This is a genomic window from Embleya sp. NPDC025285 (genome assembly GCF_055558835.1).
This window is the reverse complement of sequence record NZ_JBVHLU010000094.1, coordinates 1-41,270: the sequence shown is the minus strand read 5'-3', so window position 1 is coordinate 41,270 and position 41,270 is coordinate 1. Positions and strand designations below refer to the sequence as shown.

36 protein-coding genes are annotated in these 41,270 nt (G+C 71.7%); 21 read left to right on the top strand and 15 right to left on the bottom strand.

Features of this window, described 5'->3' with window-relative positions:
- Window positions 1-356: 356 nt before the first annotated feature.
- The 3 genes from ACZ4FV_RS40690 to ACZ4FV_RS40680 are packed head-to-tail and all read left to right on the top strand — an operon-like array spanning window position 357 to window position 2,702.
- Window positions 357-641, top strand: a complete 285-nt coding sequence (locus ACZ4FV_RS40690) for a hypothetical protein (protein WP_402230438.1) — start codon at window positions 357-359, stop codon at window positions 639-641.
- Window positions 601-1,590, top strand: coding sequence for an MvdC/MvdD family ATP grasp protein (locus tag ACZ4FV_RS40685; RefSeq protein ID WP_402230441.1), 990 nt, complete (start codon window positions 601-603; stop codon window positions 1,588-1,590). The genes ACZ4FV_RS40690 and ACZ4FV_RS40685 overlap by 41 nt, the downstream gene beginning before the upstream one ends.
- Window positions 1,587-2,702 (top strand): methyltransferase domain-containing protein, encoded by a 1,116-nt coding sequence (locus ACZ4FV_RS40680; RefSeq protein WP_402230443.1) that lies wholly within the window; start codon window positions 1,587-1,589, stop codon window positions 2,700-2,702. Before ACZ4FV_RS40685 ends, ACZ4FV_RS40680 begins: the two co-directional genes overlap by 4 nt.
- Window positions 2,703-2,834: 132 nt before the next feature.
- Here the strand turns inward: ACZ4FV_RS40680 and ACZ4FV_RS40675 are convergent, their stop codons facing one another.
- Entirely contained in the window at window positions 2,835-3,923 is a 1,089-nt protein-coding gene (locus tag ACZ4FV_RS40675; protein WP_395866338.1) for an NYN domain-containing protein, read from the bottom strand.
- A 315-nt stretch (window positions 3,924-4,238) separates the two neighbouring features.
- Here ACZ4FV_RS40675 and ACZ4FV_RS40670 point away from each other — a divergent pair, with 315 nt between their 5' ends.
- Window positions 4,239-4,403: a hypothetical protein gene (locus ACZ4FV_RS40670; RefSeq protein ID WP_395866336.1), complete on the top strand. Its 165-nt coding sequence runs from the start codon at window positions 4,239-4,241 to the stop codon at window positions 4,401-4,403.
- Window positions 4,404-4,475: 72 nt separating this feature from the next.
- Here ACZ4FV_RS40670 and ACZ4FV_RS40665 read toward each other — a convergent pair whose 3' ends face one another.
- The 4 genes from ACZ4FV_RS40665 to ACZ4FV_RS40650 all read right to left on the bottom strand — a co-directional run bounded on the left by ACZ4FV_RS40665 (window position 4,476) and on the right by ACZ4FV_RS40650 (window position 8,043).
- Window positions 4,476-5,102 carry an MBL fold metallo-hydrolase gene (locus tag ACZ4FV_RS40665; protein WP_395866334.1) on the bottom strand — a complete coding sequence of 209 codons (627 nt, stop codon included), beginning with the start codon at window positions 5,100-5,102 and terminating at the stop codon, window positions 4,476-4,478.
- The gene (locus ACZ4FV_RS40660) at window positions 5,099-6,184 is read right to left on the bottom strand and encodes an S-(hydroxymethyl)mycothiol dehydrogenase (RefSeq protein WP_465325736.1); all 1,086 of its coding nucleotides are present in this window, start codon (window positions 6,182-6,184) and stop codon (window positions 5,099-5,101) included. Before ACZ4FV_RS40660 ends, ACZ4FV_RS40665 begins: the two co-directional genes overlap by 4 nt.
- A 205-nt stretch (window positions 6,185-6,389) precedes the next feature.
- Window positions 6,390-7,238 (bottom strand): PHP domain-containing protein, encoded by an 849-nt coding sequence (locus ACZ4FV_RS40655; protein ID WP_395866330.1) that lies wholly within the window; start codon window positions 7,236-7,238, stop codon window positions 6,390-6,392.
- A 169-nt stretch (window positions 7,239-7,407) separates the two neighbouring features.
- A complete protein-coding gene (locus ACZ4FV_RS40650) occupies window positions 7,408-8,043 on the bottom strand; it encodes a DUF6758 family protein (RefSeq protein ID WP_395866328.1) in 636 nt (211 codons plus the stop codon).
- A 300-nt stretch (window positions 8,044-8,343) separates the two neighbouring features.
- Between ACZ4FV_RS40650 and ACZ4FV_RS40645 the strand changes: the two genes are divergently transcribed.
- Both ACZ4FV_RS40645 and ACZ4FV_RS40640 read left to right on the top strand, forming a co-directional pair.
- Window positions 8,344-8,745 carry an NUDIX hydrolase gene (locus tag ACZ4FV_RS40645; RefSeq protein ID WP_395866326.1) on the top strand — a complete coding sequence of 134 codons (402 nt, stop codon included), beginning with the start codon at window positions 8,344-8,346 and terminating at the stop codon, window positions 8,743-8,745.
- Entirely contained in the window at window positions 8,742-9,662 is a 921-nt protein-coding gene (locus ACZ4FV_RS40640) for a ribokinase (RefSeq protein ID WP_465325731.1), read from the top strand. Before ACZ4FV_RS40645 ends, ACZ4FV_RS40640 begins: the two co-directional genes overlap by 4 nt.
- A 146-nt stretch (window positions 9,663-9,808) precedes the next feature.
- Here the strand turns inward: ACZ4FV_RS40640 and ACZ4FV_RS40635 are convergent, their stop codons facing one another.
- The 4 genes from ACZ4FV_RS40635 to ACZ4FV_RS40620 all read right to left on the bottom strand — a co-directional run bounded on the left by ACZ4FV_RS40635 (window position 9,809) and on the right by ACZ4FV_RS40620 (window position 14,473).
- On the bottom strand, window positions 9,809-10,315 hold the full coding sequence (locus ACZ4FV_RS40635) for a MaoC family dehydratase (protein ID WP_395866322.1): 507 nt from the start codon (window positions 10,313-10,315) through the stop codon (window positions 9,809-9,811).
- A gap of 289 nt (window positions 10,316-10,604) precedes the next feature.
- Window positions 10,605-11,672: a class I SAM-dependent methyltransferase gene (locus ACZ4FV_RS40630; protein ID WP_465325729.1), complete on the bottom strand. Its 1,068-nt coding sequence runs from the start codon at window positions 11,670-11,672 to the stop codon at window positions 10,605-10,607.
- Between the two features lie 197 nt (window positions 11,673-11,869).
- Entirely contained in the window at window positions 11,870-12,763 is an 894-nt protein-coding gene (locus tag ACZ4FV_RS40625; protein WP_465325727.1) for an alpha/beta fold hydrolase, read from the bottom strand.
- Between the two features lie 144 nt (window positions 12,764-12,907).
- Window positions 12,908-14,473, bottom strand: coding sequence for a DEAD/DEAH box helicase (locus ACZ4FV_RS40620; RefSeq protein WP_395866316.1), 1,566 nt, complete (start codon window positions 14,471-14,473; stop codon window positions 12,908-12,910).
- 420 nt (window positions 14,474-14,893) lie between these two features.
- Here ACZ4FV_RS40620 and ACZ4FV_RS40615 point away from each other — a divergent pair, with 420 nt between their 5' ends.
- On the top strand, window positions 14,894-15,574 hold the full coding sequence (locus ACZ4FV_RS40615; protein WP_395866314.1) for a ferritin-like fold-containing protein: 681 nt from the start codon (window positions 14,894-14,896) through the stop codon (window positions 15,572-15,574).
- Between the two features lie 109 nt (window positions 15,575-15,683).
- Here ACZ4FV_RS40615 and ACZ4FV_RS40610 read toward each other — a convergent pair whose 3' ends face one another.
- The 3 genes from ACZ4FV_RS40610 to ACZ4FV_RS40600 all read right to left on the bottom strand — a co-directional run bounded on the left by ACZ4FV_RS40610 (window position 15,684) and on the right by ACZ4FV_RS40600 (window position 17,194).
- Window positions 15,684-15,914: a DUF3107 domain-containing protein gene (locus ACZ4FV_RS40610; RefSeq protein ID WP_395866525.1), complete on the bottom strand. Its 231-nt coding sequence runs from the start codon at window positions 15,912-15,914 to the stop codon at window positions 15,684-15,686.
- Window positions 15,915-16,091: 177 nt separating this feature from the next.
- On the bottom strand, window positions 16,092-16,730 hold the full coding sequence (locus ACZ4FV_RS40605; RefSeq protein ID WP_395866312.1) for a TetR/AcrR family transcriptional regulator: 639 nt from the start codon (window positions 16,728-16,730) through the stop codon (window positions 16,092-16,094).
- A 218-nt stretch (window positions 16,731-16,948) separates the two neighbouring features.
- Entirely contained in the window at window positions 16,949-17,194 is a 246-nt protein-coding gene (locus tag ACZ4FV_RS40600; protein WP_395866310.1) for a hypothetical protein, read from the bottom strand.
- A gap of 227 nt (window positions 17,195-17,421) precedes the next feature.
- Between ACZ4FV_RS40600 and ACZ4FV_RS40595 the strand changes: the two genes are divergently transcribed.
- From ACZ4FV_RS40595 to moeZ, 3 genes are all read left to right on the top strand, one after another.
- Entirely contained in the window at window positions 17,422-18,363 is a 942-nt protein-coding gene (locus ACZ4FV_RS40595) for an alpha/beta fold hydrolase (RefSeq protein ID WP_465325723.1), read from the top strand.
- 10 nt (window positions 18,364-18,373) lie between these two features.
- Window positions 18,374-20,281: a DUF3152 domain-containing protein gene (locus tag ACZ4FV_RS40590; RefSeq protein ID WP_465325721.1), complete on the top strand. Its 1,908-nt coding sequence runs from the start codon at window positions 18,374-18,376 to the stop codon at window positions 20,279-20,281.
- Between the two features lie 131 nt (window positions 20,282-20,412).
- Window positions 20,413-21,621 carry an adenylyltransferase/sulfurtransferase MoeZ gene (gene moeZ, locus ACZ4FV_RS40585; protein WP_395866305.1) on the top strand — a complete coding sequence of 403 codons (1,209 nt, stop codon included), beginning with the start codon at window positions 20,413-20,415 and terminating at the stop codon, window positions 21,619-21,621.
- Window positions 21,622-21,705: 84 nt separating this feature from the next.
- On the opposite strand, the gene ACZ4FV_RS40580 is transcribed toward moeZ, so the two are convergent.
- Entirely contained in the window at window positions 21,706-24,048 is a 2,343-nt protein-coding gene (locus ACZ4FV_RS40580) for a lysylphosphatidylglycerol synthase transmembrane domain-containing protein (protein ID WP_402230461.1), read from the bottom strand.
- A 213-nt stretch (window positions 24,049-24,261) separates the two neighbouring features.
- Between ACZ4FV_RS40580 and ACZ4FV_RS40575 the strand changes: the two genes are divergently transcribed.
- The 5 genes from ACZ4FV_RS40575 (at window position 24,262) to ACZ4FV_RS40555 (ending at window position 33,799) form a co-directional block, all read left to right on the top strand.
- The gene (locus tag ACZ4FV_RS40575; RefSeq protein ID WP_395866301.1) at window positions 24,262-24,618 is read left to right on the top strand and encodes an MGMT family protein; all 357 of its coding nucleotides are present in this window, start codon (window positions 24,262-24,264) and stop codon (window positions 24,616-24,618) included.
- A 225-nt stretch (window positions 24,619-24,843) separates the two neighbouring features.
- The gene (locus tag ACZ4FV_RS40570; RefSeq protein ID WP_465325717.1) at window positions 24,844-28,089 is read left to right on the top strand and encodes an ATP-dependent helicase; all 3,246 of its coding nucleotides are present in this window, start codon (window positions 24,844-24,846) and stop codon (window positions 28,087-28,089) included.
- Between the two features lie 138 nt (window positions 28,090-28,227).
- Window positions 28,228-28,944 (top strand): hypothetical protein, encoded by a 717-nt coding sequence (locus tag ACZ4FV_RS40565; RefSeq protein WP_395866297.1) that lies wholly within the window; start codon window positions 28,228-28,230, stop codon window positions 28,942-28,944.
- Between the two features lie 73 nt (window positions 28,945-29,017).
- A complete protein-coding gene (locus tag ACZ4FV_RS40560; protein WP_402230465.1) occupies window positions 29,018-32,521 on the top strand; it encodes an ATP-dependent helicase in 3,504 nt (1,167 codons plus the stop codon).
- 117 nt (window positions 32,522-32,638) lie between these two features.
- A complete protein-coding gene (locus ACZ4FV_RS40555; RefSeq protein WP_402230468.1) occupies window positions 32,639-33,799 on the top strand; it encodes a PP2C family protein-serine/threonine phosphatase in 1,161 nt (386 codons plus the stop codon).
- A gap of 13 nt (window positions 33,800-33,812) precedes the next feature.
- Here the strand turns inward: ACZ4FV_RS40555 and ACZ4FV_RS40550 are convergent, their stop codons facing one another.
- Window positions 33,813-34,667: an endonuclease/exonuclease/phosphatase family protein gene (locus ACZ4FV_RS40550; RefSeq protein ID WP_395866291.1), complete on the bottom strand. Its 855-nt coding sequence runs from the start codon at window positions 34,665-34,667 to the stop codon at window positions 33,813-33,815.
- A gap of 96 nt (window positions 34,668-34,763) precedes the next feature.
- On the opposite strand from ACZ4FV_RS40550, the gene ACZ4FV_RS40545 reads away from it, so the two are divergent.
- Both ACZ4FV_RS40545 and nudC read left to right on the top strand, forming a co-directional pair.
- On the top strand, window positions 34,764-36,182 hold the full coding sequence (locus ACZ4FV_RS40545; RefSeq protein ID WP_395866289.1) for a dipeptidase: 1,419 nt from the start codon (window positions 34,764-34,766) through the stop codon (window positions 36,180-36,182).
- Window positions 36,179-37,099, top strand: a complete 921-nt coding sequence (gene nudC, locus ACZ4FV_RS40540) for an NAD(+) diphosphatase (RefSeq protein WP_395866287.1) — start codon at window positions 36,179-36,181, stop codon at window positions 37,097-37,099. Before ACZ4FV_RS40545 ends, nudC begins: the two co-directional genes overlap by 4 nt.
- A gap of 79 nt (window positions 37,100-37,178) precedes the next feature.
- Here the strand turns inward: nudC and ACZ4FV_RS40535 are convergent, their stop codons facing one another.
- Window positions 37,179-37,448, bottom strand: a complete 270-nt coding sequence (locus ACZ4FV_RS40535; RefSeq protein WP_395866285.1) for a mycoredoxin — start codon at window positions 37,446-37,448, stop codon at window positions 37,179-37,181.
- Between the two features lie 151 nt (window positions 37,449-37,599).
- Here ACZ4FV_RS40535 and ACZ4FV_RS40530 point away from each other — a divergent pair, with 151 nt between their 5' ends.
- From ACZ4FV_RS40530 to ACZ4FV_RS40515, 4 genes are all read left to right on the top strand, one after another.
- Complete coding sequence (locus ACZ4FV_RS40530; RefSeq protein WP_465325712.1) at window positions 37,600-39,786, top strand: ATP-dependent DNA helicase UvrD2; 2,187 nt, start codon at window positions 37,600-37,602, stop codon at window positions 39,784-39,786.
- Between the two features lie 173 nt (window positions 39,787-39,959).
- Window positions 39,960-40,382, top strand: a complete 423-nt coding sequence (locus ACZ4FV_RS40525) for a hypothetical protein (protein WP_395866282.1) — start codon at window positions 39,960-39,962, stop codon at window positions 40,380-40,382.
- 138 nt (window positions 40,383-40,520) lie between these two features.
- On the top strand, window positions 40,521-40,859 hold the full coding sequence (locus ACZ4FV_RS40520) for a WhiB family transcriptional regulator (RefSeq protein ID WP_026218651.1): 339 nt from the start codon (window positions 40,521-40,523) through the stop codon (window positions 40,857-40,859).
- Between the two features lie 59 nt (window positions 40,860-40,918).
- Entirely contained in the window at window positions 40,919-41,140 is a 222-nt protein-coding gene (locus tag ACZ4FV_RS40515) for a hypothetical protein (protein ID WP_355541032.1), read from the top strand.
- Window positions 41,141-41,270 lie beyond the last annotated feature (130 nt).

Below are 41,270 nucleotides of genomic sequence, written 5' to 3'. Positions count from 1 at the left end.
CATGCTCAGAGACGGCACCTTCTACAAATCCCGCCCGGCCGAACCGGCCGCAGCACGACCCGCTCACCCTTGACGAAAGACATAGAGGCACCCCCAGGCCGCATCACCTGGCCGCCTCCTCCTTGAACCACCACACGGCTGCGTCTTCTGGAGATTGCGGGTTCACGCCGGCAATGCGCTCGCGAACCGGGTCCGAACCCGATCCGAGACGCGGGCAGTTCGACCCAGGACCGTGCTGAGCCCAGGACATCCGGCGGAAACGTGGTCGATCGGCGCAGAGGCGCGCAAGTCACCCCTGCGTCACTGCCCGAGAGGCAGAGACACCGAACATCGGCTACCAGAGAGGACACTCGACAATGCACAACACCATCGAGGCACAGGCTCCTACGCAGCAGGCGCCGGAAGCTGATCTCCTCGTCCCCCTCCACCTGGATTACGGCATGTCGGTATCGAACGAGACTCCGTTTCCGGGGGCCGTGACCCTGGACGAGCGCCGGCAAATCACCCTGGTGGACGGCGTCCCGATCATCGAGAGCGGGCTGATCGTGCGCATGGCCATCACGTCCTCCGACGTTCACTCGGACGGACAACAGGGCGCGATTGACCAAGGCCAGCCGGACGACGCCACCCCCAATGCCTGACCCGCGAATCCTCGTTGCCACCGGCTCGTTCGACGCCACCGCCGATTTCGTGGTCGAGGAACTCAATCGACGGGGTATTCCGCTCGCACGGATCGACACCGGCGCGTTCCCGGACTCGGTGGACCTGTCGGCGACGTTCGGGCAGGACGGCTGGCGCGGCCGACTCGCGGAGGGTGCCAGGACCGTGCGCCTGGAAGACCTGCGTGCGGTCCTCTGGCGTCGCCCGTCGAACTTTCCGGCGGGCAGTGTCGAGGCGGGCCCCTCTCGGGAGTTCGCCTCGCGGGAGGCCCGTAGCGGCATGATGGGCGTGCTGTACTCGCTCCCCGACGTTGCATGGGTGAACCACCCTCTCGCGATCATGGCGTGCACCAAGCCTGCGCAACTTGCCGCGTTCGCTACGGCCGGTCTACTCGTTCCGGCCACCTGGATCGGCAATGTCCCGCAGGATCACGGCAGCTTCTGTGCGAAGGAATCGGCCGTATCGAAGACGCTCGGCCCGATTGCCTACGACGGCCCCGAGGGGTACCAGGTGCTGTACGTCGCGCGGGTTCCGCCGGAGCATTACGGGCACCCGCGAGCGCGAGCGACTGCCAACTTCCTCCAACACGAGATCCGCGACAAGGTGGTCGAGTACCGGGTGGCCGTAGTGGCGGACCGCCTGTTCATCAGCGAGGCGCACTCGTCCGTGCCGTACCTCGACGTCCGCGCGGCCGGCCGGGACGCGGTCACCTACACGCCGGGGACGCTGCCGGAGGCGGTACGGACGGGCATTCGTACCGTAACCCGCGGCTTCGGTCTGGTGTTTGCCGCATGGGACCTCGTACAGGACGCCACGGGCACCGTTTGGGCACTCGAAATGAACCCGAACGGGCAGTGGGCCTTCACACCCGACCGCGACGACATCTGCCGGGCCATCGCCGACTGCTTGGAGGAGGCCGCAACCACATGACGACTCTCGAAGGAGAAGAAGCAGTCCTACGGCGCATGGCCATGGTTGACGCGTTGATCGCCGGTGGCCACGCGCTCCGGCATGAAGTGGCCGACGCGTTCCGGGAGGAGCCGCGCCACGTCTACGTACCCCGGTTCACGCGCCGTCGTCGGGTCGAAGACGGCTCGTGGGTGTCCGAGGAGGTGGATCGCAGACACCCGGATTGGCTCGACGAAGTCTACCGCGACCAGGTGCTTCTCACCTCGACCTGGCCCAGCATGTCCTCGTCCACGGTGCCTTCGCTCATGGCCGACATGCTCGATGCGCTCGATGTGCGGCGCGGGATGACGGTGACCGAAATCGGCACGGGGACGGGATACAACGCGGGCCTTCTGGGTCGGCTCGCGGGAGACGAAAACGTCCTCTCCATCGACGTTGCCCCGGAACTGGTCTTCGACGCCCGAGCCGCACTCGAAGCCACCGGGCATGGCGAGATCACCGTTGTCTGCGGCGACGGCGGAAGCGACAGCGTGGTCAAGCCCGACAGCACCGATCGACTCATCGCGACCTGCGGAGTGAATCGTCTCCCGGCCGCGTGGCGCCGGGCCGTTCATCCCGGCGGACTCATCGTCGTTGCACTCGGCGCCGGCGTCGCCGTCCTCGACGTCGACGAGGAGCACGGCGTCCAGGGCCGGTTCCTTTCGACCGGGGCGTACTTCATGAGTCTGCGCCCGGCCGACGGCGCGCCGTTGATGGGGCGTCCCGACGACCCCAAGGGGCCTGCGGAGCCCTGCGCGATGCCGGTGACGGCCTGGGAGGACAGCGAGTTCACGTTCCTGGTCTCGCTGTGGCCGAGTCCGGACGAAGTGCTGACCGATGCCTCATCACCGGGTGTGCTTACCCTCTGGCACCGGGATGGCTCGATTGCGACCATCACCGCAGAGGGAATCGCACGCCAAGCGGGGCCGCGACGGTTGGCCGATCTACTGGGCCACATCTGGGGTGACTACCAGGCGCATGGGCGACCGTCGCGCAGTGCGTATCGAATCGCGGTCGCCCCCGACGGGACACACGCCGTGTCGGTCGAGTGCACTGGAGGGGAGTGGGCGCTTTTCCCGCCCTACGCCGGATAGCGGCTTGGTCGAGCTGCGTAGCCCCCGCTTCGGCGGGGGCTACGTGCAGTTCCCCACGGCCGACGGCACGGCGGCCGGTGATGACAGTGCGGTCGCCGGGCTCGGCCGATTGCGCAGGAAGGCCCGAGCCGTTCAGCCCTCCGTCAGTTCCGTGCCCGGGAGGCCGAATTCCTGGTTGAGGCGGTCCCAGAAGCCGTTGCGCAGTGCGCGGCGCAGGTCCTCGTGTGGGCGGAGCGAATATTGCAGCACGCTCTCCGCGTCCACGAGCAGGCCCCGGTCGATCGCCTGGGGCAACATCGGGCCCGGCATCAGGTCGGCGAGGTTCTCCCGGCCGCGCACCACCAGCCAGCGCTTGGCGATCTCCTGGCCGATCCGCCATGCCTGGTCGGCGGTCGGCGGGCCGCCCGGCTGGACCGCGAGCGCGCCGGCGTGCGACGGCGGCAGCATCACCGGTGTCACGCACGTCTCGCAGAACTCGCGATGCAGCATCCGGGTGACGTCGGCCTCCCACACCAGCGGGTCGGCCTGGTTGGTGCCGTATGCCGGCTCCACACCCCACAGGTGCACGCGTACGCCGTAGGACTGCGCGGCCTCGACCGCCGAGACCAGGTCCTCGTCACCGCTGATCACCACGGCGTCGTCGATCGCGTGGTTGCGCGCCAGCGATTCGAGGTCGCTGCGGATCAGCGAGTCGACGCCCTTCTGCTGGTTGTGCGCGTTGAGGTTGCCCAGCCGGACCTTGACGTCGGGCAGCTCGGCGATCTGCCGCTGCTCCACGGTGTGCACCCGCTCGCGCGCCCCGTCGTACCAGTACACCCGCAGCAGTCGACCCTCCGGGAAGACCCGGCGCGCCTCGTCGATCAGGCCGGTGATCAGTTGTTCGGCGTCCACCCGGAAGGCGCGACGCTCGGCCGAGCCGGCCACCAGCAGGCCCATCGCCGCGTACACGTAGCCGACGTCGACGAACAGCGCGTGCGTACCGAAGTGCAGGGGCGGCGAGACGGACTGGACCAGTACGGCCGGTCGGGTGAACGGTTCCGCCAGGTCCGGCAGCGGTCCGGGTCCGGCTTCGAAGCCTGCGACCGGATGGTCCTCGAGCGGACCACCGTGCTCGGCGCCGAGGTCCCCGCCGGATTCGTGCACCACGGCGCCGAAGACGGCCGTCGCGCCCGTCCGGACGTCGTCCTCTCCCGGATCGTGCAAAGTCTCTCGTCCTCCCATGGCCGCTGCTGCTCGATCGGCGTCCGGCCGATGTGTCAGACCGGCATTGTCCTATGCCGGTCGCTGTCGCGTCCTCGCTTGCTCGGCGCGTGATGTCGCGTCATGCGTCACGTGTAACCCGGGGAAAGTCAGGAAAGGAACATTTCAGTCAAGGGAATGCTATCGGTGTGACCGCTGTTGTTCAGTGTGGTGCCGGTAGTGACCCCTGCCGGGTCTTTGCCGATCCGTACGGATCCCGGCACCCAATCCTTGTAGACGAGGCCGTAGCACCATTCGGCCCCGTGCGACTTCGGACCGGAGGGAAGGGAGACGCGTATGCGTTACCGAATCACGAACCTCAGCCGAGCCCAGGAGAAGACCGGGTCCAACCCGGTCAGCTGCGCTGCCGACATCGACACCGTGCAAGCGGCTCTCAAACGAGCCGAGGCATACGGCGAGCGCCTGTACATCCGCCCCGTCAAGGTGGCGGAAGCCGGCTGATTGCGTGAACCGAGGGCGCTTCCCCGTGTGGGGGAAGCGCCCTCGCCATGTCCACAGGCCCTCGGGCTCGGCTCAGTGGCCTCGGGCCACCCAGGCGTCGTAGTCCTTCGCCTCCGCGCCGATCGTCGTCTCGTCGCCGTGCCCGGTGAGCACGCGGGTGCCCTCGGGCAGCGCGAGCAGGCGAGCCTTGATCGAATCGAGGATCACCGGGAACGACGAGAACGAGCGCCCGGTGGCACCCGGGCCACCCTTGAACAACGTGTCGCCGGAGAAGAGCACACCCGGCTCCGGGGCGTACAGGCACACCGCGCCCGGCGCGTGGCCGGGGGTGTGCACCACCCGCAACTCGGTGCCCGCGACGGTGATCACCTCGCCGTCGGCCAACGCGGCGTCCGGCGCGCGGTCCGGGTACACCACGTCCCACAACATCCGGTCCCGCGGGTGCAGGTGGATCGGCGCACCGGTGAGTTCGGCCAACTCGGCGGCGGCGTTGATGTGGTCGTTGTGGCCGTGGGTGAGCACGATGCCGGTCACCGTACGATCGCCCACCCGGGCCGCGATGGCCGCCGCGTCGTGTGCGGCGTCCACGACCACCACCTCGCGGTCGTCGCCGACGATCCACACGTTGTTGTCGACGTCGAAGTCCTGGCCGTCGAGCGAGAAGACGCCCGAGGTGACCACGTGGTCGATCCGCGTCACAGGATCACCACCGAACGCAGCACGTCGCCGTGGTGCATCTTCTCGAACGCGGCCTCGACGTCCTCCAGGGTGATCCGCTCGCTGACGAACGCGTCCAAGTCGAAGCGCCCCTGGCGGTACAGGTCGATCAGCGTCGGGAAGTCGCGCGAGGGCAGGCAGCCGCCGTACCAGGACGACTTGAGCGCGCCGCCGCGGCCGAACACGTCGAGCAGCGGCAGTTCGATGGTCATCTCCGGAGTGGGCACACCCACCAGGACCACGGTGCCGGCCAGGTCGCGGGCGTAGAACGCCTGCTTGTAGGTCTCCGGGCGGCCGACCGCGTCGATCACCACGTCCGCGCCGAAGCCGCCGGTCAGTTCGCGGATCGCCTCGACCGGGTCGCCGGCCTTCGAGTTCACCGTGTGGGTGGCGCCGGCCCGGCGCGCCCACTCCAGTTTGCGGTCGTCCAGGTCGACGGCGATGATCCGCGCCGCGCCCGCGAGCCGCGCACCGGCGATGGCCGCGTCGCCCACGCCGCCGCAGCCGATCACCGCGACCGTGTCGCCACGCCCGACGTTGCCGGTGTTCATCGCCGCGCCCAGGCCGGCCATCACCCCGCAGCCGAGCAGGCCGGCCGCGGCCGGGTCCGCCTCGGGGTCGACCTTGGTGCACTGTCCGGCGGCGACCAGTGTGAGTTCGGCGAACGCGCCGATGCCGAGCGCGGGGCTCAGTTCGGTGCCGTCTTCCAGCGTCATCTTCTGCTTCGCGTTGTGCGTGGCGAAGCAGTACTGCGGACGGCCGCGTCGACACGCGCGGCAATCGCCGCACACCGCACGCCAGTTCAGGATCACGAAGTCGCCGACGGCCACCTCGGTGACGCCCTCGCCGACCGATTCCACGACGCCGGCGGCCTCGTGGCCGAGCAGGTACGGGTACTCGTCACCGATGCCGCCCTCGCGATAGTGCAGGTCCGTGTGGCACACGCCGCACGCCTGGACCTTCACGCGCGCCTCGCCCGGACCCGGGTCCGGCACCACGATGGTCTCGATCGAGACCGGTGCGCCCTTGCCGCGCGCGACGACGCCGCGTACCGACTTGCTCATGTCCTCCGCCTCTCCCCAACCGCTGGATGCTCCGCTTCGCACCTTATGGCTTCGCCTCGATGAAGCCCCGGACCCCGTCCGCGCACGGTTGTACGGCGATCGCGGACAGCAGGAGGCCGGAGAGTCGGATCATCGAAACCACGCCGCCTCCTTGACCACGAGAGCGTGACGAAGGACGAGCCGTAGATGGCGACGTCGAACCGGTTCACGGGGTGATGGGTCGTGCTCCCGTTGCCAGCTCCGTGATCGCCCTGTACGAGTCAGGATCTGTGGTGTTTTCTCCGAGATCGATCGTTTTGCGGGTGCCGTGGTAGTCACTCGAACCGGTGGTGATCAGCCGCAGTTCGCCCGCCAGCCCGCGCAGGTGCGCCCGCATCGCGTCGTCGTGATCCATGTGGTCCACCTCGACACCGGCCAGACCGGCATCGGCCAGTTCGGCGATCGTGGCGTCCGAGACGGTCCGGCCGCGCCCCACCGCACCGGGATGGGCGAACACCGCGACCCCGCCCGCGCCGGCGATCAGTCGGACGGCGTCGATCGCGTGGATCTCGTACTTCTCGATGAACGCCCGCCCGCCGTCCTTGAGCCACTCGGCGGTGAACGCGCCCGACACGTCCGCGACCACGCCCGCCTCGACCAGCGCGGTGGCCACGTGCGGCCGACCCACCGCGCCGCCGCCCGCGATCTCTTCGACCCGGGCCCACGTGATCGGCGCGCCGAGTTCGCGGCAGCGCTCGACCATCGCCTCGGCTCGGCGGACCCGGTCGGTGCGCACCAGTTCGCGGGCCCGGGCGAACTCCGGTTCGGTCGGGTCGAACAGGTAGCCCAGCATGTGCAGGCTGATCCCGCCCTCGGCCACACACGAGATCTCCGCGCCCCGGACCAGGGTCAGCCCGTCCGGCAGCGCCTCGACCGCGGCCGTCCAACCGGCGGTGGTGTCGTGATCGGTGAGCGCGACCACGTCCAGACCGGCCGCGCGTGCCTTGACGACCAGTTCGGCGGGCGTGTCGGTGCCGTCGGATGCGGTGCTGTGGGTGTGCAGGTCGATGCGCACGCTGACCTCGTCTGCCGGGAGGGTCGATGGACGCTCCCGACCCTAACGACCTCGGCCGAGCGCCTTCATGGGGCGGCCGTCCGGTCCGGGCGGCCGCCGTTCCGCTCGCGGCGCCCGTCGCGGTCCCGTCCGCGCGCCTTCGGGCGCGGGCCCTTTCGTCCCGGAGCGGTCAGAACTCCAGCAGTTGCGGGGACAGCGCGCCGCACGGCAACAACTGCAACTCGGCGCCGGCGTCGCGCAGATCGGTGAGCACCACGTCGTCGTAGACGAGATGGCCCGCCTTGCCCGGCCACAGGATCGCCCACAACCACAGGCCCATCGCCTCGCCCGCGTACACCGCGCGGTCGGCCGGTGCGTCGATCACGCACCACAGCGGGGTCGGCCGACCGGCCGCCATCACCTTCGCGGGCGCGGACTTGACGAAGTCGGCGCCCGGGTCGGGCCCGGTCAACCCGGCGTACCGGGCGCCGAGTCCGACGCCCACCTCCTCGGCGATCAGCAGCAGTTCGCCGCGTCCGCCCAGCGGCGCGGGACCCGTACACGCCACCGCCACCGCCCGTGAGCCGTCCCGATCGTCGCCCGCGTGCGCGACGCCGGTGTACAACCAACCCACCGGCAGCGGCCACGGCAGCCAGACCGGGACCCTCGAGCGGCGCACCACCGCGTCCAGCGCCTCGACGCTGGGTGGCACGACGGGTTGCAGCGGGGGAACGGCGCCATGGATCTCGCACTCCCACGTCTGTGAGAACAGACCCGGAGCGCGGACCCGGCCGCCGCAGCGGGGGCAGCTCGGCTCGCCCTTCATAGGACTAGACGGTCCACTGCCCGGGGCCCCGCGTCAAGGACGATCACTCCTTCGGTGCGCCCACACCCCCGACCGGCGTACGGGAGCGCCAAGGCGTGTCCTCGATCCCCCGTCGGGCTCCGCGCGTGAGCGCGGCGAGGGAGCCCGAGGGGCGGATGGGGTGTCGGGCGTCGTGGAGCCCGACGGGGGATCGAAGACTCCCCTGCGCGCCGGGTCGCGCGCCCTCGCGCTGCCGGGCGCCGCGCGGCCTGCGGTCGATGTCCCGCTGCACGTCGGCGCCGGGGACTAGGCTCGGCAGGCATGCGGCTCATTTCCTGCGTCGGCGCGATCGTCCTCGATTCCGAGGGGCGGGTGCTCCTGGTGCAACGCGCGAAAATGCCGGGCGAGGGGCAGTGGTCGCTGCCCGGCGGGCGGGTCGAGGACGGCGAGACCGACGCGGTCGCACTCGCCCGCGAGATGGTCGAGGAGACCGGGTTGCAGGTGACCGTCGGACCACTGGTCGGGTCGGTGCTGCGGCCCGCGCCCGGCGGTGGGACGTACGAGATCAGGGACTACGCGTGCACGCCGCACGGCGGGGCGCTGCGCGCGGGCGACGACGCGGACGCGGTCCGGTGGGTGGCCACCGGCGAGCTGAGTCGGCTCGACCTGGTCGACGGACTGCTCGACGCGTTGCGCGAGTGGAACGTGCCGGGGGTGGCGTGAGCGGCGACCACGCGCGGCTGCTCGTGGTCGGCTCGATCAACGCCGACCTGGTGGTCCGGGTGCCCCGGCACGCGCGGCCGGGCGAGACGGTTCTGGGCGGCGACCTGGTCGTGCACCCGGGCGGCAAGGGCGCCAATCAGGCGGTCGCGGCGGCCCGGTTGGGCGCCGACGTCGCGTTCGCCGGGCGGGTGGGCGACGACGACCACGGCCGGATGTTGCGGGCGACGCTGCGCCGGGAGGGCGTGCGGACCGACGCGACGCGTACCGTCCCCGGCGCCTCGGGGGTGGCCTTGATCACGGTGGACGACGCGGGCGAGAACACCATCACGGTGGCGCCCGGGGCGAACGGGCGATTCGGGCCGGCGGACGTTGCCGACCTGGCACCGGCGATCGAGGCCGCCACGGTCGTCTCGCTCCAGTTGGAGATCCCGCTCGACACGGTATGGGCGGTGATCCGGTGCTGCGAGGCCGCGGACACCCGGGTGGTGCTGAACCTGTCGCCGGTCGTGGCCGCGGACGTCCTGACGTCCGCGTCGGTGTTGCGGGTGTGCGATCCGCTGGTGCTCAACGAGCATGAGGCGAGCGTGACGACGGGCGCGGCGGCGGGCGACGCGGGCGAGGCGCTGAAGGTGTTGCGCGCGCTCGATCCGCGTCCGCGTTCGATCGTGCTCACCCTGGGCGGCGGCGGCGCGCTGGTCGCGGTCGGCGACGCGGAAGCGGTACACGTGGCCGCGCCGAAGGTGGCCGCGGTCGACACCACGGGCGCGGGCGACGCCTTCACCGGTGCGCTCGCCTGGCGGCTGGCGGCCGGCGACGATCCGGTCGCGGCGACCCGGTATGCGGTTCGGGTGGGCGCGGCGGCGGTCCGGAGCGCGGGCGCCCAGTCGTCGTATCCGACGGCGGACGAACTGCCGTAGGGCGAAGGCCACGCGGACCGCGAAGGCGCCTTGGGACGCGTAGGCCGCCTCGGGACGCGGAAACGGGCGGGCCGCGCCGTCCCTGGGCGACCCGCCCGCGTTCGATTCCGGGGGCGAACCCCGGGTCGGTGCCGATCGGCGAGCGATCAGCCCTCGATCAATTCGGGGCGTCCGGGCTGCTCGCCACCACGCTTGTCGCCGTAGCTCTCCTTGGGCACCATGACCTTGCGCTTGAACACGCACACGAGCGTGCCGTCCTGCTTGTAGCCCTTGGTCTCCACGTACACGACGCCGCGGTCGTCCTTGGACTTCGACTCCCACTTGTCCAGCACCAGCGTCTGCCCGTAGATGGTGTCCCCGTGGAACGTGGGTGCCACGTGTCGCAACGACTCGATCTCCAGGTTGGCGATCGCCTTGCCGGAGACGTCCGGCACCGACATGCCGAGCAGCAGCGAGTAGATGTAGTTGCCCACCACGACGTTCTTGCCGAAATCGGTGGTGTTCTCGGCGAAGTTGGCGTCCATGTGCAGCGGGTGATGGTTCATCGTGAGCAGACAGAACAGGTGGTCGTCGTACTCGGTCACGGTCTTCCCGGGCCAGTGCTTGTAGATCGCACCGACCTCGAACTCTTCGTAGTAGCGGCCGAACTGCATGTCGGTCCCCTCTCACCTGGTGGCACATCGATCAGGACGTTCGCGTCCGACGATCGTCGAGCCCCGGTCGGATACCCGCCCGGATGGGTCGGGTGACGACGGCTCGGCGAGTGCGTCGGCGGATGGCTTTGAGGATAGGGACGTTACCGGTGGGTCAGTAGAGGCGTACCAGTGACGTAGGTCATGGGGTGTGGCGACGTCGACAGGTGCGACCGGAGTCGTCCGGATCACCGGGGACGCGTGGTCGCGGACCGGCGCTCCCACCGTTCGCCGCGTGTGGTCGGGCCGGTCAGCCCTTCCGAGCCGCGTAGTACACGTTGAGGAAGTCGCCCTCCAGGGAGTGGCTCTCGATGTCGGTGAAGCCGACGCTCGTGAGCGCGGCGCGGGCGGCCTGTCGGCCCCACACCGTGCCCAGGCCCTCGCCGCCCTCACCCAGCGAGACGGTCATGCAGTAGAAGACCGAGAACGTGTACAGCCCCGGACCCAGGGGATGGTCGAGGTTCTCCTCCAAGCGGCTGGAGGCGTTGACCTCGCCCATCAGGAACACGCCGTCCTCGCGCAGCGCGTCGGAGATCGCCGCCAGCGTGCGGGTCGGCCGGGCCAGGTCGTGGATCACGTCGAACGCGGTGATCAGGTCGTGCGAGCCGAGCGGCTCGGCCGCGTCGACCACCGCGAACTCGGCGTTTTCCAAGCCCAGTTGCTCGGCCTCGCGGCGCGCGGCGGCGATGCCCTGGGTGGAGATGTCCACGCCCTTGACCCGGCTCTTCGGGAACGCCCGGGCCAGCACGTTCACCACGTGCCCCTGACCCGTCCCCACGTCCAGCACGTCGATACCCGCCGTCAGGCGCTCGGTCAGCCCGGGCACCATCGGCAGTACGCCCCGCACCAGCGCCGCGTCCCAGATCCGGCCGGACTCCTCGGCCTGGAGCGCCTGGAAGCGCGGATAGGCCGAGTACGGCACGCCGCCGCCCTGCCGGAACGCGTTGACGACCTGCTGCTCGACCTCACCCATCAGCGCCAGGTACTGGGTCAGGCCGGCCAGGTTCTCCGGCCCGGCCGCACGGGTCAGCGACGCCGCGTGCTCGGGCGGCAACCGATACGTGGCCGTCTCCGGGAAGTACTCGACGATCCCGCCGACGACCATGCCGCCCAGCCACTCGCGCACGTAGCGCTCGGTCAACCCGCAGGACCGGGCGATCTCCTCGCTCGTCGCGGCCGGCATCCCGGCCATCGTGTCGAACAGCCCGGTCTGGTGGCCGACGCTGGTCAGGAAGGCCAGACAGGCGTCGTCGAAGATGTCGAGCATCCGTCCCGCGAAGGCTTCCCGTCGCGCGGGGTCGACGTCGATGACGGTCATGGCAACTCCCGATCGGTCGGCTCGACGGGAGCCGCCGTGGGTGCGCGAACCCCTGTCCATCCGGGGTGTGGTCACCCGGGATGTCCGGACACCGAGAGCACGGGCGACGCCCGCGGGGACACAAATGTCTCCTTTGCCACGCTACGCCCGATCCGACGGGTTCGAGGCCCCGGACCCGCCGCCGCTCGGGTCCGGGTTCAGGCCCGATCCGCGTACGCCGGCACGCTCACCCAGAAGTCGGCCAGGGCCGCCGCCGTGGCGTCGGGCGATTCCACGTTGGGGGAGTGGTGCGTGTCCGGGATCACCACGTGCGGTACGCCCAGGCGCTCGGCCATCTCGGCCTGCCAGGGCAGCGGCCACGCGTAGTCCTCGACGCCGGAGACCACCAGCGCGGGCAGGCCGGCGGCCACGAGCGCGGCCAGTTCGGCCACCCGGTCGGGTTCGGTGCGCAGTTGTTCGGCCATGCCGAGCAGGCCCTCGGGGGTGGTGCCCAGCCAGCGGGCGTGCACGAATTCGGCGATCACCGGGTCGGCGGGCGGCAGCAGACCCTCCTGAAGTTCCACGGCCCGCATCGCGTCCCACACCTCCTGCCGGGAGAGCACCGGGAGCACCTCCTCGAGCAGCAGGAGCCGGGTGATCTCGTCCGGGCAGATCGCCGCCGGGCCGGTGCTCATCAGGGTCAGCGAGGCCAGCCGGTGCGGCGCGCGCAGGGCCACCGAACGGCACACCAGGCCGCCGAAGGAATGCCCCACCAGATGGATCGGTTCGCCCGGGGCCACCGCGTCGGCGATCGCGAGCACGTCCGCCACGAGCGCGTCGCGGGTGTACGCCGCCGGATCCGTCGGACCCTCGGTCTCGTACTGGCCGCGCTGGTCCACGGACACCGTATGGAAGCCGCGTCGCGCCAGCGGGTCGCCGAGCGCGATGAAGTCCTCCTTGCTGCCGGTGAACCCGGGCACCAGCACGGCGGTGCCCAGGCGCGGCGCGGCGGTCGGCGGGGCGGACTCCAGGACGGCGAATCGTCCGCGCCCGGTCGCCAGGCGACGGGAGCGGACGGTCCCGGGCAAGGTCAGAAAGCGTGGCGTACTCACGCCTTCGAGCCTACTTACCCGCAGGTACGACAATGGCCTCCGCCGCGAAGCGCGGACGTGATCGTCCACACTCAACACCGGAGGCCGTCGGCTTCATGTTCGAGCCGATCTTCGAGCCGGCCGTCGAGCGTCGGCCCTCGTGGGTCAGCCCTCGTCGGTCGCCACGGCGCCGGCCTCGGCACCCTCGGGACGGCGACGGGTGCGACGACGGCGACGGCGCGGCACGCGCTCGCCGTCCGCGTCCGCGTCGACGGCCGGGCCGTCGGCGGGAGCCGCCTGGGCAGGCACGGTCGACGGTTCGACGAACGTCGCGGTCGGGTCGAGCACGACGGCCTCGCCGGTCTCGCCGTTGACGCGACGGCGACGGCGCGAGCCCGGTGCCCGACGGCGGCTGGGGTCGCTCGCCTCGGCGTCGGCCGAGGACGGGCCCGAGGCGGCCGGCCCGGACGCGGCGGGACCGCTGCGGCTGCGCCCACCGGTGCCCTTGCGGCCCGAGTTGCCCCGGCTGTTCTTGCCGGTCTCGCCCAGGTCCTCGACGTCCTCCGCGCCCAGGCCCGCACGGGTGCGGTCGGCGCGCGGCAGCACGCTGCCCACGGTGGTGGGGATGTCCAGGTCGGTGAACAGGTGCGGCGAGGTCGAGTAGGTCTCGACCGGTTCGGCGAAGCCCAGGTCCAGCGCCTTGTTGATCAGGCTCCAGCGCGGGATGTCCTCCCAGTCCACCAGTGTCACCGCGGTGCCGGAGGCGCCCGCACGGCCGGTGCGACCGATCCGGTGCAGGTAGGTCTTCTCGTCGTCGGGGCACTGGTAGTTCACCACGTGGGTGACACCCTCGACGTCGATTCCGCGGGCCGCGACGTCGGTGGCCACGAGCACGTCCACCTTGCCGTTGCGGAACGCGCGCAGCGCCTGCTCCCGCGCACCCTGACCGAGGTCGCCGTGCACGGCGGCGGAGGCGAAGCCGCGCTCGGCCAGGCCCTGGGCCAGGTCGGCCGCGGTGCGCTTGGTCCGGCAGAACACCATCACCAGGCCGCGCCCGTTGGCCTGGAGTACCCGGGCCATCAGCTCGGGCTTGTCCAGGCCGTGCGCGCGGTAGACGCGCTGCTGGACCGACTTGACGGTGGCGCCCGCGTCGTCCGGCTCGGACGCGCGGATGTGCGTGGGGCGGCTCATGTAGCGGCGCGCGAGGGTGATGATCTGACCCGGCATGGTGGCCGAGAACAACATCGTCTGGCGGCGGGCCGGGAGGCGCTCGACGATCTTCTCGACGTCGGGCAGGAAGCCCAGGTCGAGCATCTCGTCGGCCTCGTCCAGCACCAGCATCTTGACCTCGGACAGGTTCACGTGACCCTGTCCGACCAGGTCCAGCAGTCGACCCGGGGTGCCGACGACGACGTCGACGCCCTTCTTGAGCGTGTCGATCTGCGGCTCGTACGCCCGCCCGCCGTACACGGCCAGCACGCGCACGTTGCGCAGCTTGCCGGCGGCCTGGAGGTCGTTGGTGACCTGTACGCACAGCTCGCGCGTGGGCACCACGACCAGGGCCTGCGGCGTACGCCCGGCAACCGTGCCGGCGGGCGCGCGGCCCGCCTCGATGTCGGCCGCGACGGTGATCCGCTGCAGCAGCGGGATGCCGAAGCCGAGGGTCTTGCCCGTTCCGGTCTTGGCCTGGCCGATCACGTCGTTGCCGGACAGGGCGACCGGAAGGGTCATCTCCTGGACGGGAAAGGCCTCGATGATGCCGAGCGCCTCGAGGGCCTCGGCGGTCTCCGAAAGTACTCCGAGTTCGCGAAAAGTTGTCAGGGGTCCAGCCTCTTCTGTGTGTTTGGGGGCCGTCCGTACCGAAAGCGGGTCGAGACCATGGCGCCCACCGAAATTGCGGGGCGCTCCACGGGACCTCTCGCCTTCGGGCGGCCACCCGAGCGGGTCGGTCGGAGCCAGTCGTCCTCCGACCGGGCATCCGCGTTCACTACCACTGTACCCGGCGAGGTGCGGCCGGTGGGGTGATGCTCATTACTGCTTGTCCGGAGATGGGCGACTCCGCCCGGACGTGGTGCCCCCGTGACCATGGTGCGCTCACTACGCTGCGTACTTGTGAACACTGGGGCGGCGGGCACGGACGAAGGGGCCGACATGAGCGCAGGTACGGAGCCGACCGGGGAGATGCGGGCCGCCGTGATCGAACTGCTCGGCGTACTCGCCTACGGCGAGATCACCGCCTTCGAGCGGCTCGCCGAGGACGCCAAGATGGCGCCGACGGTGGACGACAAGGCCGCGCTGGCCGCGATGGCGGTGGCCGAGTTCCAGCACTACACCCTGCTGCGCGATCGCATCGCCGCACTGGGCGCGGACCCGGCCGCCGCGATGGATCCGTTCATCGCGCCGCTGGACGAGTTCCATGTGCACACCGCGCCCGCCGACTGGCTGGAGGGCCTGGTCAAGGCGTACGTGGGCGACGGCATCGCGGCCGACTTCTACCGCGAGGTGGCCGCGCACCTGGACGAGGTCAGCCGGGATCTGATCGTCGAGGTGCAGCGCGACACCGGGCACTCGGCCTTCGTGGTCGACGCGGTGCGCTCGGCGATCGAGCGCGACCCCAAGGTGGCGGGCCGGCTCGCGTTGTGGGGGCGGCGGCTGATGGGCGAGGCGCTCAGCCAGGCGCAGCGGGTCGCCGCGGAGCGTGACGTGTTGTCCACGATGCTGATCGGCGGCGGGGCGGGCCCGGGCTTCGACCTGGCCGAGATCGGGCGGATGTTCAACCGGATCACCGAGGCGCACCAGCAGCGGATGGCCGCGCTCGGCCTGGCGTCCTGACCCGGAGCGGGCGCCCCGAAAACATTGCCGAAAACCCGAGAGTGGGTGGGTCCGCACGCGGATCCACCCACCCTCGGGTCGTGCGGGTGCCGGTGTCGGCACCCGGTCCTCAGGCGTTGGCGCCGAAGCCGACCTTGCGCGCCGACGACTCGCCGATCTCGACGTAGGCGAGGCGGTCGGCGGGCACGATCACCCGGCGGCCCTTCTCGTCCGTCAGGGACAGCAGCTTGGACGCCCCCGACAGCGCGTCGGCGATGGCCCGCTCGACGTCCTCCGGGTTGTCCGTGCTCTCCAGCACCAGTTCCCGCCCGGCGTGCTGTACGCCGATCTTGATCTCCACGGCTGTCCCTCCGGCCTTGAAATTCTGGAGATCGGCGCCGCGACGACCGCGGGCCGTACCCATTCCAGCAGGCTAGTCGAGAGCCGGGGTCACCCCACGCCATGACGGGTACGCCGAACGCGAACGCCGGACGGGAACAAGCGCGTCCTGGGCCCGACGCCGCAGGTCGGCGGGCGTTCAGTGCTGCGGGTCGTCCTTGCGCGGGAACCGCGAGATGCCGCGCCAGGACAACGACGAGACCAACAGCGAGGCGGCGTCGCGCGGGATGGTCGCGCCGCGCGCGATCCAATAGCGCGCGGTGACCTGCGCCATACCGGTCAGGCCGATCGCCAGGAGCATCGACTCCTCCTGACCGAGCCCGGTGTCCTCGGCGATGATCTTGCTCACCGCCTCGGCGCACATCTCGCTGACCCGCTCGACGCGCTCGCGCACGGCGCTCTCGTTGGTCAGATCCGACTCGAAGACCAGACGGAACGCGCCGCCGTCGTCGTCGACGAACGCGAAGTAGGCGTCGACCGTGGCGGCCACGCGGAACTTGTTGTCGTGCGTCGACTCCAGCGCGCGCTGCACCGCCGCGAACAGCGCCTCGCAGTGCTGGTCGAGCAGCGCCAGATACAGCTCCAACTTGCCGGGGAAGTGTTGGTACAGCACGGGCTTGCTGACGCCGGCGCATTCGGCGATGTCGTCCATCGCGGCCGCGTGGTAGCCCTGCTTGACGAAGACTTCCTGGGCGGCGCCGAGGAGTTGCGTCCTGCGCGCGAGCCGGGGCAGCCGGGTACCGCGAGGACGGGGGTCCGCATCCTGGATGGCTGTCACGGGGCTCCTCAAGGTGTCGCTCAACGTGTCGCGGACACCGGATGGTTCGGTGATCCGGCGGGTCTCTCCACCACGTCATCCTACTTTCGGGTAACCCAGGGCGTAAGTTTCGTGGCGCAACGAAACAGGATCCCGCGCCTGTCACAACCCCCGCAAGGGGGCGCGTGAAGTGCGCGGAGGGTGCTCGCGAGCCCTGGGCGACGGTTCGGAATCGACGCTCATCGATAGTCGTCGTCCTCCTGGCGCCCGACTCCTCGGCGCTGCTCGGTCGCGTCCGCGGGGTCCACGCCATCGGGCACCGACTCCCATACGGGATCGCCGTCACCGTCGTCCGCCACCACCGCGGTGTGCTGATCCACCGCGTCCGGAACCGGAATCTCGGGGTCGTCGGCCGTCTCGTCGGAGAGTGCGGCGTCACCTTCCGTGACGTCTTCGAACTCGGGGGTTTCGTCGATGCGGTACATACGGCCTCCCTGCCCGTGCGGTGCGCCGCTATGCGGGCTTCCCGCAAGTCCATGATCCGCCCGGCGTGCGTTGCCGCACTTTCGGGATCGATGTCGAAACGTGATGTGGGAAGCGTTTACAGTGACGTCATGAAACAGGGCATAAGAGTCGAGAGCACCCGGGCCGACGAAGCCGGTCGAGGCATCCGCCCTTCCGTCTCAGTGATCATCTCGTAATATTGCCCACCGTGACGACCATCAGCCCCGCAAGCGAAGCCGACGCGACGCCTTGGCCTGCGCGTACGGTCGAAGTCGCCACCGGCAGCGCAGTCGTGGTGCGCCGCGACGCGCTCCGCGACGCCGACCTGCCACCCGCGATGATGATCCACGGCCTCGGCGGCTCCTCCCTGAACTGGACGGAACTGGCCGCCGAACTGCGGTCGGATCTTTCCGTGGAGATGATCGACCTGCCCGGGTTCGGGTATTCGCCGCCGCCGCGGAACGGGGACTACTCGATCTCCGCGCACTGTCGTGCGGTCGAGGGCGCGATCCTGTCGCTGCGCAAGGGTCCGGTGCACGTGTTCGGCAATTCGATGGGCGGCGCGGTGGCCACCCGGCTCGCCGCGCGACGCCCGGACCTGGTCCGCACGCTGACCCTGATCTCGCCCGCGCTGCCGGACCTGCGGGTGCGTACGTCGGTGCTGCCGACGGCGATGCTCGGTGTGCCCGGCGTGGGTCGCGCGTTGCTGCGGCTCAGCCGCAACATGACGCCCGAGCAGCGCACCCGGATGTCGATCGCGATGATGTACGGCAACCCGGACACGGTCGGCGACAAGGCATTTGCCGACGCCGCCGCCGAGTACCGGCGCCGACTCGAACTCCCGTACATGATGGACGCGTTCTCGCACTCGACCCGGTCGGTCATCGGGGCCTACCTGGAGCGCGGCGAGCGGGCGTTGTGGCGGCAGGCGGCCGACGTGCGGGCGTCGACGCTGCTCGTCTACGGGCGCCGGGACAGATTGGTCGACCCGCGCATGGCCAAGCGCGCGACCGAGACGTTCCCGGACGCACGACTGCTGGTGGTGCCCGACTCCGGGCACGTGGCCATGCTCGAACACCCCCGCGTGGTGGCCCGGGGTTTCCGCGATCTTCTCGACGGGGCCCTATCGCCGTCGAACGTGGTGGGGTGAACGCAGACTCATGGGACGTCACTCGGGAACGCAGACGAGCGTGCAGTACGGCGGTGAGGGGTTGCCGGACGACGCACTGTCCGGCGGCTACGCGGCGGTGCCGCAGCAGGGCGCGTACGGGCAGGTGCAGCAGGACGGATACGCCGGCGGCCTGATCGACACCTCGTACGCAGGCGCGTATCCCGGGCAGGACACCGGCTATCACGGCTACCCCGCGGACCCCGGCTACGGCGGCTACCAGGCCGCTCCGCAGGAGGGCCTGGGCTACGACGGCGGGCAGCAGCACGGCTGGGAGCACCCCGCGCCGGAGGCCGGCTCCGGGACCTGGACCGCGATCGGGACGATGCCCGGCGAGCCCGCGCACTGGGACGACCCGCTGGAGCCGTACGGCGCGCAGGCCGCCTCGGGCGGCTACGCGGCACAGACGTTCGGCGCGGACACCTTCGGCACCGACACCTTCAACACCGACGGGTTCGGCACCGATACGTTCGGCGCGACCGCGTTCGCGGCCGGCTCGTTCGGCGGCGACGCCTACGGCGCGGACTCCTACGGCGCCGACCCGTACGCCACCGGCGGCTACACGGCGGTGGGTCACGCGAACGACCTGTACGCCGCGGACGGCTACCCCAGCGGCATGCACGCGGTCGTCGAGGCGCCCGCCGCGCCGATGTACGACACCACCACGTTCGAGCCGCAGAGCTTCGTCGGCTACGGCTACGACACGACGGGCGCCTACCAGGCCGTGTCGCCCGTGCGCGATCCGCTGGTGGACGCGCTGTACGAGATGCCCGCCGAGGCGGCGGAGGCGGCCGGTCCCGGTGCCGGGCAGTATGCGATGGAGGCCGAGCCGTGGGCCGTGTCGGCCCCCGAACTCGACCTGGAACAACTCTCGTTCGCGACCGAACCGGGCGAGGACTTCGCGGACGCGGAGTCGGCGTACGAGGTGGAGCCCGAGCCGGAGTACGGCTTCGAGCCGGACGCCGGGAGTGCCCCGCCCAAGGGCCGCGCGCAGACCCGGCGGGCGAACCGTCCCGCGCCGCGCAAGGGCCGGCGCACGCTGGTCGCGGCGAGCGGCGCGGTGGTCACCGGCGCGGTGCTCGCCGGCGCGGTCGTGCTCCAGATGCCCGACGAGGGCACGTCGAGCCAGGCCTCCGGCGACGACCAGGCCGGGCCGGGTGCCGCGCCTCGGCCCACCGACCAGGCCGCGTCGCGCTCCTCGGATCGCGACCCGGTCGCGCAGGGCGGTGCCTCGTCGTTGCCGCTGCCCACACCCGCGTCGCCGACCACCACCGACCAGCTCACCGTGCGCTTCCCGCTCGATCCCAAGCTCGGCCTGAGCGGCAGCTTCGACACGGTGCCCGGCAAGGAGGCCGCACCCGGCCCCGGCCGCAAGTACACGTACGCCGTGGAGATCGAGCAGGGCCTGCAACTGGACGGCGAGCTGTTCGCCACCACGGTGCAGAAGACCCTGAACGACAAGCGCAGTTGGGCCACCGGCGGATTGACCTTCGAGCGCACCGACAACTCGCCGAAGGCGGACTTCGTGGTGCGGCTGGCCAGCCCGCAGTCGGTGCACAAGGCGTGCACCCCGATCGTGGGCGACACCAGCGCGGACAACGTCTCGTGCGACGCGTACGGCACCCGGTACGTGATGATCAACGCGTGGCGCTGGGCGCAGGGCTCGACCGCCTACGGAGACGACATCGTCGGCTACCGGCAGATGCTGATCAACCACGAGGTCGGGCACCGGCTCGGGCACAACCACGAGAAGTCCTGCGGCGCGGGCGGCATCGGCTCGGACCTGGCTCCGGTGATGATGCAGCAGACCAAGACCCGGGTCGCCAGTGAGGGTGCGATGAAGGGCGAGACCTGCGAGGCCAACCCGTGGCCGTACCCGACGGGCAAGCTCACCAAGTAGACCCGGCCGAGCCGCTCCGGGCGCCGTCGAAGGCGCCCGGAACGCCTTCGCGCGCGCGAATCTCACGGACCGGACCCGGTGCCCGGGAATCGGGACGAGCGTGGCACTGTTGCGGTAGGAAAAGAGCCGAGATGAACAGTCCGACCATCGGAGTTTCCGTGTCGCAGCTACCACCCCTGGTCGAGCCGGCCACCGAGCTGACCGTCGACGAGGTCCGTCGTTACTCGCGCCACCTGATCATCCCCGACGTCGGGATGGACGGGCAGAAGCGGCTGAAGAACGCCAAGGTGCTCTGTGTGGGCGCCGGTGGCCTGGGCTCGCCGGCGCTGATGTACCTCGCCGCGGCCGGTGTCGGCACCCTCGGCATCGTCGAGTTCGACACCGTCGACGAGTCGAACCTGCAGCGTCAGATCATCCACGGACAGAGCGACATCGGTCGGTCCAAGGCCGAGTCCGCGCGCGACTCGGTCAAGGAGATCAACCCGTACACCAAGGTCGTCCTGCACGAAGAGCGGCTCGAGGCCGACAACGTGATGGAGATCTTCGGGCAGTACGACCTGATCGTCGACGGCACGGACAACTTCGCCACCAGGTACCTGGTCAACGACGCCTGTGTACTGCTGAACAAGCCGTACGTGTGGGGTTCGATCTACCGCTTCGACGGCCAGGCCAGCGTGTTCTGGTCCGAGCACGGCCCGTGCTACCGCTGCCTGTACCCGGAGCCCCCGCCGCCGGGCATGGTGCCCTCGTGCGCCGAGGGCGGCGTGCTGGGCGTGCTGTGCGCCTCGATCGGCTCGATCCAGGTCAACGAGGCGATCAAGCTGCTGATGGGCATCGGCGAGCCGCTGGTCGGCCGGCTGATGATCTACGACGCGCTGGAGATGACGTACCGCACCGTCAAGGTGCGCAAGGACCCCGAGTGCGCGGTGTGCGGGAAGAACCCGACCGTGACCGAGCTGATCGACTACGAGGCGTTCTGCGGCGTGGTCTCCGAGGAGGCCCAGGAGGCCGCGCTCGGTTCGACCATCACGCCCCGCCAGCTCAAGGAATGGCTCGACGCGGGCGAGAACATCGACCTGATCGACGTTCGTGAGCCGGGCGAGTACGAGATCGTCAGGATCCCGGGTTCGCGGCTGATCCCGAAGAACGAGTTCCTGATGGGCCGGGCCCTGGAGGAACTGCCGCAGGACAAGCGGATCGTGCTCAACTGCAAGACGGGCGTGCGCTCGGCCGAGGTGCTGGCGGTGCTCAAGAGCGCGGGCTTCGCCGACGCGGTGCACGTGGGCGGCGGCGTGATCGGATGGGTCAACCAGATCGAGCCGGAGAAGCCGGTCTACTAGGTCCTCGGGGCCGGATGCCCCCGAACGCCGGACGGGCCGATTCCCATCGGCCCGTCCGGCGTTTTTTCGGACCGTGGCGAGGGCTCAGATCGCCTGTTTGCGTTGCAGGTGGGTGAAGGCGAGCCAGCCGGGCAGCACCGGCAGCCAGAAGGTCAGGAAGCGGTAGAGCAGCACGGCGGCCGTCGCGGTCTCGAACGGCAGGCGAGCGGTGCTGGTCAGGCCCGCGATCAGGGCCGCCTCGACCGCGCCGATGCCGCCCGGGGTGGGTGCGGCCGAGCCGATCGCGTTGCCGGCCAGGAAGACCACCGCGATCGCGGCGAAGTTGGCCGAGCCGCCGAAGGCCCGCACGCTGGCGTCCAGACACAGGATGAAGGACAGCGTGAGCAACACCGTGCCGCCGAGGCCGGCCGCGAGCTTGGTCGGGGTCTGGAGCACGTCCAGCAGACGCGGCACGATGCCGGAGAAGAGTTGGCGCAACTGCTTGACGATCCAGCGCCGCAGCGGCGGAACGGCCATCACCAGCAGCGTCACCAGGGCCAGGACCAACAGGCCCGCGATCACCGCGCCCGACGGCGCGAAGGACGGCGTCTCGGCGGTGCCCGCGATGTAGCCGAAGAAGGCCAGCAGGCCGACGTGGAAGACCAGGCCGCCCAACTGCGAGACGCCCACGCTCGCGGCGGCGAGGGTGGGCGGGATGCCGGCCTTCTGCAGGTAGCGGGTGTTCAACGCGACGCCGCTGACCGCCGGTGGCGCGACCAACTTCACGAACGAACCGGCGAGTTGCACCACGGTGGTGCGAAACAGCGACAGCCGTTCCGGGACGAAGCCGAGCAACATCAGCGCCGCGCACACGTAGCTGAGCGAGGAGGCCAGCAGGCCGATCGCCGCCCAGCCCCAGTTCGCGCTGTCGAAGATCTCGCCCAGGTCGACGTGGCTGAGCTGGGACAGCAGGAAGTAGCCCGCGAACGCGCTGGCCACCACGGTGACCAGGGTGCGCGCGCGGACCCGCTCCAGGCGGACCGGCTCGACCTCGGCCTGCGGACGCAGCTCCAGGATCTGCTCGCGGATCCGGGAGAGCAGGTTCTTGTCCTTGCGCAGCACCGCACGGGTGCTGCGGCTGAGCGCGACCTTCTGCAACAGCGGCAGGCACGCGGCCACGGTGTCCGCGCCGAGCACCTCCGCGGCGGTGTGCACCGCGCGCTCCTCGCCCACCCGCAGCGCGATGGTGGTGAGCAACTGCGCGGTGTCGATCCGCAGCGCCAGATCGCCGGAGGCGATCTCGCCGGCTCGCAGGTCCACCAGCCACGGCTCCCCGGCGCCGTCCACCAGGATGCTCTCGGCGACCAACCGCCGGTGGGTGAGCCGGTGTGCCTGGAGCAGCCCCAGCAGTCCCCACAGTCGGGCCAACAGCTCGTCGGTGAGCTCGTCGTCCTCGAGGGTGTCCAGGGTGCGGCCGGGCACGTGCGCGTAGGCGAGCAGCGCGGCGTCCGGGCCGACCTCCGTGGTGGCCACCAGACGCGGCGCGCGCACCCCCGCGTCGGCGCAGGCGTACGCCATCAGCGACTCCTGCTCCAGCGCGCGGCGGGTGGACAACACGGTGCGGCGCTGGGTGACCCCGCGCAGCACCAGGCGGCGGTAGAAGCGGTAGATCGCGCCGGATGCCTGCTGGTCGCGGTCCAGCACGGTGACGTCCAGCAGCCGTTCGTCGGCCAGCCGGACCGCGTAGCGGCGGGTCTCCTCGGGGCCGTCGTCGGTGCGCACGCAGGACAACGCGACCAGGCCGAACCGGCGCAGCGCGGCGACCACCGACTCGGCCGGCGGCCGGGTGTTGGGCAGGCCGACCGCGTACAGCGTGGCGTAGGCGATGGTGCGGCCGAACAGCACGCTGGTGAGCAGCGCGACGGGTGTGGTGTACCCGCCGACCAGGACGGTCGCCGCGTTCAGCAGGAGCAGCGTCCACACCACCAACTGCCAGCGCGGTCTGCGGACCAGACCGACCGCGGTGACGTAGGCGACGATCGGCGCCAGGTAGCCGTGGACCGGGTCGGTCCAGCCGCTCCGCGGCAGCGGCAGCGGGCGGGTGAGCGCGTCGCGCAGCGCCTCGGGGCCGGGGCCGGTGATCCACCAGTCCAGGCCGAGTGAGGCCAGGTAGGTCATGGCGGCGGCGATCACCCCGTCGGCGACCCGCAACCCGTCCCGGCTGATCAGGCGTTCGATCCCGTAGGCCACCGGCACCACGAGCACCGCGACGGCGAACACCCCGCCGGAGAGGTTGAGCAGCAGGTGCGGCGTGCTGTTCTGGGCGCCGCGGACGATGTCCGATTCCAGGCCCGAGGTGGTCTGCCGGGCGATACTGGCCAGGAAGAAGACCACGCCGAGGGTGAGCACACCGAGCAGGACTCGGATCAAATCGGACGATCGGTGCACACGCAGCGGTTGCGAGGGCTCGACTACGAGGGCGCGCCCGTTCCCGGGGGCCCCCGTCGCGATCGTTCCGTCATGCTCTCGAATCACCCGTCACCACCGCGTCGATGGTGCCACGACCCGCGCCCGGGTTTGCGCCCGGCCGCGCCGAAGTGCAGCCGAAAGGGGCGGGCGGTCGTCCGACCCCGTGTCCGACGACTCTGTCACCATGTGCGGATGAGTGACCCTAACCCCTTCGCCGAGCGGGTGCTCGACCTGGTCGAGCGCATCCCGCCCGGGCGGGTGATGGCCTACGGGGACGTCGCCGAGGCCCTCCAGGAAGGCGGCCCACGGCAGGTCGGCCGCGTGATGGCGCTGTACGGCGGCGGGGTGCCGTGGTGGCGGGTGGTGCGCGCGGACGGCTCGTTGCCGTCGAGCCACGCGGTGCGCGCGCCCGGGCACTACCGGGCCGAGGGCACGCCGTTGCGTTCGGGCGGCGAGCGGGTGGACATCGGGCGGGCACGCTGGGTGCCGGCGCCCGACGAGGTGCCCGCGCAGGTGCCCGCCGACCGGGAGGATCCGCCGATCTCCTGACCGCGCGGGGTGGGCCGGGTCACAGTGGTCGCGCCCCGATCCGCGCCCGGAAGTCCTGTGTGCTCCCGGGGCGAGCGGGCCGGGTGTGATCTGATGGGCATCGGCCGCGCCCTGCCGACCGGGGCGCGGCCGACCCACCGCGACCGAGACCGCTGTCCGACCTGTCGACGGCGCGGCCCGTGCAGACACAGGATTCGACGGCGACCCGAAGGCACTTTCGGCCAGATGACCACCCCGACCCCGGCGTACCGCCTGCGGCGCACCCCCGTGGCCCCGCCCGCGCCCGTGATACCCGACGACTATCAGCGTGCCGTCGTCGAGCACCGCGGCGGGCCGCTGCTCGTGCTCGCGGGTCCCGGCACGGGCAAGACCACGGTGCTCGTGGAGGCGGTCGCCGAGCGGGTGGCGCGCGGGATCCGGCCGGAGGAGATCCTGGTCCTGACCTTCGGTCGCAAGGCGGCGGGCGAGTTGCGCGACCGGTTGACCGCGCGGCTGCGCGCCGCCGGGGCGCGGACCGCGGCGGTGCCGACCGCGACCACGTTCCACTCGTTCTGCTACGCACTGGTGCGCGAACACCAGCCGGCCGAGTTGTTCAGCTATCCGCTGCGCCTGTTGACCGGTCCCGAGCAGGACGTGTTCGTGCGCGAACTGCTCGCGGGCGGGGTCGAGGAGGGCAGCCAGAGCTGGCCCGCCGAGCTGCGTGCGGCGGTGGGCACCCGGGGCTTCGCCGACGAGGTGCGTGCGGTGATCGCGCGCAGCCGCGAACTCGGGCTCGATCCGGACGCGTTGGCCCGGTTCGCCAAGGACACCGGGCGTCGGGACTGGGGGGCCGCGGCCGACTTCCTCGCCGAGTACCTGGACGTGATCGACGCGCAGGGCGTGGTCGACTACGCCGAACTGGTGCACCGCGCGGTGTTGCTCGCCGAGCGGCCGGAGACCGCCGAGATCCTGCGCGGGCGCTACAAGGCGGTGTTCGTCGACGAGTACCAGGACACCGACCCGGCGCAGGTGCGCCTGCTGGCGGCGCTGGCCGGGGACGGGCGGGACCTGATCGCGGTGGGCGACCCGGACCAGTCCATCTACGCGTTCCGCGGCGCGGACGTGAACGGCATCCTCGACTTCCCGCACCGGTTCCCGCGTGCCGACGGCGAGCCCGCGGACATCGTCGTGCTGCGCACCTCGCGCCGGGCGCCGGCCGGGCTGCTGGCCGCGTCCCGGGTGGTCACCCAGCGCATGCCGCTGAGCCGGCTGCCCGGCGACCGGGTGCGCGCGCACCGCGAGTTGATCCCGTCGGTGTCGGGTGAGCGGGATCCGAGCCGGGTCGAGGTCTACACGTACCCCACGCCCGGCGCGGAGTTGGACAACATCGCCGACATCCTGCGCCGCGCGCACCTGGAGGAGGGTGTGCCGTGGGGGGAGATGGCCGTGCTGGTGCGCTCGGGCGCGCGTTCGATCCCGGGTCTGCGGCGGGCGCTGTCGGCCGCCGGGGTGCCGCTGGAGATCGCCGGCGACGAGTTGCCGATCGCGGCCGAGCAGGCGGTGTCGCCGCTGTTGACCGCGCTGCACGTGGCGGCGGATCCGAACGTGTTGGACGCGGAGACCGCGCGCGCGTTGTTGCAGTCCCCGCTGGGGGGGTTGGACGCGGGCGATCTGCGGCTGCTCGGGCGGGCGCTGCGGGCCGAGGAGCGGGCCGCGTCGGGCGCCTCGGTGACCAGTACCCGGCCCTCCGCCGAGCTGATCCGGGACGCGCTGGCCGAGCCCGGGCAACTGGTCGGGATAGAGCAGCGGGTCGGCGGCGGCGCGTTGCGCCTGGGCATGCTCGTCCGCAAGGCGCGCGAGGTGCTCGCGGGCGGCGGCAGCACCGAGGACGCGCTGTGGGAGCTGTGGCAGGGCACGCCCTGGCCCGCACGGCTGGAGCGCGCGGTGTTGCGCGGCGGTACCGCCGGGCGCAACGCGGACCGCGACCTGGACGCGGTGGTGGCCCTGTTCGAGGTGGCCGCCAAGGCCGAGGAGCGGGCCGGCCATCGGGGCGCGCTGAACTTCCTGGCCGAGCTCAAGGCCCAGCAGATCCCCGGCGACCGGCTCGACGACAGCGCGCTGCGCGGCGAGTCGGTGCGCTTGCTGACCGCGCACCGGGCCAAGGGCCTGCAGTGGCGCCTGGTGGTGGTGCACGGGGTGCAGGAGGGGCTGTGGCCGGACCTGCGTCGCCGGGGTTCGCTGCTGGAGGCGGACCGGATCGGTTCGGACGGCCTGGCCGAACCGCTGTCGCCGGGCGCGCTGCTCGCCGAGGAGCGGCGGTTGTTCTACGTCGCGGTCACCCGGGCGAAGGAGCGGCTGGTGGTGACCGCGGTCGACTCCAGCTACGACGACGGCGACCAGCCCTCGCGCTTCCTGGAGGAGCTGGGGGTCACGCCGGTGGAGGTCAAGGAGCGGCCCCGGCGTCCGCTGTCCACCTCGGCGCTGGTGGCCGAGCTGCGGTCGGCGGCGGTGGATCCGCTGGCGCCCGCCGTGCTGCGCCGGGCCGCCGCGCGGAGGTTGGCCGCGCTCGCGGACCTGCGCGACGACGAGGGTCATCCGCTGGTGCCGGCCGCGCACCCGGACCGGTGGTGGGGGCTGGTGGCGCCGACGGATCCGGGGGTGCCGATCCGGGATCCGGACGGCGCGGTGCGCTTGTCCGGCAGTTCGGTGGCCAAGGTGCGCGACTGCGCGCTGAGCTGGTTTCTGGGCAGCGAGGTGCACGCGGACTCGCCGCGTTCGGCGGCGCTGGGCTTCGGCAACGTGGTGCACGCGCTCGCGGACGAGGTGGGGACCGGCGCGACCGCGGCCGAGTTGCCGGTGCTGATGGACCGGCTGGACCGGGTGTGGGACGCGTTGGCGTTCGACGCGCCGTGGCAGTCCGAGCAGCAGAAGGACGAGGCCCGGACGGCGCTGGAGCGGTTTTTGTCCTGGCACACCCACGAACGGCACCGGGTGGTCGCGGCCACCGAGCACGGCTTCGAGGTCGAGCTGACCGCGGGCGAGTACCGGGTGGTCATCCGGGGCTCGATGGACCGGGTCGAGCGCGGCGAGGACGGCCTCGCGTACGTGGTCGACTTCAAGACCGGGCGTCGGCCGCCGACGCGCACCGAGATCGAGGACCACCCGCAACTCGCGGTGTACCAGGTCGCGGTCGCGGCCGGCGCGCTCGACGATCTGCCCGGTTTCGAGGGCGGGCGACCGGCCTCCGGCGGTGCCGAGTTGATCCAGTTGCGCACGCCGGAGAAGGGCGACGCCGAGCAGCCGCTGGTGCTGGCCCAGGACCCGCCGCTGCCCGGACCGGACGGCGGGACGTGGGTGGGCGGGTTGCTGGCGGACGTGGCCGGCCGGATCATCGGCGAGCGGTTCACCCCCAGCACGGGTTCGCACTGCGACATGTGCGATTTCCGCAAGTGTTGCAGCGCGCGTCCGGAGGGACGGATGACGGTCGACTAGCCGGTGTGGCCGGTTCCGACGCATCCGCCTGTCGGCATTTCCCCGTGAAGCCGTACGTATCGGGGCGGTTGATCATGCTTTCTTTGCCATGGCCATACTCGTGCGCAGGCCCCTCCGGTCCCCGAGTCAAGGAGTTTCGTGCGCACTGCACGTATGTTTGCGATCGTCCCCGTCGTCGCTGTCGCCTTCGCCGGGCTGACCGCCTGTGGCGGTTCGGAGGCGAAGTCGAACGCCGGAACCGACGCCAAGACGTTGGCCGACGAGGCGCAGCGGCTGCTCGAGTCCGTCGCCGACTACAAGATGGTCGGTGGTGGTCGGGACGAGGAGACCAGGATCGAATGGGACCTGTGCATCCGCAACGGCGCGGACGTGCAGGGCAGGATGGTCATCGACGGCGACCCGGTCGAGATGATCATCGTCGGCAAGGACCAGTACATGAAGGCCGACTCGGCCTTCTGGAAGAAGTCGATGAGCGACACCGTCCCGGCCGCGGTCCTGGATCGGGCCGTGGCCGTGGTGTCCGGCAAGTGGGTCAAGACCCCGGTGGACGACGAGGACGGCGGCCCCGGCAGCATGGCCGACTTCTTCGACGGCTCCACCGACGGGGTGAGCAAGGGCGAGCCGGTCAAGATCGACGGCGTGAAGGTGATCCCGCTCAGCAAGAAGGACGAGGACGGCGTCACGACCACCGTCTATGTGCGGGAGAAGGGCAAGCCCTACCCCTACCTGGCCAAGTCCGAGGGCGACGGCGACATGTCGGTGAAGTTCACCAAGGGCAAGAGCAAGTGCGAGCCCACCGCGCCGGCCGAGTCGATCACCAAGGAAGAACTGAAGGGCCAATTCAAGGACGCGTGATCGGGCGCCGCGCCCGGACACCGGCCCCGTACCGCGACCGCTCCTGTCGCCGTGCGGGGCTAGTCTTCCTCCGGTGCACGCCGTACTGACCGACCCGGACGACCTGTGTCGTCTCCTGGGGATCCCCTTCACACCGGAGCAGCTCGACGCGGTGCTCGCGCCGCTGAGCCCCGGGGTGATCGTGGCCGGGGCCGGATCCGGCAAGACCACGGTGATGACCGCGCGGGTGGTGTGGCTGGTGGGCACCGGTGCGGTGCGTCCCGACCAGGTGCTCGGCCTCACCTTCACCAACAAGGCCGCCGGTGAGCTGGCGCAGCGCGTGCGCAAGGCGATCGGGCAACTGCGCGGCGGCGAGATCCCGGCCGACGAGGACGCCGGCGAGCCCACCGTGTCCACGTATCACGCGTTCGCCGGCCGGCTGCTCCAGGAGCACGGGCTGCGGATCGGCCTGGAACCCTCCGCCCGGTTGCTCGCCGACGCGACGCGCTATCAGCTCGCCGCCCGGGCCGCGCGCACCGCGCGGGGCCCGTTCCCCACGCTGACCGGCCGGCTGCCCGACGTGGTGGCCTCCGTCCTGCATTTGGGCGGCGAACTCGCCGAGCACCTGGTGCCCGTCCACCGGCTCCAGGAGTGGGACCGGGCCTTCGTCGCCGACGTCGAGGCCGCCGCGAAGCCCTCCGCCGCCGCGCGCAAGGCCGCCGACGCCGCGCGCAACCGGCTCGACCTGACCCGCCTGGTCGACGCGTACGCCCACGCCAAGAGCGGCCGCGACCTGCTCGACTTCGGCGACCAGATCGCCTACGCGGCCAGGATCGCCGGCGAGCGGCCCGAGGTCGGCGAGATCCTGCGCGACACCTACAAGGTCGTGCTCCTGGACGAGTACCAGGACACCTCGGTGGCCCAACGCGTGCTGCTGCAGGGGCTGTTCGGGCACGGCCACCCGGTGACCGCGGTGGGTGACCCGTGCCAGGCGATCTACGGCTGGCGCGGTGCCTCGGTCGCCAACATCCACGACTTCCCGATGCACTTCCCGCAGCGCGACGGCACCCCCGCGGCCCGCTACGCGCTGTCCGAGAATCGGCGTAGCGGCGGCCGGATCCTGGCCTTCGCCAACGACCTCTCCGAGCCGTTGCGCACCCCCGAGAGCGGCGTGGAGGCGCTGCGCCCGGGCCCCGGCGCCGAGCACGAGGGGTGGGCCGTCGCGGCGCTGCTGCCCACCCACCGTGCGGAGATCGACTGGCTCGCGGACCGGATCGGTACCGCGATCGGCACCGTCCTGGACAAGAACGGCGACCCGATCACCCCCGGCGACGTCGCCGTGCTCGCGCGCACCGCGGCCGACTTCGCGGACATCCACGCGGCGCTGGTGCGCCGCGACATCCCGGTCGAGGTGGTGGGCCTGTCCGGGCTGCTGCACCTGCCCGAGGTGGCCGATCTGGTGGCCGTGTGCGAGGTGCTCGACGACCCCACCGCCAACTCCGCGCTGGTGCGTCTGCTGGCCGGGCCGCGCTGGCGGATCGGGCCGCGCGACCTGGCCCTGCTCGGTCGCCGGGCCGCCGAACTGGTTCGCGTCGATCGGGCCGGCGCCGACGACGCGGACGCGCGCCTGGAGGAGGCGGTGGCCGGGATCGACCCCACCGAGGTGGTCTCGCTCTCCGACGCGCTCGCCGACCCCGGCGAGCACCACCCCTTCTCGGCCGAGGCGCGCCGCCGGTTCGCCCGGGTCGCCACCGAGATCCGCGACCTGCGCCGGCACCTGGGCGAGCCGCTGATGGACCTGCTGCACCGGGTGCTGGCCGGTACCGGCCTGGAGGTCGAACTGTCCGCGTCGCCCGGCGCACTGGCCGCGCGCCGCCGGGAGACGCTGCACGCGTTCCTGGATGTCGCGGCGGGCTTCGCCGACCTGGACGGCGACCCCTCGCTCACCGCGTTCCTGGCCTTCCTGCGCACCGCCGCCGAACACGACAAGGGGCTGGACGGCAGCCTGCCCACGGCCGGCGACTCGGTGAAGGTGCTCACCGCGCACAAGTCCAAGGGCCTGGAGTGGGAGGTGGTGGTGGTCCCCGGGTTGATCGAGGGCGTCTTCCCGAGTGTGCGTACGCAGACCAAGTGGATCACCAACGGCAAGGCGCTGCCGCATCCGCTGCGCGGCGACGCGGACGCGCTCGCGGTGTTGCCGGACCTGACGCCCAAGGGCTTCAAGGCGTTCGACGCCGCGATGCGCGAGCACCAGGCGACCGAGGAGCTGCGCCTGGGCTACGTGACCTTCACCCGCCCCAAACAACTGCTGATCGCGTCCGGCCACTGGTGGGGGCCGACCCAGAAGAAGCCGCGCGGTCCGTCGGCGTTCCTCACCCGGCTCCGCGAACACTGCCGGGCCGGCAACGGCACCGTCGAGGTGTGGACGCCCGAACCCGCCGAGCCGGTCAACCCGTATCTGGCGGACACCCTCGAACACGCCTGGCCGCTGCCGCTGGACCCGACCGCGCTGGTGGAGCGCCGCCGGGCGGCCGACGCGGTGCTCGCCGAACTCGCCCGGCGCGAGGCCGCCCGACGGGTCGACCACGCGATGCAGCACCCGTCGGTCGAGCCCGAGTCCGAGTCCGAGTCCGAGTCCGAGCCTCGGATCGAACCCGAGCCCGAGTTCACCGTCGCCCCGGGCCCGGCCGACGACGAGCGGGTGCCGGTCGAGGTCTACGACGCCCACATCCCACCGGACCCGGAGCACGAGGCGCCGCCCCCGGAGGACGACCCCGGACCGCCCGCCCGCGACCTGCCCTCGCGCGACCACGACGACTCCCGCGAGCACACCGACGAGGTACGCGCCGGGCACCCGGCGGTCGAGGGCCCCGAGACCGGCGCCGCCGCCCGGTTCGAGCCCACCCCGGACGAGCTGGCCCTGATCGAGTCGTGGGACCGCGACCTGGTCCGGCTGGCCGAGGAACTGCGCCGCGGCCGATCCGGGGTGCGCGAGGTGCCGCTGCCCGCGACGTTGTCCGCGTCCCAGATGTTGCGCCTGTCCAACGACCCGGACGGCCTCGCGCGCGAACTGGCCCGGCCGATGCCGCGCCCGCCCGCCCCCGCGGCCCGCCGCGGCACCCGCTTCCACGCGTGGGTCGAGTCGTTGTTCGGCGAGCGCCCGCTGCTGGAACCGGACGACCTGCCCGGCGCGGCCGACGAGGAGATCACCGACGAGGCGGACCTGCTCGCGCTCCAGGAGGCGTTCCTGCGCACGCCCTACGCGCAGCGCGCCCCGTACCGGGTGGAGGCGCCCTTCCAGCTCTTCCTCGGCGGCCGGATCGTGCGCGGCCGGATCGACGCGGTCTATCGCGAGGGCACGGGGTTCGAGGTGGTCGACTGGAAGACCAACCGGGTGCAGAACGCGGACCCGCTCCAGCTCGCGGTCTACCGGTTGGCCTGGGCCGAATACGCCGACGTGCCGATCGAGGAGGTCTCGGCCGCGTTCTTGTACGTGCGCACCGGGGAACTCGTCCGGCCCAAGGGATTGCCCGGACGAGACGAACTGGAACAGTTGTTCACGGAAGGTGACGAACCGGGCCCGGGCCAGGGTTCTTGATCCGGAGGAAACCCCGGTCGGGTGACGATGGGCCCGATGCAGCCGGTTTCCGACACTCGTATGGTTTATGAGGATCGGCAGTACGGCGAACTTCGAACGGGACGGGATACGGCACCGGTGCGCGGAACAGCACAGACGAGACGGGCACTGCGGCTTGTCGGCGTCGCGGGTGATCGCCCCCTGCTGCCGGTGATCGGCCTGGTCCTGCGCCTGCTGTCGTTCCTGGTGATCTTCGCGGTGGTGGTGCTGGCCGCCGCTACGCCGGAGAACGTGCACGTGGGGCCGCTGCTCGCGGTCGCGCCCGCGCTGTCCGGACTCACCCAGACGGCCCCGCGCGGACCACTGATCACCGGGGCGGTGGCGGCCGTGGTGGCGGTGGCGCTGACCGCGCTCGGCCAGGGCCGAGGCGGCGGCGAGCCGTTCATCACGCTCGTGTCGATCGCGCTGGTGACCGCGACCGCGTGGGCCGGTGTACATGTGCGCATGCGCCAGGAACGCACCATCGAGGAGGTGCGCAGCGTCGCCGAGGCGGCCCAGGAGGTGCTGCTGCCCCAGGTGCCCCGGTCCATGGGCTCGCTCACCGTCGGTGTGCGCTACCGCGCGGCGGCGGCCGAGGCGCGGATCGGCGGCGACCTGTACGAGGTGGTGCCCACGCCGTTCGGTGTCCGGGTGGCCATCGGCGATGTGCGCGGCAAGGGGCTGGGCGCGGTGCGTACCGCCGCCGCGGTGCTCAGCGCGTTCCGCGAGGCGGCGTACGAGGAGCCGGACCTGCCGGGCGTGGCGCGGCGGCTCTCGGCGAGCCTGGAGCGTCGGCTCGGCGAGGACGACGAGGAGTTCGTCACGCTGATCCTGCTCGGCTTCCCGAGCGATGCCGCGTGTGTGGACATCCTCAACTGCGGCCACCCCGCGCCGCTGCTGCTGCGTGCCGGGCACGCGCAGGCGCTGGACCCGCCGGCCCCGACGCCGCCGCTGGGCATCCTGGACCTGCGCGAGTCGGACCTGCCGGTGCTGCGCGTGCCGTTGCTGCCCGAGGACCGGCTGCTGCTGTACACCGACGGGATCATCGAGGCGCGCAACGCGGCCGGCGAGTTCTACCCGCTGCCCGACCGCGCCCCCGACAGCCTGCCCGGCGTCGAGGACACCCTGGACCGGCTGGAGGCGGACGTGCAGCGGCACGTGGGCCACCCGCTCCAGGACGACGCGGCGATGGTGCTCCTGCGCTACCGGCCCGTGCTCGCCCGGCAGGACGGGCTGCGCGGGGCGCGCCTGAGCGCCTGAACCCCCGGCGCGCTCACCCCACGTTCACCTCCACCACCAGTGCGCAGTGGTCCGAGACGCCCAGCCGGACCGCCTCGGTGCGGCGCACCGCCTCGGGACCGATTCCGTGTCCGAGCACGTGGTCGAACTGGACCCTGGGGTGATACGAGGGATACGTGGGCACCCGGGCCAGCGACCGCCAGCGCACGGCTCCCGCCCCCGCGCCGCGACCGCGCCGACCCACCACCGCCTGCGGGATGCGCCCGGGCAGGTTGAAGTCGCCGAGCAGCAACTGCGGACCGGGCAGGTCGGCGGTGGAGCGGCGGATCCGGGCGAGCTGGGAGATGTTCCAGCCGGGCACGAAGGACAGGTGCGCCGCGAGCACCGTGAACGGTCCGTGCGGGCCCTCCACGACCGCCGCGAGCACCCCGCGGGGTTCGTCCGGCACGCGGGTCAGGCCGGGCCGGCCCTGCACCCGCAGCGGCAGGCTCAGCGGCGCGGCCGGGAAACGCCGGACCCGCCAGCGCGACACCGGCAGCCGGGACAACAGCGCGATGCCGTACCCGGGGCCGCCCTCGCCCCGCTCGTCCGCCGTGTACACCCGACGCTCGCCCGGCACCGGATCGTCCTCGGTCCAGCCCGACACGGGCGCCGGCACACCGTGCACCGAGGCCAGAAAGCGCCACTGCGACATGCCCAGCGCCTCGGCCGCGATCGCCGCCTGGTCCGCGCCGCCCGAGCGCTCCTGATGCCGGTCGACCTCCTGGAGGGCCACGATGTCCGCGTCGAGATCGGCCAGCGCGGCGCGCAGCCGCTCCGGGTCGGATTCGCCGTCGGCCAGGTCCATGCCGTGCAGCAGATTGAAGGTCGCGACACGCAACGTGGTCATCGCCCGACGGTAACCCCACCGGGTGCGGAGCGTGCGGCGATCGGCGCGCCGGCGCCCGGTGCCACCCGCCCGGGCGGCGGGCATATGGTCGAATCCATGAGCATCCCCGACCGCGACATCTCCGCCTATGTGCACGCGCACGCCGCCGACTTCTTCGCCGATCTGCGCACCTGGCTGGCCATCCCGTCGATCTCCGGCGACCCGGCCGCGGCGGCCGACGTCGAGCGCAGCGCGTGGTGGCTGGGCGGCGCGTTGCGCGACGCCGGTTTCCCCACCGTCGAGGTGTGGGAGACGTCCGGGCTGCCGGCCGTGTTCGCCGAGTGGCCCTGCGCCGACCCGGACGCGCCCACCGTGCTGGTCTACGGGCACCACGACGTGCAGCCCGCGGCGCTCGCGGACGGGTGGAGCACGCCGCCGTTCGAGCCGACCGACGTGGGCGATCGGCTGTACGCGCGCGGCGCGGCCGACGACAAGGGTCAGGTGCTCTTCCACCTGCTCGGCGTGCGCGCGCACCTGGCCGCGACCGGGCGGGACACGCCCGCGGTCAACCTCAAGCTGATCGTCGAGGGCGAGGAGGAGTCCGGCTCGGAGCACCTGCCGGCGCTGCTGCGCGGGCGCCGGGACCGCCTGGCGTGCGACGTCGTGGTGGTCTCGGACACCGGCATGTGGGGCGCGGACACGCCCAGCACCTGCACCGGCATGCGCGGCCTGGCCGAGATGCAGATCGACCTCTTCGGTCCCACCTCGGACATCCACTCCGGCTCGTTCGGCGGCGCGGTGCCCAACCCGGCAACCGCACTGGCCCGGCTGATCGCCGCGCTGCACGACGAGGACGGCCACGTCGCGATCCCGGGCTTCTACGAAGGCGTCGGCGAACTCACGGACCGCGAGCGGGAGTTGTTCGCCAAACTGCCGTTCGACGAGGCCGCCTGGCTGGGCAACGCGAAGTCCGCCGCGGCGAGCGGCGAGGCCGGCTACAGCACACTGGAGCGGGTGTGGGCACGCCCCACCGCCGAGGTCAACGGCATCTGGGGCGGCTACACCGGCCCCGGCCGCAAGACCATCGTGCCCGCCTCCGCGCACGCGAAGATCTCCTTCCGGCTGGTGGACCGCCAGGACCCGGAGCGGATCGAGCAGGTCGTGCGCGCGTGGGTGGCCGAGCGGCTGCCCGCCGGGATCCGCTGCGAACTCGACTTCGGCACGGGCGTCCGGCCGTGCCTGACCCCGCTGGACCATCCCGCGCTGCGCTCGGTGGTCCGCGCGCTCGGCCGCGCGTTCGACACCGAGATCCTGTACACCCGCGAGGGCGGCTCCGGACCCGAGGCGGACCTCCAGGAGGTGCTGGGCGCGCCGGTGGTCTTCCTCGGCGTCTCGCTGCCCGACGACGGCTGGCATTCGGTCGATGAGAAGGTGGAGAAGCCGCTGCTCCTCAAGGGCGCGGAGGCCGCCGCGCACCTCTGGGAGGACCTCGCGGCGACCTGGCACGAAGCACGATCCGGGAGGGACGTCAGTTGATCCACCCCAAGCCTGTCGCCGGGCAGGCACTGGCCCGATCCGCCCTCGACCGGGCGGCCGAACACCGCCTGGACCAGGGGTGGTTGGACCGGGCCTGGCGCGCGCCGAAGACGCGCGTGCTGGTCCTGGGACAGGGCCGGGCGCACTGGTCGGGCGACACGGGCGCGCCGCACCTGGTCCTGGTCGATCCGGCACACGCGCCGGAGGGCGAGCGTTATCTGCTCGGCGTCGACGCGGCCGGTGTGTGCTACTTCGCGGTCTCGGTGGGGGAGTTGGCCGAGCCCGCGGCGGGAGTGCGCGAGGGCACCCTGCGCGAACTCGGCACGCTCCTGGACGACCGGGACGCGGGACTGCTCGTGCACGCGACCGGCCTGCACCACTGGCACCGCACCCACACGTTCTGCGCGCGCTGCGGGCAGCCGACCGAGATCGCCGCGGCCGGGCACGTGCGGCGCTGTCCGGCCTGCGGGGCCGAGCACTACCCGCGCACCGACCCGGCGGTGATCATGCTGGTGCTGGACCGGGACGACCGGTGCCTGCTCGGCCGGCAGGCGAGCTGGCCGGACAAGCGGTTCTCCACCTTCGCCGGCTTCGTCGAGCCCGGCGAGTCGCTCGAACAGGCCGTCGCGCGCGAACTGCACGAGGAGGTCGGCGTGCGTACCGCGTCCACGGAGTACCTCGCCAGCCAGCCCTGGCCGTTCCCGTCCAGCCTGATGCTGGGCTTCTTCGCCTACGCGGTGGACGAGAGGGTGCGGGTGGACGGCGAGGAGATCTCCGAGGCGTACTGGTACTCGCGGGCGCAGCTCAAGGAGGCGGTCGGCACGGGCGAGGTGGTCCTGCCCGGGGCGTTGTCGATTGCCCGCCACCTGATCGAGAAGTGGTACGGCGAGGCGCTGGACGAGGACAACCACTGGTAGTCCCGGCCCGCACGTGCGGCGGCCCGCGACGGGAATCCGTCGCGGGCCGCCGCCACGCGGGGGTACGGCTCGCCCGGGTTCAGGCGGCGAGCTCCGCGACGGCGGCCTTGACCTGGGCCAGGCTCGGGTTGGTCGCGGTCCACAGCGGTGCCCCGCCGTCGGGCGGCAGGATGACCAGCGTCGGCACGGTCTGGTTGCCGCCGTTCACGCTCATCACGAAGTCGGCGGCCTTGGGGTCGTGCTCGATGTTCACCTCGGTGTAGGCGATGCCCTCGCGCTCCATCTGGCTCTTGAGCCGGCGGCAGTAGCCGCACCACGTCGTGCTGTACATCGTCACGGGGGCCGACATCGTCATGCACTCCTTTGTGTTCGCCCGGTCCGGGAACGGTTGTCCACATCGGCAACATGTGCGCGGTCGGTTTGATTCCACACCTGTGCGGATCACCGGGGGCTGTGCACAAGCGGCCTCGGGCCGAGGGGATGCCTGAGAGGATGGGCCGATGATCGCTTCCCCCGACGACGTCCTGGACGCGCTCGATCCCGAGCAGCGGCGGGTGGCCAAGGCCGTCGACGGCGCCGTGTGCGTGCTCGCGGGCGCGGGCACCGGCAAGACCCGCGCGATCACCCACCGCATCGCCTACGGCGTGCTGACCGGCACGATGCAGCCCGGCCAGACGCTCGCGGTCACCTTCACCGCGCGGGCCGCGGGGGAGATGCGCGGCCGGCTGCGCGACCTGGGCGTGCCCGGCGTGCAGGCGCGCACGTTCCACGCGGCGGCGCTGCGCCAGCTCTCGTACTTCTGGCCGAAAGTGTTCGGCGGTGCCCCGCCGCAACTGGTGGAGACCAAGTTCCTGCTCGCCCGCGACGCGGTGCAGCACTGCCGGCTGCGGGCCGATCGGGCCGAGCTGCGCGACATCATCGGCGAGATCGAGTGGGCCAAGGCCACCCAGACCGCGGCGGACGACTATCCGCGCGCGGTGCTCGCGGCGGGCCGCAAACCGCCGCGCGCGGCGGCCGAGATCGCCCACGTCTACGCGGCCTACGAGAAGATCAAGTCCGGCAAGGGCCTGATGGACTTCGAGGACGCGCTGCTGCTGACCATCGGCCTGCTCGACGAGCGCCCCGAGGTGCGCGAGGCGGTCCAGGCGCAGTACCGGCACTTCACCGTGGACGAGTACCAGGACGTCAACCCGCTCCAGCAGCGGCTGCTCGACCTGTGGGCGAACGAGGCGCGCAGCCTGTGCGTGGTCGGCGACGCGAGCCAGACCATCTACTCGTTCACCGGCGCCACACCCGCCTACCTGCTCGACTTCCGCCGCCGCTACCCGGACGCGGAGGTGGTCGAGCTGGTCCGCGACTACCGCTCCACGCCGCAGGTGGTGGGCCTGGCCAACCGGCTGCTCGCGCACGCCACGGGCGAGGCCGCCAAGCACCGGCTGAAGCTGATCTCGCAGCGCGGCGAGGGCCCGGCGCCGCGCTTCGTCGAGCACGCCGACGAGCAGGCCGAGGCGGAGAGCACCGCGAAGCAGATCCGCGCGCTGATCGACGAGGGCGTGCGGCCCGCCGAGATCGCCGTGCTGTTCCGTACCAACTCGCAGTCCGAGTCCTACGAACAGGCGCTGGCCGATCAGTCGGTGGCGTACCTGCTCAAGGGCGCCGAACGGTTCTTCGAGCGGGCGGAGGTCCGGCAGGCGATGGGCTTCCTGCGCGCGCACGCCATCTCCGGCGGGCCCGAGGCCGAGCGCGGCCCGCTCGCGGGCGAGGTGCGCGCGGTGCTGGGGAACACCGGGTGGAGCGCGCAGCCGCCCGCCGGATCCGGCCAGGCCCGGGAGAAATGGGAATCGGTGGCCGCGCTGCTGCGGCTCGCCGAGGAGTTCGAGGTCAAGCGGCCGGAGGCGACGCTGCGCGACTTCACCGCGGAGTTGGCCGAGCGGGCGAGCGCGCAACACGCGCCGACGGTCGAGGGCGTCACCCTCGCGTCGCTGCACGCGGCCAAGGGCCTGGAGTGGGACGCGGTGTTCCTGGTCGGCCTCAACGAGGGGATGATGCCGATCGCCTACGCGGACACCCCGGACAAGATCGAGGAGGAGCGCCGGCTGCTCTACGTCGGGGTGACCCGGGCGCGCGAGCGGCTGACCCTGTCCTGGTCCCTGGCCCGCACTCCGGGCGGCCGAGGCCGCAAGGCGTCCCGGTTCCTCGACGGCCTGCGCGGCGCGGACGGCTCGCGCGGCACGGGCTCCGCGCTGCCCGACGCGTTCCGTTCACCGGCCCGCGGCCCGGACGGTACGGTCCGGCCCCGGCGCAAGGTGGGCCCGGTGCGCTGCCGGGTGTGCGCCCGGGCGCTCCAGGACGCCGCCGAGCGCAAGATCGGACGCTGCCTGGACTGCCCCTCGGACGTCGACGAGTTCCTCCTCGAGCAGTTGATCGTGTGGCGGCAGGGGCGGGCACAGGAGCAGAGCCAGCCGGCGTTCGTCGTCTTCACCGACGCGACGTTGACCGCGATCGCCGAGACCCGGCCGCTCAACGAGCGGCAACTGGCCGCGATCCCGGGGGTGAGCCGAACCAAGCTGGAGCGATTCGGTGACGACGTGCTCGCGCTGTGTGCCGGTCACGACCTCGCGATCGAGCCCGCGCCGGAGGACTTCGGGCACATCCCGGAGGACGAGGATGCTCCTGCCGGGGAGTGAGATCCGAGGGGTTTCCCTCGAGTGACGAGGACCATGCAATAAATCGTTTGCGTCTCGCTCCGAACCGCATCTACGCTCACGAGCACGGTCGGAACGTTCGACCGTGCTCGTCCATGAAACCTGGAAACACCCCTGCGGTGTTCCCCGAACCCTCTCGAAAGGAGGTGAACGTCGTGATTACCAGGAACTTGAAAGCCCAGCGTCAGGCGTTCACCGCCGCTTCGGTCGTGGTGTCGGTGGGCTCCGCCAAGCTGTCGCATGCCGATCTCTCCCTGCCCAAGTCCGGCCTGGCCGGGCTCCCCACGGATCTGTCCTATGCCGGGACCGATGCCCTGATCACCGCCTCCGCGCGACTGCGCGGCAACGGCAGTGGTGCGTCCGCAGTCGCGGGTGCCTCAGGTCTCGTCGGTCTGGCGGGCAGCGCCGAGGGTCCGTGGCAAGGCGAGCAGGCAGCGGCGACGCGTCGCAACGAGCGACCGTCGAACGCGGCGGCTTGCGAGCAGGCGCAGACGCAGGAATCGCAGCAGGCCAGTGGAATGACCATGGCGGCCTTTGCCGGTAACAACGGGTATCCGTCCTGGAGGAACAGGACCTGACGTAACGTCAGGTCGGCACCCTCCAGGGCCGCGGAATCCCGAACACCGGGATCCGCGGCCCTTGTCTTTTGTCGGCTGTCAGCAGCACCGAGTAGCGACCACCGGGGACACGAGTCCCACGAATCACAGGAGCACCACGTGCCCCACGGCAAACCCCCCGCACCCGGCAGCACAGCCACAGCGACATCGGAGGTAGACCTGATGACCCTTACCGCTTTCGAGGACGTCGAGCAGCTCGAGTCGACGATCCCCTGCCGTTCCTACGACCCGGAGGTCTTCTTCGCCGAGTCCCCCGAGGACGTCGAGTACGCGAAGGCCCTGTGCCGCGAGTGCCCCGTGCGTGAGATGTGCCTGCAGGGCGCGCTCGAGCGCCGCGAGCCCTGGGGTGTCTGGGGTGGCGAGCTCTTCGTGCAGGGCGTCGTCGTCGCCCGCAAGCGTCCCCGTGGCCGTCCGCGCAAGACGGAGGTCGCCGCGTGACCCCGCCGGCGGGACCCCGACGCACGAGCACCCGACACACCACGTACGCGCAGGAACCCATGAAGCACATTCACGACACGAACGCCGTTTTGCCCAATGACAGGAGCAGGGAGTTGCATCTCATCAACGAAGCCCTCGCGAGGGCTCAGATGGATCAACAGCTCCGTGAAGCGGAGCTCCAACGCAGGGCGTACCACGTCCGGATGGCGCGCAGGATGCGTCGTCGGGCGGAGGTCGCCTCCATGCGCGCGCGCCGGGCGCTGGCCATCGCGGTGATGTAAGCCGCCGATGTCGCCCGACCGGTACGCGGCACGCCGAAGGGCGGGCACCCCTCGAGGGGTGGGCGGCCCTTCGTGTTGGTGGTGGGGGGGGAGGGGTTCTCACCCCTGCGGGGTTTTTTGGGGTTTTGCT

Excerpts from the sequence above, each read along its gene's own strand:
- ACZ4FV_RS40690 (WP_402230438.1), top strand. The coding sequence starts at position 357 with ATGCACAACACCATCGAGGCACAGGCTCCTACGCAGCAGGCGCCGGAA.
- ACZ4FV_RS40680 (WP_402230443.1), top strand. The coding sequence starts at position 1,587 with ATGACGACTCTCGAAGGAGAAGAAGCAGTCCTACGGCGCATGGCCATG.
- ACZ4FV_RS40675 (WP_395866338.1), bottom strand. The coding sequence starts at position 3,923 with ATGGGAGGACGAGAGACTTTGCACGATCCGGGAGAGGACGACGTCCGG.
- ACZ4FV_RS40670 (WP_395866336.1), top strand. The coding sequence starts at position 4,239 with ATGCGTTACCGAATCACGAACCTCAGCCGAGCCCAGGAGAAGACCGGG.
- ACZ4FV_RS40660 (WP_465325736.1), bottom strand. The coding sequence starts at position 6,184 with ATGAGCAAGTCGGTACGCGGCGTCGTCGCGCGCGGCAAGGGCGCACCG.
- ACZ4FV_RS40650 (WP_395866328.1), bottom strand. The coding sequence starts at position 8,043 with ATGAAGGGCGAGCCGAGCTGCCCCCGCTGCGGCGGCCGGGTCCGCGCT.
- ACZ4FV_RS40645 (WP_395866326.1), top strand. The coding sequence starts at position 8,344 with ATGCGGCTCATTTCCTGCGTCGGCGCGATCGTCCTCGATTCCGAGGGG.
- ACZ4FV_RS40635 (WP_395866322.1), bottom strand. The coding sequence starts at position 10,315 with ATGCAGTTCGGCCGCTACTACGAAGAGTTCGAGGTCGGTGCGATCTAC.
- ACZ4FV_RS40630 (WP_465325729.1), bottom strand. The coding sequence starts at position 11,672 with ATGACCGTCATCGACGTCGACCCCGCGCGACGGGAAGCCTTCGCGGGA.
- ACZ4FV_RS40620 (WP_395866316.1), bottom strand. The coding sequence starts at position 14,473 with ATGACCCTTCCGGTCGCCCTGTCCGGCAACGACGTGATCGGCCAGGCC.
- ACZ4FV_RS40615 (WP_395866314.1), top strand. The coding sequence starts at position 14,894 with ATGAGCGCAGGTACGGAGCCGACCGGGGAGATGCGGGCCGCCGTGATC.
- ACZ4FV_RS40600 (WP_395866310.1), bottom strand. The coding sequence starts at position 17,194 with ATGTACCGCATCGACGAAACCCCCGAGTTCGAAGACGTCACGGAAGGT.
- ACZ4FV_RS40590 (WP_465325721.1), top strand. The coding sequence starts at position 18,374 with ATGGGACGTCACTCGGGAACGCAGACGAGCGTGCAGTACGGCGGTGAG.
- moeZ (WP_395866305.1), top strand. The coding sequence starts at position 20,413 with ATGAACAGTCCGACCATCGGAGTTTCCGTGTCGCAGCTACCACCCCTG.
- ACZ4FV_RS40575 (WP_395866301.1), top strand. The coding sequence starts at position 24,262 with ATGAGTGACCCTAACCCCTTCGCCGAGCGGGTGCTCGACCTGGTCGAG.
- ACZ4FV_RS40570 (WP_465325717.1), top strand. The coding sequence starts at position 24,844 with ATGACCACCCCGACCCCGGCGTACCGCCTGCGGCGCACCCCCGTGGCC.
- ACZ4FV_RS40550 (WP_395866291.1), bottom strand. The coding sequence starts at position 34,667 with ATGACCACGTTGCGTGTCGCGACCTTCAATCTGCTGCACGGCATGGAC.
- ACZ4FV_RS40545 (WP_395866289.1), top strand. The coding sequence starts at position 34,764 with ATGAGCATCCCCGACCGCGACATCTCCGCCTATGTGCACGCGCACGCC.
- ACZ4FV_RS40535 (WP_395866285.1), bottom strand. The coding sequence starts at position 37,448 with ATGTCGGCCCCCGTGACGATGTACAGCACGACGTGGTGCGGCTACTGC.
- ACZ4FV_RS40530 (WP_465325712.1), top strand. The coding sequence starts at position 37,600 with ATGATCGCTTCCCCCGACGACGTCCTGGACGCGCTCGATCCCGAGCAG.
- ACZ4FV_RS40515 (WP_355541032.1), top strand. The coding sequence starts at position 40,919 with ATGAAGCACATTCACGACACGAACGCCGTTTTGCCCAATGACAGGAGC.